Source organism: Gordonia sp. YY1, assembly GCF_009872315.1.
GTDB lineage: Bacteria > Actinomycetota > Actinomycetes > Mycobacteriales > Mycobacteriaceae > Gordonia > Gordonia amicalis.
In genome coordinates this window covers 88,186-145,564 of the sequence record NZ_WXYI01000006.1, presented here as the reverse complement: position 1 = coordinate 145,564, position 57,379 = coordinate 88,186, and the positions used below count along the sequence as shown (strand labels likewise).

Here is a 57,379-nt window from a genome sequence, read left to right as displayed (position 1 = left end):
TCGCCGGCAGGCTGACGGCGACGCTCGTGATCGGCAGATAGGCCACGAAGACGCCGATGCAGGCCATCACGACGGTGGCGGTCCGGCGCTCCGGCGGAGCGGGCAGGGCGGTGGAGGTGGACGTGGTGGTCACGCACTCTCGCTTTCGATCTCGGGTGGGAGTGGGCAGCGCCCGGTGGCCGGACGTGACCACAGGTCGTCGTCTCGGGAGGACAAGGCGATGGTTGCCGCGCGAAGAGGCGCAGACATCCATTGTCCGGCGGCTCGGCAGGGAAACCGCAACCAGCGCGGCGTACACGGAATATTGCATCAACGAGACCGGTTCGACGCGTAATATTCCTCCATCATGGACGACGTCGACGGCACAATCCTCCGTGCCCTCCAGGTGTATCCGCGGGCGTCTTTCCGCCTACTCGGCGAGGTCGCGGGCACCTCGGAACAGACCGCGGCGAGGCGCTACCAGGCTCTGCGTCGTGCCGGGGTGATGCGGGTCGTGGGGATCGTGCGGCCGGCGGTGCGTGGCCATTCCGAATGGGTGGCGCGGGTGCGGTGCCGGCCGGACCGCATGGAACCGCTCGCCGCGTCGCTCGCGCGTCGTCGCGACGTCGGCTTCGCCTACGTGGTGTCCGGAGGCGCCGAGATCATCTGCATCATCCGCGCACCGATCGGTGCGGGCGGCGAGGACGTGCTGCTCAATGCACTCCCGACGCGGGCCTCGGTCATCGACGTCCGTATCGACCTCGTCCTGCACGCCTTCGACGTCGGACTCCCCGCGTCGAGATGGACCGGCTTCGGCGGTGAGCTCTCGGAGTCCGCCCGCACACTGCTGATCTCGAGCGCAACCGCGAGCCCTCTCTCCGGCGACGACGAGGCCGGGACCGGCGGTGAGGACGTACCGGACGAACCCCGCGAGAATGTGCGCCTCGGCGACGACGACGCACCCCTCATCGACGCGCTGACCCAGGACGGCCGACTTCCACATCGCGAGCTGGCGCGCATCTGTGGCTGGACGGTCGGGCGCGTCCGGCGCCGTCTGAGCACGCTCGAACGCAGCGGCGCGTTGCACTACGACGTCGAGATCCTGCCCGAGCGTCTAGGTTTCGGTCTGAGCGCGACGCTGTGGCTCACCGTGACGCCGTCGGCGATCGACGTGGTGGGTGCAGCGCTCGCCGCGCACGACGAGGTGGCGTTCGCCGCGGCGATCAGCGGTGAACACAACCTCATGGTCGCGGTGATCTGCCGGGACACCGACGACTTCTATCGATACCTGCGCACCAGGGTCGCGTCCGTGGCCGGAATTCTGGGCTACTCGGTGAGCATCCGCGTCCGGCGCCTGAAGCAGAATGCGTCACTCGTGGTGCAGGGACGCCTGATTCAGCCCGGATGACCCCGAATCACCGGTGGACGACACGAACCTGCCGTTCGGAAGCGCCGGTCGAAGGCGGCGTGCGCGGTAACTTGCACGTGTGACCTCGCCGACGGCCGACAACCAGGGACTGGTGAGGTTGTGCGTGCTCGCCGTCTTCGCCGGGTGTGTGACCGGTGTCCTCGGCGGCGCGTTCCGGTGGTGCCTCGACCATCTCAACCGGTGGCGGTTCGAGATCCTGCAGTGGGCCGACGGACTCGGCGCACCGGGATGGTTCATCCCGGTGGCGGTGACAGCAGCCGGCGCGGCCTTCGGCGCGCTCGTGTCCCACCTCGTACCGACCGCGGCGGGCAGCGGAATCCAGCATGTGGAGGCCGTCGAACGAGGAGAAGCGGGACCTGCGCCGCTGCGGGTGATCCCGGCGCGATTCTTCGGTGGTCTCGCCGCGATCGGATCCGGTCTGATCCTCGGCCGTGAGGGGCCGACGGTGCACATGGGTGCGGCGGTCGGATCGGAGACCGGACGACGTGCCGGACTCGACCAGTACGATGTCCGCGTCATGCAGACCTCGCTCAGCGGAGCAGGTCTCGCCGTTGCGTTCACGGCGCCGGTGGGCGGTGCGCTCTTCGCGCTCGAGGAGGTGACCCACTCGTTCCGGATTCGAGTGGTGGTACCGACCATTCTCGCGGTCGCCGCCGCGGTGGCCTGCGGACACGTGATCCTCGGCGACCGGCCCGACTTCCGGGTCGGCGTGGTGGCCGCGCCCCCGATCACCCTGCTGCCGGTCTTCGTGGTGTTCGGCCTCCTCAGCGGTCTCGTCGGAATCGCCTACGGGCGCACGGTTCTCGGGGCGATCAACGCGGTTCGCGGGATCACGCGCGTCCCGCCGATCGCGAAGGCCGCGGTCATCGGTGCGATCGTCGGCGGCCTGATGGCCGTCGACACCGATGCGGCCGGTGGGGGAGACAATCTCGCGCAACAGATCTTCGACGGTTCGGTCGTGCTCCCGGTGGTGGCCGCGCTGTTCCTGGTCCGGTTCGTCGCCGGTCCGCTGTCTTATGCCGCGGGAACCCCGGGCGGCCTGTTCGCGCCGATGCTGGCGCTCGGCGCACTGTGGGGCGTCCTGTTCGCCGCCGGCCTCGACGCCGTGCTCCCGCAATCGGATTCGACGCTGCGCGACGCCATGGTGCTCGCCGGCATGGCCGCACTGTTCGGCGCGGTGGTGCGGGCGCCGCTCACCGGCATGGTCGTGGTGATGGAGATGAGTGCGACGACCACCGTGGCGGTGCCCATGCTCGCCGCGACCGCGGCGGCCGTGCTCGTCGCACACCTCTCCGGGACGCCGCCGGTCTACGACTCGCTGCGTGAGCAGATGCTCGCCAACGATGCCGCACGACAACGGGACCCGGGGTCCTAGAACGCGCGGGTGTGCGCTCCGAGCGGCACGATCAGTGGCCCACCCGAGATCGGGTCGGTCATGACATGAGCGCGCAACCCGAAGGCCTCGTCGAGCATCTCCGCGTCGATGACCTCGGCCGGCGCGCCGGTGGCGACGATGGCGCCGTTCTTCATGACGACGAGTGAATCGCTGTAGCGTGCTGCGAGATTGAGGTCGTGCAATACCATGACCACGGTTTTGCCGTGCTCGTCGCGGAGGCGTCGGACGAGGTCGAGGACGTCGATCGAGTGGGCGAGGTCGAGGTAGGTGGTCGGCTCGTCGAGCAGGATCAGGTCGGTGCCCTGCGCGAGGGTGAGCGCGATCCAGACCCGCTGACGCTGACCGCCGGAGAGCGCGTCGAGGGTGCGGTCGGCGAGTTCGAGGGTGTCGGTCATCTCCATCGCCTCGGCCACCGCGGCCTCGTCGGCGGCCGTCGCCTGCTGATACCATCGCTGGTGCGGATGCCGGCCCCGGCCGACGAGATCGGCGACGGTCAGACCCTCTGGGGCCACCGGGTTCTGGGGCAGGATCGCCAGGGTCCGCGCGACCTGTTTCGGCCGGACGTGGGAGATGTCCTCGCCGTCGAGGTAGACCGTGCCGGCCTTCGGCGGCAGCAGGCGCGCGAGGCATCGGAGCAGCGTCGACTTGCCGCAGCCGTTGGAGCCGATGATGGTCGTGACCTGGCCGTCGGGGACGTCGATGTCCAGGCCGTCGATGACCACCCGCTGGTCGTAGCCGACGGTGAGTCCGGTGCCGCGCAGGCGGGACGTCGCCTGCGAGGTGTGGTCGGCGGGGGAGATGGTCATACGGTCGCCTTCCGGGACATCGCGATCATCAGGTAGATGAGGAACGGTCCGCCGATCGCGGCGGTCACGATTCCGACGGGCAGCCCGCCGGGTAGCACCGTGCGGCACAACAGATCTCCGCCGAGCACGAGCGCGGCGCCGATCAGGCCGGACAGCGACGGCGTCGGTACCGCGGTGCGGGCCAGCCGCAGCGCGATCTGCGGGGCCAGCAGTGCGACGAAGGCGATCGGTCCGGCGGCGGACACACACAGCGCACTGACCAGGACCGCCGTCAGCAACAGCGTCGTCGACACCGCGCCGGTCCGGACGCCCAGGCCGCGCGCCAGATCCGGACCGAGGCTGAGCATTCCGATCTGCCGGGACAGCACCACGATCACGACGACCCCGACCGCGACCCCGCCGACCACCGGCCAGACATTGGACCAGCCCACGTTGGCGACCGATCCGACCAGCCACACCTGGGCACGCCCGACGTCGTGGATGTCGGCGCGGGTGAGCAGGAAGTTGGTGAGCGCCTGCAGCATCCACGTCATGCCGACGCCGATCAGCACGAGGCGGAACGGGTTGATGCCGCTGTTGGCCTTGCGGCCGGGCCAGGCCAGCACGTACATCACCGCGGACGTCAGGAGCGCACCGATCATCGCCGAGGCCGGGACGCCGAGGTCGCCGAACCAGCTGCCCCAGCTCGTCGTCGAGAAGGCGATGGCCGCGACCGCTGCCGCACTCGCTCCTGCGGTGATGCCGAGGATGTCGGGGGTGGCGAGGGGGTTCTGGGAGATCAGCTGGGTGATGGACCCGGAGAACCCGAGGCCGATGCCCACCAGCAGGCCGACGAGGGCTCGGGGGAGCGCGACGTCGAAGACGACGACGTTCTCGATGCGGGTGCCGCCGCCGAGCAGGATTCGCGCGACGTCGATCGGGGTGAGCGGGAAGTCGCTGACGCCGACGCCGGCCAGGAACAACACCAGGGCGAGCGCCGCCGAGACGAGCGCGACGATCAGCATGCGCGGACGCACGACGACCGAGACCGGCTCGATCGCGAGGCGGTAACCGCCGGGATGCGGCGCGATGCTCCGTGCACGTGTCCCGGGCGTCGGCGTCTTCACGTCGGATGTGTTCATACGGATGCCAACCTCTGCCGACGGACCATGACGATCAGGAACGGGGCGCCGACCAGCGCCAGCATGACGCCCACCTGGACCTCGCCGGGGCGTGCGACGACGCGGCCTAGGATGTCACAGCCGACGAGGAGGATCCCGCCGAACAGCGCCGAGTACGGGATGATCCAGCGGTAGTCGGCGCCCACGACTGCACGAGCGATGTGCGGCACGACCAGACCGAGGAACACGATGGGCCCGCAGGCGGCGGTGGCGGCGCCGATCAGCAGGGTGATCGTCAGGATGCCGAGCGCGCGGATGAGCACCACCCGGGAGCCGAGGGCCTTGGTCATGTCGTCGCCCAGGCTCAACACGTTGAGGAAGAAGCCGCTCGCCAGCGCGAACACCAGCCCGACGGCGATGAAGGGCAGACTCGCCCAGAACACGTCGATCCCGCGGCCGGCGGTCGAACCGACGCTCCAGAACCGCCACTGGTCGAGCGAGTTGGTGTCGACGAGCACGATCGAGGACGTGATCGCGGTGAGCATCGCCGTGAGACCGGTGCCGGCGAGCACCAGGGTCAGCGGACTCGAGCCGCTCAGCGCCGACAGACCGAAGACGACGGTCGCGGCGATGATCGCGCCCAGCAATCCGAAGAACATGAAGGCCACGGGACTGGTGATCCCGAGCAGGTAGATCCCGCCCACGACGGCACAGGCCGCGCCGGCGTTGACGCCGAGCATGCCGGGGTCGGCGATGGGGTTGCGGGTGTGTCCCTGGGTGATGGCGCCGGCCGCGCCCACGGCCGGGCCGGCGGACAGCCCGAGCAGGGTCCGAGGGACACGGAGGTCCCAGACGATGCCGTCGACGTCGGTGTCCCTGGTGATCTGCGGTAGGCGGAGGTCGACGAGGGCCGACCAGATCTCGGAGATCCCCGCGGCGAAACTCGTCCAGACCTCGTCGAGCGGGACCGGGCGGGTGCCCAAGAGCACCGAGGCGATGACCAGCCCCACCAGGGCCGCGATCAGCACCGGAATGCCGAGGACACGGAGGGAGCGGCGCACGAAGGGTTACCTTACCAACGCAGTTCGACGGGCCTGACGGTGCGGCGCGGTGGATGTCGTTCGGGTAACGAAAGACCCGCGGAACCCGAACGGAGGCCGTGTCTTCGGTAACACTGCTTTGAGTTCGAATCGATATGTTCAGTGTTTCCAGGGTTGTGAAAACAGGAGGATCGATGAAGTCACTCAAACGTGCCGTTGTCGGGGTGCTGGCTGCGGGGAGCATCGCAGCAGGCACGCTGGTGGGTGCTGCGCCCGCCCAGGCGGCCGTCCCCAACCTTCAGATGACGGGTGGGGTCTATTGCCAGTTCGGAGCACCGGGTACGCCGTGGAACCAGGCGTGGAGCATGACCCGGTTCATGCGGGTAACCGCGCGTGACGGCGAGTTCCGCAATGTCACGCTGCAGGAGATCAACGGCGCGACCAAGTTCAAGTCGCAGCTGAAGAAGGACGAGTCCCTCACCATCAAGACCACCTGGTTCGGCTGCTTCCCGTCGTCGATCGCCGGGTACGCGATCTCCGACTACGCCGAGAACCTGACGGACAACGCCGGCTTCTGGTGGAACATGCGGCGCATCGACAACCCGTTCGACAGGTTCGGTGCCGGCTCGTCGGCATCGGCGGCGCTGTCCGGCGGCGGCACCGACGTCAAGGGAATTCCCGCGATCCCCGGTCGGTAGACGCCGAACCGCTGAACGAACGACGAGGGGCGACCGGTGAGAACCGGTCGCCCCTCTCGTGTGGTCTGGCGGTGTCGATCAGGCCGACGGGCGCGCCACCTTGTGGGGCTCCGACGCGGCGAGCATGTCCTCACGCTCGACGACCTTCACGCGCTCGCGGCCTTCGGCGGCACCGAGTGCGCGCTCGTGCTCGTCGAGGCGGTACCAGCCGTCCCACGTGGTGAACGGGATGCTCTTCGACTCGAGCAGCTCGATGATCGCGTCCTCGCCGGGGGCGGCGGGCTCGAGCAGCTTCTCGGCCTCCATGTCCTTGAGGATGCAGTCGACGGTCTCGTTGGCGTCGCCCTTGGTGTGGCCGATGAGGCCGACCGGACCACGCTTGACCCACCCGGTGGTGTAGACGCCGGTGAGCTGCTCACCCTCGTCGAACACACGTCCGGCCTCGTTGGGGATGACTCCCGCCTGCGAGTCGAAGGGGATCTCGGGCAGGTTGTCCGACAGGTAGCCGACCGCCCGGTACACCGCGCCGACCTCCCAGTCGGTGATCTTGCCGGTGGGCTTGACGTTGCCGGTGCCGTCGAGCTGGGTGCGCTCGGTGCGCAGGCCCACGACCTTGCCGTCCTCGCCGAGGATCTCGACCGGGCTCTCGAAGAAGTGCAGGAACAGCTTGTGGATCGCACCCTGCTTCGGTTCCCGGATCGCGTAGTTCTCGATGATCGTCGCGACCTGGTCGGTGATCTTCGAACCACGACGGGCGACGGCCGAGCCCTCGTCGTAGTCGATGTCCTCGGGGTTGACGATGACCTCGATGTTCGGCGAGTGGTCGAGTTCCTTGAGCTCGAGCGGCGTGAACTTGGCCTGGGCCGGTCCGCGGCGACCGAAGACATGCACCTCGATCGCCTTGTTGGCCTTGAGGCCCTCATAGACATTGGCCGGGATCTCGGTCGGCAGCAGCTCGTCGCCGGTCTTGGCCAGCACGCGCGCCACGTCGAGGGCGACGTTGCCGACGCCGATGACGGCGACCTTCTCCTGCTCCAGCGGCCAGGTGCGCGGGAAGTCCGGATGACCGTCGTACCAGGCGACGAACTGCGCGGCGCCGTAGCTGCCCTCGAGGTCGATGCCCGGGATGTCGAGCGCACGGTCGTCGGTGGCGCCGGTGGAGAAGATGATCGCGTCGTAGTGCTGCTTCAGCTCGGCCAGCGTGATGTCGGTGCCGTAGTCGACGTTGCCGAGCAGACGGACCTGCGGCTTGTCGAGCACCTTGTGCAGCGCGGTGATGATGCCCTTGATCCGCGGGTGATCAGGCGCGACGCCGTAACGGATCAGACCGAACGGAGCCGGCATACGCTCGTAGAGGTCGATGCTGACACCGCGGTCTTTGGCGGTGTCGGACTTCATCAACGCGTCGGCGGCGTAGATCCCGGCGGGACCCGCACCGACGATCGCAACCCGCAGCGGGCGGCTGTTGTCACTCATGGAGTAGGTGTCTTCCGTTGCTCGGCGCGCCCCGACGCAGGTGCTGGATGCGAAACCCCTGATCCTACTGTCGACACGCTTGGATATGGCCTATCCCTTCTACGGTAGGCGCTCGGTGTCCCCGGCCAAAATCTCCTGTGAGGTAATCCTCACTTCTCGACGTCATCGTGACGACGCCCGCGGCCGGAGCGTTCCCGGGCGCCGGGCGGTTGCCACACGGTCGCGGGCATCGCATTCGCCGCGGGCGACGGGACGTGCGGGAGCCTGCAGAAGCCGGGCGGAGGTCACACCCGGCCGGTCTATACACTTCGCGCCATGGCCAAAGCTGCAGGCGGGGGCCCCGACAAGCAGTCGGGTAAGGGCGCCGCATCCCGGAACACCTCCCGGGGCGCCGCGTCCTCGAAGAAGCCTGCGTCCGGTGAGGCCGGATCGTCGGACGCCGACGTGGACGCCGCCGTCGTCGACGAGGCACCACCGAACTGGAAGAACGCGTGGCCGTTCTTCGTCGCCGCGGGTGTCGTCGCGCTCGTCGTGCTCGGGATCGTGCTCTCCAACATCTCCCGGCCGCCCGAGGAACGCGTCAGCGACGACGCGCTGGTCCAGTACGCCATCAACGACCTCTACACGGCCAAGAACGGCCCCGACTACGCCGAGTACCGCGCGAACACGTGCGATGCCGACCTGGACAAGCCCGGTTTCCCCGCCGAGGCGCAGTTCGTCGCGGAGAACCAGGCGTCGCTGGACCAGAACGGCCGCATCGAGATCCCCGAGATCACCGACCTGGTGGTCGACGGTGACCGGGCGACCGCGAAGGTCCATTGGCACTATAAGAACAAGTCCGAAGACAAGCAGGTCGTGGAGACGACCGTGGTGCGCGAGAACGGCGAATGGAAGGTGTGCTCCTCATGACCTATGCCGGCGACCTGACCCCGCGGGAAGCGTGGGCGAAGCTCGAGAACAATCCCGACGCGGTTCTCGTCGACTGTCGGACGCAGGCCGAGTGGTCGTTCGTCGGTGTTCCCGACCTCGAGGTGCTGGGGAAGCGGACGATCTTCGCCGAGTGGACGACGTTCCCCGAGGGTCGGCGCAACGAGCAGTTCGTCGAGCAGCTGCGCAGAGCCGGGGTGACCGATGACCACGAGGTCATCTTCCTCTGCCGTTCGGGGCACCGATCGATCGGTGCGGCCGAGGCGGCGACCGCCGACGGAATCGGCAAGGCCTACAACGTGGTCGACGGGTTCGAGGGTGCCCTCGACGAGAACGACCATCGCGGCGCGTCCGGATGGCGTGCCGAAAATCTGCCGTGGAGGCAATCGTGAGTGCTGATCTGTCCGTGGGTCGTGAACTGCCGGAGGGTCTTTCGCCCGACACCATCGCCGTGCGCGGCGGCCTCGCGCGATCCGGGTTCCACGAGACCGCCGAGGCGCTCTACCTGACCAGCGGATACGTCTACGACTCCGCCGAGGCTGCCGAGCGTGCCTTCACCGGCGAGGACCAGCGGTTCGTCTACTCCCGGTACGGCAACCCGACCGTCCACATGTTCCAGGAGCGCCTGCGTCAGCTCGAAGGTGCCGAAGCCTGCTTCGCGACCGCCAGCGGAATGGCCGCGGTGTTCGTGGCGCTCGGCGCCCTGCTCAAGGCGGGCGACCGGCTCGTGGCGGCCCGCAGCCTGTTCGGCTCCTGCTTCGTCGTGTGCAACGAGATCCTGCCGCGCTGGGGCGTGGAGACCGAGTTCGTCGACGGTGAAGACCTCGAACAGTGGGAACGCGCACTGTCGAAGCCGACCGACGCCGTCTTCTTCGAGACCCCGTCCAATCCGATGCAGATGCTCGTCGACGTCGCCAAGGTGTCCGAGCTGGCGCATGCCGCGGGCGCGAAGGTGGTGCTGGACAACGTCTTCGCCACCCCGCTGCTGCAGCGCGGTCTCGATCTCGGCGCCGACGTCATCGTCTACTCGGGCACCAAGCACATCGACGGCCAGGGTCGCGTGATGGGTGGTGCCGTCCTCGGCACCAAGGACTACATCGACGGTCCGGTCCAGCAGCTGATGCGCCACACCGGTCCGGCGTTGAGCCCGTTCAATGCGTGGACGCTGGTCAAAGGCCTCGAAACGATGCGCCTGCGGGTCGACGCCTCGGTGGCCTCGGCACTGCGGATCGCTGAGTTCCTGGAAGCCGACCCACGGGTCCGCTGGGTGAAATATCCGTTCCTGCAGTCGCATCCGCAGTACGAGCTGGCCAAGAGCCAGATGACCGGCGGCGGCACCGTGGTGACCTTCGAGCTCAACGACCACGACGGCATCGACGGCAAGAAGCGCGCCTTCGAGGTCCTCAACGCGCTGCGGGTCGTGGACATCTCCAACAACCTCGGCGACTCCAAGTCGCTGATCACCCATCCGGCCACCACCACGCACCGCGCGATGGGGCCCGAGGGACGTGCCGCGATCGGTCTCAGCGACTCGGTGGTTCGCCTGTCGGTCGGGCTCGAGGGCATCGACGACCTGCTCGCCGACCTGGATCGGGCGCTCGGCTGAGCCTTCGCACGAGGCTCTTCTTCCGGTCAGGCGTCGCGGCGGTCGTCAGGCCGCCCGAGCCGGGCGCTCATGACGGAACCTGAGCACGCCGAGCGCAACCGCGATGGGCAGGACACTGACGGTCAGCATGGTGAGTCGCACGGCGCCGGAGAAGTCCGCTCCGAGGTCGAGGCCGCCCACCTGCTGCAGCAGGTTCGGGTCGTATCCGACGCCACCCGGGCTCTGCGCCACCGCGCTACGCGCGGCGTCCACGGCCTCTTGTCCCTGTGTCACCGTCAGACCCCGTTGTTCGGTGTCGGCAAGCCATTCCCGATTGAAGAACGCATTCAGGAGGAGCAGGTACACGGTGGGCCCGAACGCGTAGCCCGTCATCCCGAAGGCCGTCTGCACCGAGGCCACTGTTCCGGACTGCCCACTCGGCGCATGCGAGAGCACCGTCTCCGACACGGGTGTGGAACTCACCATCGACCCGAGGTTGTACAGCCATACGGCCATCACGAGCAGCCACAACGCCATCGTCGGGTTGACCGTGCCGGCCATGAGCAGCCCGGCGGCCGCCATGGTCGCGAGACCGGCGACCATCACCGGTCTCGGCGAGAACTTCTCCATCAGACTCCCGGACATGATCAGCGCGCCGGCGATCAGCAGCGAGCCGGGAAGGAACAACAGGCCGACCGTCCGCGGTGACAGCGCGAGCACCTTGCTGCCGTACTGCCCCAGGACGATGCTGAGTCCCGCGATCAGGAAGTTGAGTGTGAAGGCCGCTGCGAGCGCGACCGTGAACGTCCGGTTGCCGAACAGTGACAGGTCCAGCGCCGGTTCGGGGGTGCGGCGTTCGTGGCGGACGAAGAGCACCGCCCCGACCACGCTGACGAGCAGCGGCAGCCAGGTCTGGGGCCGGAGCATACCGTTCTGCGCGGCCGCGAGTCCGATGACGAGGGTCAGGAGTGCCACCCCGATCAGGACGATGCCGATCACGTCCAGCTTCGCGCGTTCCTGACGAGGCGACTCCGGGACGAACCTTGCCGTGAGCAGCATCGAGACCCCGGCAAGCAGTGGTGCGACCAGGAACACGAGCCGCCAGCCGAGACCCGTCACGGCCCAGCCCGTCAGAGCCGGGAGCACCCCGCAGAGAACCATCTCGATGGCGACGAAGATGCCGATGGCCTTCGGTCGCTGCTCTTCGGTCACCGACGTCTTGAGGAGGGCCAGCGATACCCCGAGCAGCGCCGCCATGCCCAGGCCCGCCACGACGCGCATCGCCAGGAGAAAGCCATACCCGGGCGAGAGCATGGCGAGCACATCGGCGACGGCGACCACGGCCAGTCCCGACATCAGGAGTCGTCGGAGTCCGATCGAGTCACCGAGATTTCCCGCGCCGAGGACGGACGCGGCCATGACCAGCGTCGACATTCCACCCAGCAATCCGACACCGGTAGGCGGGACGTCGAGTTCCCGGCTCACCTGCGGCAGATTCAGGCTCAGCACCAGGGGATCGACGGCCGTGATCGTGAAGGCCAGGGACAGCGCGAAGATGATCGGCAGAATGCTCGTCTGGGTTGTCGACCGCTCCGCAGTCACCCGCTACGCCTCCCTGCCCCTTCGCCCCGACGTTCATCGACTTTAGCGCCGACCTTCGTGGTCAGAGGCGAGTTTGCGGGAGGACGTGCTCACCGGAGGGTCAGTTCACGATGTCCGCGAGGGGGATACCGAGCGCGTTGAACACGGTTCGTAGTTTGAACTGCGTCTCGTCGAGTTCCGCCTGCGGGTCGGAGTGTTCGACGATGCCGCCGCCCGCCCATGTACGCAGACTCCGACCGTCGGCCGCGAGCTCGGCGCACCGGATGGCGACCATCCATTCGCCGTCGCCGGCGGCGTCGCACCAGCCGACCGTGCCCGCGTAGAAGCCACGATCGCCCTCGACCTCGCGGATGATCTGCGCGGCAACGTCACTCGGGGTTCCGCACACTGCGGGTGTGGGTCCGAGGAGTAGTGCGAGGTCGAGTGCGGTGACCGCCGGATCGCGCAGCGTCGCGCGGATCGGGGTGGCCAGATGCCACATCTCGCCGGTCGACTCGAGCTGTGGTGTCGACGGTGCGTCGACCTCGTCGCAGAGGTGCCCCAGGCGTTCGCGCAGATGGTCGACGACGAACGCGTGCTCGGCGAGATCCTTTGTCGACGCGGCCAACTCGTCGGCGGTTGCCCGGTCGACGGCCGGGTCGGCGGACCGTGGTGCCGAACCCGCGTAGGGATGGCAGGTCACGGTCGAACCCGACTTGCGCAGCAGCGCTTCGGGACTGGCGCCGAGCAACCACGAACCCGAACCCGTCGCGGCGCCGAGGTCGACGCCGAAGGCGTTGTGCCCCGCGTTGCCGCCGGCGAGTGCGTCGAGCAACTCCGCCGGCCGGATCCGCTCGTCGAGCACCAGGTCGACGCTGCGCGCGAGCACGACCTTCCCGACGTCGCCGGCGACGATGCGCTTGACCGCATGCGCGATGCGTTCGCGGTGCTCATCCCTGTCCGGGTGGCTCACGGTCGACACCGCTCGGCGCGACAGCGGCGCACTCCCGGTCAGGGGTGCCTCGCCGGTGCGGAGCCGCGCGGGAGCCACCAGCGCCGCGGGGTCGCGGACATCGAACGGGATCGCCCCGGTCAACGACCCGAGCTCACCCGCCCGCAGCGCGGCGGACGCCTCGTCGACGTCGGTGAACGACCGGACCACCCCTTCGCCCCGCACGGTGCCGTGGGGACGCGACAGCACGAAGACCTCACTCGATGACACAACCGCCAGGGTACAGGTAAGCCTGCCCTAACTCGGAATCACGGTGATTCCAAATTGACACCCTCAGGCGGGATCCGCGAACCTTGTCGCAGGTCATGAGTGCCAGTGACAAGCCCCGGCTCGCTGGTCGGCAACCCTCCTCCACGGTGGGGTGCTCCGGGTGACGACCTGGCTGCGTTCGAACCCGAACGCGGCAAGTGTGGATTCTCGAGGAGTTCTCGTCATGACTGCTGTGCTGTCGGCACCCGTCACACCCGCCCGTCCTGTCCGCGATGCACCGGTGTTCGCCGACCGCGGGCCGTTCATCCCCGCGCTCGCACCGGTCGTCGGCTCGGATGCACAGGTCCCCGTCGCCGCCGGGCGCAGCGTCGGTTACGCCAATCTCGACTACGCAGCGAGCGCGCCGGCGCTGGCGTCGGTCGCCGCGCAGGTCGCCGGAGCCCTCGGCGAGTACGCGAGCGTGCACCGCGGTGCGGGCCACCTGTCGCAGATCACCACCCGCCGATACGAGACCGCGCGTGAGACCGTCCGCGAGTTCGTCCGCGGCCGCGTCGACGACACGGTCGTCTTCACCCGCAACACCACCGACGCGATCAATCTCGCCGCCCACATCACTCCCGGCGACGTCGTGGTCCTCGACATCGAACACCACGCCAACCTGCTGCCGTGGTGCGCACCGAAGAACGGCCGCAACCGCGCCCGCGTGGTCACCGCCTGCGACACGATCGAGGACACCCTCGTGGCGATCGACGCCGAACTCGCCTCGCAGCCGGCCTCGCTGCTCGCGGTGACCGCCGCGTCGAACGTCACCGGTGAGGTCCTCCCGATCGGCCGGCTGGCCTCCATTGCCCACCGCCACGGCGCGCGCATCCTGGTCGACGCGGCGCAGCTCGTCGCGCACCGGCCCATCTCGATCGTCAGCCACGGCATCGATTACCTGGCCTTCTCCGGCCACAAGGCGTATGCGCCGTTCGGCGCCGGGGTCCTCATCGGCCGTTCCGACTGGTTCGACGCCGCCGACCCCTACCTCGCCGGCGGGGGCGCGACCGCCGACGTCGACCTCCCTCGCGGCGGCAACACCGCCGGCGCCACCTGGCACACCGGCGCTGCTCGTCACGAAGCCGGTTCGCCGAACGTGCTCGGTGCGGTGTCGATCGCCGAGGCGTGCACCGCGCTGGCCGAGCTGGGACCCGAGGCCATCGGTTTCCACGAACTCCGGCTCTGCGAACGGCTCGACGCCGGGCTGGCGCGCATCGACGGTGTGCGGCCGCTGCAGATCTTCACCGACTCCACCGACCGCGTCGGCATCGCCGGGTTCACCGTCGACGGCGTCGCGCCGCGGGCCGTGGCGGAGTACCTGAGCGACGAGCACGGAATCGGCGTGCGCGACGGCAAGTTCTGTGCCCACCCGCTGCTCAAGCGGCTCGGTCATCCCGAGGGTGCCGTCCGTGCGAGCTTCGGAGCGGGCACCACCTCCGACGACATCGACCGCCTGCTCGACGCACTCGCTTCGCGCTGCGTCACCACGACCACCACCCGACCCGAACTCGACGAGGGGTACCCGGCATGACCATCGAACTCTCCACACCGCCCACCGCCGTCACCATCGGTCGTCCGGGCTTCCAGGTCGCGGTCGCGGGTGATTCTGTGGCACTGACCTTCCCGATCGTCGTGCGTCGTCAGACGCTGCGGGACGCCCAGCGTGCACGCGCGCTGCTGCGGGCGGGCACCCACGACCAGGCGAATTTCGCGGTCGCCCTCGAGGTCGAGGTGGCCATCGCGCCGCACGCGGCGTCGGCTCGCGCCGCCGTCGAGCACGCCGACACCTCCACCGACGACTCGGAGACCATCCGCTACGTCGGCACCACCCACGGTCTGATCACGCTGCTGCGCGACATCTACGTCGCCGAGGTCGCCGACGCCGTGATCCTGGTCCCGATCGACGGTTCGGCCACCGACCGTCGAATCCGCGAGCAGGTGCTGCCGGTCTTCGCCGACGTGCGTCACCGCGTCGCCTGACGACGCCGAAGCGAAACGCAACGACCGCCGACGACAGCATGTGTCGTCGGCGGTCGGTGTACGACTCGTGAGGTGGCGTCAGCCTCGCGAGGGCTCGTTGGCCTCGTGGGGCTGTTCCGCGAGACGGGCGATGGCCTCCTTGGCGACCTTCTCGGCGGCCTCCCGGCCGACCCAACCGCCCGGCTGGACCTCCTTGCCGGGCTCGAGGTCCTTGTAATGCTCGAAGAAGTGCGAGATCGGGCCCAGCTCGTACTCCGACACGTCGGAGATGTCCTTGATGTGGTCCCAGCGCACGTCACCCGCGGGCACGCACAGCAGCTTGTCGTCGCCGCCGGCCTCGTCGGTCATCGTGTACATGCCGACGATGCGGGCGCGCACGATGATGCCGGGGAACACCGACTCGGGCAGCAGGACCATCGCGTCGAGCGGGTCGCCGTCCTCGCCGAGGGTGCCGTCGATGTATCCGTAGTCGGCCGGGTAGCCCATCGAGGTGTACAGGTAGCGGTCGAGGTAGACCTTGCCCGTCTCGTGGTCGACCTCGTACTTGTTACGGCCACCTTTGGGGATCTCGATGGTCACATCGAATTCCACTGTTCCTCCTGGCAGTTGCGGATCGGGGGTGTGATCGCCGGGCGGCCCAGATGGCCGCGCGTCGCAACAACGATACTGTTAGTCCGACGACCTCGGACTTCGTACCCCCGCAGATCGCGGGGGCGGCGGATGTCCGGGTTGCTCACATCCGACATTTCGGCCGGGTGGTGCGCCGGCCAGTGGCGTCCTCACCGTCGGTGTGCAGTTCGAGAGATCCGGAGGCTTCGTGGGCGCATCCACCAGACCCGCAGGTCGCGATGGCAGACCCCGCAGTCGCAAACTCCTCTGGTGGACGATCGCCGCAGTCGTGATCCTCGCGCTGGCGTCGACCGCGGCAGTGGTCGTTGCACTCCGGCTCGACAAGGAGGCCGAGCTGCCGCCGGGAATCCCGCCGCAGCCCGCCGCGATCTCCGTCGACCCGCGGATCGACCCGGTCGTCGCCTCCGCTCCGTCACCGACGCCGGCCGGGGTGTCCCGAGCCATCGCCCCTGCGCTGCGGAATCCGGCGCTCGGCGTCCTGAGCGGCATGATCTCCGACTCGCTGACCGGCGAGATCCTGTGGTCGCGCAATCCCGACCGTCCGCGTATCCCCGCGTCGAACGACAAGGTGCTCTCGGCCGCCGCCTTCCTGGAGGCCATGCCGCACGACGCGCGGGTGACCACCACCGTCGTCGCCGGATCCAACGGACAGCTGATCCTCAGGGGTGCCGGCGACCCCACGCTGTCGGCGCAGCCGGCCGGTGCGGACACCTTCTACACCGAGCCCGGGCGCATCGCCGACCTCGCCGACCAGATCAAACAGGCCGAGATACCGGTCACCTCGGTCGCGGTTGATCTCAGCGCTTTTTCGGGTCCGACGATGGACCGTACGTGGGACCGTCGAGACATCCAGGGCGGCGACATCGCCCCGATCGAGTCGCTGATGGTCGACGGCGCCCGGCTTGAGCCGCTCGACGAGTACTCACCTCGCTCGGCGACGCCCGGAATCATGGCCGGGGAGGCGTTGGCCGCGGCGCTGGGTGTGGACGCACCGGTGACCGAGGCATCCGCACCCGCGGGCGACCGCGTCATCGCGAAGGTCGAGTCCGCGCCCCTGGTGACGCGGGTCAACGACATGCTCCGCCACAGCGACAACGTGCTGGCCGAGACGCTGTCGATCGAACTCGCGGTGCATCGCGGTGGACCGGCGACCCTGGCCGCCGGAGTCGACGCCGTCGAGCAGGTCCTCTCCACCACGTTCCCCGACCAGTGGAAGGGCACCACGCTGGCCGACGCGTCGGGCATCTCCTACGCCAACCGCACCACCCCCGCGCTGCTCGACGCGGTGATGACAGCGGCCAGCGGACCCTCGCGGCCGGCGCTGCGACCGATGCTCGACGGACTGCCGATCGCCGCCGGCACCGGCACACTCACCGACCGTTTCCCGATCGCCACCACTCCGGGTGCCGGATGGGTGCGCGCGAAGACCGGAACACTCACCGGGGTCAGTTCGTTGACGGGCATAGTGCAAACGATCGACGGTCGCGTGCTGTCGTTCGCCCTGATGTCCGGCGGCACCTCGCCGGCGGACGCGAGACCCGCCCTCGACGCCGTGGTGGGCCAACTCAGAGAGTGCGGGTGCCGATGAGCATGCCTGGAACCGACAGCAAGACCGAGGTCGAGCCGGTGAGTGAGGACACTCGCCTGAGCATCGGGTCGCAGATCGACTGGCCGCTCGCCGCCTTGACCGCGAAACGGCTCGTGCGGCCCGGCCCCAAGACCACGGCCTACACCTACGAGGCCGCGCAGGCCGAACTCGGCGACGCGGCGACTCGGGCGGAGGCACCGGTTCGCGAGGTCACCGGTCTCGCCGACGGACTCCGCATCCCGACGACCCGCATCCTCGACCGGCCGGGCTGGATCGACGCGGCCTCCGACTCGATGCGATCGATGCTGGGGGCCGACGCCGCCGGCACCGACGTGGGTTCGCACGGCTTCGCCGCCAAGTTCGGCGGTGTCCAGGCCGGGGGTCTGCTGGCCTTTCTCTCCACGGCCATCCTCGGCCAGTACGACCCGTTCACGCCCGATCCGGAGACCGGTGAACCCGGCGTGCTGATGGTCGTGACACCCAACATCATCAACGTCGAACGACAGCTCAAGGTCGTGCCGTCCGACTTCCGGCTGTGGGTCTGCCTCCACGAGGTGACCCACCGCGTGCAGTTCTCCGCCAATCCGTGGCTGCGTGACTACATGCAGGACAACGTCGCCGTGCTCACCTCCGAGACCGGTGAGTCGACCACCGAGATCGTCACGCGGATGACCAAGGCACTGAGGGGGTCCGAACCCCGTGAGAAGGGCATCATCGGCGCGATGCAGCTGCTGCAGAGCCCCGAGCAGTTCGAAGCCTTCCAGCGGATGATGGTCCTGGGCACGCTGCTCGAGGGTCACGCCGATCACGTGATGGACGCCGTCGGCCCGGCGCACGTCCCGTCCGTCGCCCGTATTCGCACCGCATTCGACAAGCGCCGTAAGGCCCCGCAGAACCCGGTTCAGCGCATCATCCGCGCTCTCATCGGCATGGATGCCAAGATCGCGCAGTACATCCGCGGCAAGGCCTTCGTCGACGAGGTGGTGGAAACCGTCGGCATGGACCGGTTCAACACGGTGTGGACCTCACCCGACACGATGCCGCTCCCGGACGAGATCGACACCCCGCAGGCATGGATTCGACGCGTGCTGTGACGCGGGTGGTCGCGGAATTCGCGACCACCTGGCTCGACGGGCCGCGCCCATCGGTCTGTGTCGGGCTGTCCGGCGGCGCGGACTCGCTCGCCCTGACGGCGACGGCCGTCGGCGCGGGACTCGACGTCACCGCGCTGGTCGTCGACCACGGTCTCCAGAAGGGTTCCGCCGGCGTCGCCGCCCGCGCCGCCGAGACCGCACGCGGACTCGGTGCGGACGCGCGCGTGCTCGAGGTCAGGGTCGGGACCCGCGGGGGACTCGAAGCCGCTGCCCGGGACGCACGGTACGCGGCGCTCGACGCCGCCCGGGAAGGTCGTCCGGTACTTCTCGCGCACACCGCCGACGACCAGGCCGAGACCGTACTGCTCGGACTCGCACGCGGTTCCGGGGCACGATCGATCGCCGGCATGCGGGCGTGGAAGGCGCCATGGGGGCGGCCGCTACTGCAGGTGCGCCGGATGCAGACGCTGGCCGTGTGCACCGAACTCGGGCTGGCGATGCACCACGACCCACACAACCGCGACCCGCGGTTCACCCGGGTGCGGTTGCGGTCCGAGGTGATCCCGTTGCTCGACGACGTGCTACGGGGCGGCGTCGTCGACGCGCTGGTCCGAACCGCGGACGGTCTGCAGGACGACAACGACGCCCTCGACGGCTGGGCGGAGACGGTATGGGAGAGGGCCGGCACTCCCGCTGGTCTGGAGATCGCGCCGCTGCACGACCTGCCGAGGGCTGTGCGGACCCGGGTGCTCCGACGCTGGCTGCTCGAGGTCGGGGCCACCGAACCGACGCATCGGGTGATCGCTGCGGTGGACCGGCTCGTCGTCGGTACCGGTGTCGGCGGCGGCCAGGTCGCGATCGGTGGCGACCCCGCCGTGCGGACCGTCGTGGAACGCACCGGTCAAACGCTGACGGTCCGCCTCACCGAGAGGTGAGACGAACCGTCAGGGCGAGAGGTCGACGACCTACTTTCTGGGAGCCTTGAACGGCGAGTTGATCGTCTGGAAGTACTGGATTGCCGCTCCGATCAGGGTGCCGCTGCCGCCCAGGGAGAGGCCAACGATGCCGCCGGCTGCGGCACCAATGGGGATCCCAAGGACGACGCATGCGATTGGCGTGAGGGTGACCGATGTGAGCGCGCACCCGAGAGCCCCTCCGATGATCCCGCCGATGACAGTTCCGACCAACGAGGAGACGGTCATCCCTGCATTGAGCTGCTGCTGGAAGCGGACCAACGCCTGATCATCCCGCTCCTGACGGGTCTGAGGTGCGGCGACCTGGTGCCGGGCGATGCCGCGGACCTGCTCCACCTCGACGGGATTGACCGGAACCGAACGAGCCGCATCGCGCGACGGAATCAGCGTGACCCGGTTTCCGGCCTTATGTGCGTCGATCGGGAACTGGAGGTACTCCTTGCGATATGTAAGAGGCATACGGAACAGTTCCGCACCCGACAGGTTTCGAATCGACAGAACCCCGTTTTCGGTGCTCGCCGATGCATTGTGCAGTGCGAGAGTCAGTGAAGACGCATTCCACGATGCATCGTATGTGGGTGCGCCGCCCGGCTTCGGTGCGGCTTGGGCGGTCCCGGCGAGGGCTGTGATCGCAACCGTGGCAAGGGAAATGACAACGGCGACCAATGTGCGCGTGCGTGTGCGCGACAAGGCCCCGTCCTGTCGATCAGTTGACATGAAGGAAATCTTTCCGTGGAGGGGAGGTCCCCGAGTGGATGTCGGGCAACCGGGATCGATCCTATTCGCAGGGGCTGGATTACCCTGCATTACCCGGCGGTGACACACGGGCTGTTTTCACGTTCACAAACCGAGCACCGTAATAGTTCGGAAATGTTTCCGGAGTGGCCACTGTTACTGTTCGTTATCCCACTGTAATCGGATAACCCGGTGACCTGGCCCGGCGATTAGTGTGAACAACTGACACTCGCGTCAGCCCGATGTCGGCCCGCAGTTCGCACCCGTCGTCCATGTGACCCGGGAAACATGACAAGCTGTGAAGGTGCAGTCCGCAGACCCCTATGCCGCTGACATCGATGCTGTTCTGATCACCGAGGAACAGATCCGGCAGCGCACCGTCGAACTCGCCCGGTCCGTCGCCTCCCGTTACGCCGAGATCGAGGACGACCTGGTCCTGATCGGTGTGCTCAAGGGTGCGGTCATGTTCATGACCGATTTCGCCCGTGCCCTGCCGATCCCGTCCCAGCTCGAGTTCATGGCGGTGTCGAGTTACGGGTCGTCGACCTCCTCGTCGGGCGTCGTGCGAATTCTCAAGGACCTCGACCGCGACATCGAGGGACGCGACGTGCTGATCGTCGAGGACATCATCGACTCCGGCCTCACGCTGTCGTGGCTGATGAAGAACCTCGCCACGCGTTCGCCTCGCAGCATCGAGGTGTGCACGCTGCTCCGCAAGCCCGAGGCCGTGCGGTCGCCGGTGCGCGTCGCCGACGTGGGCTTCGACATCCCGAACGAGTTCGTCGTCGGATACGGACTGGACTACGCCGAGCGGTACCGGGACCTGCCGTACATCGGGCGCCTCAAGCCCGCGGTCTACAGCAGCTGACCCGTCGGCGCCCACGCGGCGTCCGCGCGTCGTGGCGGTGGATCTGCCGCGGGAACGGTTTCACCAGCGTGATCGTTGACCGGTAGCCTCAATGTGTACGTCGATGGGAAGGACATGGGAACGGAGTGGGCGCCGGGACTCGATCCCGCGCGCCGGTCGGACCCCCACCAACTGGCATGAACCGTAAGACAGTCTTCCGCAACCTCGCCATCCTGGCGCTCGTCCTGCTCGCCCTGTGGGGCTGGAGCGTGATGAGCAACTCCGACCGCGAGTACCGGGGCGTCGACACCTCCGTCGCGCTGGAGCAGCTGAACAAGAAGAACACCAAGTTCATCAGCATCGACGACCGCGAGCAGCAGCTGCGCATCGAGCTCAACTCCCCGATCAAGGTCAACGACGCCGACGCGGACAAGATCAGCACCAAGTACCCCGCGCAGGCCGGTGACCAGATCTTCGACGCGGTCCAGAAGACCGGCACGAAGTACACCACCAATGTGAACGAGCAGTCGGTGCTCTGGCAGATCCTCATCTTCGTGCTGCCGATGATCCTGCTGTTCGGTCTGTTCTTCTTCGTGATGAGCCGCATGCAGGGCGGTGGCCGCGGTGGCGTCATGGGCTTCGGCAAATCGAAGGCCAAGCAGCTGAGCAAGGACATGCCGAAGACGACCTTCGCCGATGTCGCCGGCGCCGACGAGGCCGTCGAGGAGCTCTACGAGATCAAGGACTTCCTGCAGAATCCGGCGCGCTATCAGGCGCTGGGCGCGAAGATCCCGAGGGGCGTGCTGCTGTTCGGCCCGCCCGGAACCGGCAAGACCCTGCTGGCGCGCGCGGTTGCCGGTGAGGCCGGTGTCCCGTTCTTCACGATCTCCGGTTCGGACTTCGTCGAGATGTTCGTCGGTGTCGGTGCCTCACGTGTGCGGGACCTGTTCGAGCAGGCCAAGAACAACAGTCCCTGCATCATCTTCGTCGACGAGATCGACGCCGTCGGACGCCAGCGCGGTGCAGGCCTCGGTGGTGGCCACGACGAACGCGAGCAGACACTCAACCAGCTCCTCGTGGAGATGGACGGCTTCGGTGACCGGTCCGGCGTCATCCTGATCGCGGCGACCAACCGGCCCGACATCCTCGACCCCGCGCTGCTGCGCCCCGGGCGCTTCGACCGTCAGATCCCGGTCGGCAACCCCGACATGGCCGGGCGTCGCGCGATCCTCAGGGTCCACGCCAAGGGCAAGCCGATCGATTCCGACGCCGACCTCGACGGTCTCGCCAAGCGAACGCCGGGCATGTCCGGCGCCGACCTGGCGAACGTCGTCAACGAGGCCGCGCTGCTCACCGCACGTGAGAACAAGCAGACGATCACCGCCGAGGCGCTCGAGGAAGCCGTTGACCGCGTGATCGGCGGGCCGCGTCGTAAGGGCCGGATCATCAGCGAACACGAGCGCAAGGTGGTGGCGTACCACGAGGGCGGCCACACCCTGGCGGCATGGGCGATGCCCGACCTCGACCCGATCTACAAGGTCACGATCCTCGCGCGAGGCCGCACCGGCGGCCACGCCCTGGCTGTCCCCGAGCAGGACAAGGACCTGATGACGCGGTCGGAGATGATCGCCCGCCTGGTGATGGCGATGGGTGGTCGTGCCGCCGAGGAACTCGTCTTCCACGAGCCGACCACCGGCGCGTCGTCGGACATCGACCAGGCCACCAAGATCGCACGGGCGATGGTCACCGAGTACGGCATGAGCGCGAAGCTGGGCGCCGTGCGGTACGGCCAGGACCAGGGCGATCCGTTCTTGGGTCGTTCGATGGGAGCGCAGTCGGCCTACTCGGCCGAGATCGCCAGCGAGATCGACGACGAGGTCCGCCGTCTCATCGAGGCGGCGCACACCGAGGCGTGGGCCATCCTCACCGAGTACCGCGACACCCTCGACGTGCTCGCCACCGAGCTGCTCGAGAAGGAAACGCTGACCCGCAAGGATCTGGAGAAGATCTTCTCCGATGTCGTCAAGCGTCCGCGGATCACCGCCTTCAACGACTTCGGTGAGCGGACCCCGAGCGACAAGCCGCCGGTGAAGACGCCGGGCGAGCTCGCCATCGAGCGCGGCGAGCCGTGGCCTCCGCCGGAGGAGGCGAAGGTCCCCGAGCCCGTGGGTGCAGGTTATCCCGGTGGTGCGCAGGCGCCCGGTCAGGTGCCGAACTACCCGCCGCTCTATCCGGAGCCGGGTGCCCAGGGCGGGCCGGTTCCGCCGGCGCCGGGGAACCCGAACCCCCACTACCCGAATCCCCAGTACCCGAATCCCCAGTATCCGGGTCCGCAGAACCCGGGTCCCCAATATCCGAATCCGCAGTACCCGAACCCGCAGTACCCGACCCCGGGTCAGTCCACGCCCCCTCCGGGTGGCCCGTACACCGGTGGCACGCGGCCGGACTACGGTGCCCCGCGGGACTGGTCGGCGCCGGGGTGGCCACCGGAACAGTCCTCGACCGAGCGTCCCGGCTCCAACGGGACCAACGGCTGGGACCGGCGCGGCGAGAACGGGACCACCCGACCGGACAGTGCCGGTGAGGGTGAAAACGGGCGAAGCTCGTAAGGTTTGACGCATGACGATCAGCAAGGGGCACGACGCCGTGGTGGATGGGCACCGATCGGAGTTCGATCAGGCACGTGCCGAGGCCGCGGTCCGAGAGCTGCTGCTGGCCGTCGGCGAGGATCCCGACCGTGAAGGTCTGATCCGCACGCCGACGCGCGTGGCCAACGCGTACCGCGAGATGTTCGCGGGTCTGTACACCGATCCCGACGACGTTCTCGCCACCACGTTCGACGAGGACCACGACGAACTCGTGCTGGTGAAGGACATCCCGATGTACTCCACCTGTGAGCACCACCTGGTGTCCTTTCACGGCGTCGCGCACGTCGGCTACATCCCGGGTGAGTCCGGCCGGGTCACCGGCCTGTCGAAGCTCGCGCGGCTCGTCGACCTGTACGCCAAGAGGCCGCAGGTCCAGGAGCGGCTGACGAGTCAGATCGCCGACGCCGTCATGCGCAAGCTCGGGCCCCGCGGCGTCATCGTGGTGATCGAGGCAGAGCACCTGTGCATGGCGATGCGCGGCATTCGCAAGCCCGGAGCGACCACCACGACCTCGGCCGTCCGCGGAATCTTCAAGACCAGTGCGGTATCCCGCGGCGAAGCCCTCGACCTGATCACCCGGTGAGTCCGGCTGATCTCCCGATGACCCCGTCGGAAAATCGGATGACTTCGTCAAGCGCGGTCCCGGTCGGCGGTGGGAACCACCGCACGCTGGTGATGGGCGTCCTGAACGTCACGGCCGATTCCTTCTCCGACGGCGGCCGCTATCTCGACACCGATGCGGCGGTCGCGCACGGGCTCCAACTGATCGAGCAGGGTGCCGACCTCATCGACGTCGGCGGCGAATCCACGCGTCCGGGCGCCGTGCGCGTCGAACCCGCTCTCGAGGCGCAACGTGTCGCCCCGGTCATCGCCGCCCTCGCGTCGCACGGCGCCACGGTCTCGGTCGACACCATGCGGGCCGACGTCGCGTCCGCCGCCATCGAGGCCGGCGCCGCGATCATCAACGACGTCTCGGGCGGACGCGCCGACGCCGACATGGCGCGGGTGGTCGCCGACGCCGGGCTGCCATGGGTCCTGATGCACTGGCGGCCCGCGGGCGAGAGTTCGGATCGCCGGTTCACCCATCGCAGCGGTGACGTCGGCGGATACCGCGACGTGGTCGCCGAGGTGAGCGGCGAGCTGCTGGCGCAGGTCGACGCCGCGGTCTCGGCGGGTGTCGACCCGGACCGCCTCATCCTCGATCCCGGACTCGGGTTCGCCAAGACCGCCGAGCACAACTGGGCGCTGCTGCATGCGCTGCCGACTTTCGTCGGACTGGGCTTCCCGGTCCTCGTCGGCGCCTCCCGTAAGCGGTTCCTCGGCACCCTGCTCGGTCGCGACGGCGTCGACCGACCGCCCGCGGGACGCGACGTCGCGACCGCGTCGATCTCGGCGCTGACCGCGGCGGCGGGGGCCTGGGGTGTCCGCGTCCACGATGTGGCGAGCAGCTACGACGCCGTCACCGTCGCCGAGGCCTGGCGTGCGGGTGGCTCACGGACCACGTTCCCGGCAGGAGGATCGCATGGCTGACCGGATCGAACTACGCGGACTGAAGGTCCGGGGCAACCACGGGGTCTTCGATCACGAACGCGCCGATGGCCAGGACTTCTTCATCGATGTCACCCTCTGGCTCGATCTGCGTGCCGCCGCGGACACCGACGATCTCGTCGAGACCGTCGACTACGGTGCACTGGCCCAGCAGGTCGCCGCGATCGTCGGGGGCGAGCCGCGCGATCTCATCGAGACGGTCGGTGCGGAGGTCGCCGAGACGATCATGGCCGACGAGCGCATCTCCGCGTGCGAGGTCACCGTGCACAAGCCGTCGGCGCCGATCCCGCTGACCTTCGACGACGTCGCGGTGGTGACCCGCCGTTCCCGGAAGGGCATGCGATGAGTCGCGCGGTGCTCTCGGCCGGCTCCAATGTCGGTGATTCGCTGGGCCATCTGCGGTCGGTGGTCGAGAGCTTCGCCGACGAACTCGTCGCGGTGTCCGCGGTGTACGCGACGCCGCCCTGGGGTGGGGTCGAACAGGACGACTTCCTCAACATCACGCTCATCGTCGACGGCCCGCTGAGCGCGCGGCAATGGCTCGACCGGGGTGCCGGTCTGGAGCAGGCCGCGGACCGAACCCGTGAGGTCCGCTGGGGACCGCGAACCCTCGATGTCGACGTCATCTCGGTGTCGGACGCCGGACGCGTCGTCGTCGACGACGACCCGGTCCTGACACTTCCGCATCCGCGGGCCGCAGAGCGCGCGTTCGTGCTCATCCCGTGGCTGGAGATCGAACCGGAGGCCACGTTGTGGACACCTGACGGCGAGCGGCCGGTGCGTGACCTGATCGATGCGCTCGATCCCGACGAGCGGGACGCGGTCCGTGCCGTTCGCCGGCTCACCGATGGGCCGGTCGGGGGTGGCACGTCATGACCCGGCCCGACCCGCACCGCCCCGGGAAGGACGACGAGGAGACCGGCCTCGGTCCCACCCGCATCCGCGACCTCGTCGTCATCGCCGTGGTCACCGCCGTCGCCGCGTGGATTCTGGTGCGGTACAACTACAACGACTTCCCGCCGCTGCCCCTGCTGGCCGGGATCGTGCTGTATGTGCTCGCCGCGCTCGAGGTCGTCATCGCGTTCGTCGTGCGGTCCCGGGTGGAGTCCCGCGACGTGGGTCGTGCCCGTGGACAGCTTCATCCGCTGACCGCGGCACGAGTGCTGGCCCTGGCCAAGGCATCTGCCATTCTCGGGGCGATCGCCGTCGGGGTGTGGACCGGTCTGCTGGCCTTCCTCCTCGGCCAACAGGATGTGGCGGCCGCCGACCACGATCGTCCCGGCGCGATCGTGGGCTTGATCGGCGGCGTGCTGTTGGTGTGCGCGGCGATGTGGCTCGAGTACTGCTGCCGGGCTCCCGACGATCCGCCCGCCGTCGGCGATTCGTGACATCGGCTCCGTGCGAATGGCGTGGGTCGGGAGCGGATGTCGCCGAGTGGACCGATCATGGGCGACATAACACGTCGCCGATATGAGAAACTCCGTACCCGCTTGGCCTCTGAATGTACTCACAGCGGGTAAGTTCACGATCATGACGACCTCGAACGGCCGTTCTGCCGACTCGCGACGCTCCAGTCGGTCGGCGGCGCAGTGGCTGCTCGGTCTGCTGATCGTGCTGGCTCTGGCGGCCAGCGTGCTGATGGTCTTCACCGACCGCCTGTCGATTCTCGGTTCGCTGGCGGTCATCGCGGCGCTGTGGGCGGCGGTCATCGGCGCCATCCTGGTGACCAAGTTCCGGCGTCAGGCCGAGAGCGCGGAGGCGAAGAGCCGAGACCTACGGCTGGTCTACGAACTGCAGCTCGAGCGTGAGATCGCGGCGCGACGTCAGTACGAGCTCGACGTCGAGACGACCATCCGCAAGGAGGTCACCGCCGAGTCCAACGAGGAACTCTCCGAGCTGAAGGCTCAGGTGCTTGCCCTGCGTTCGAGTCTCGAAATGCTTCTCGGAGAACCGCTTCCGGATCAGCGTGCCGCGCTGTCGAGTGAGAAGATGCGTGAGCTCGCCTCCGGATTGTCCGGGACCCACGCGGGTTCCTTCGGCGGCGTCCCGCCCTACAGCTCGGCCTACGACGACGACGGTCTGCTCGCCGCCCGCGACTTCGCGGCCACCGCGCCGACTGCCGACGACGGCCGGCACACCGAGTCGGTCGATCCGAACGAGATGACGGAGGTCATACCGGTCGTCACCGACGAGCCGATCTCCGGTCGCATCGCCACCGAGGTCCCCGTCGAGGAGGTCGACCAGCATCCCGCCGGTTCGGCGCCGTACACCGCGTACACCGACGAGGCCCCGGCAGCCGAGACCGCCGTCGCCGAGGAGGTGTCCGATGCGGAGGTCGTCGACGACGCGCACGGTGCCGCCGAGTCGGGCGCCTACACCGACGAGACGCCGACCGACGAGTGGGCGACCGGTGCGAGCAGCGGGCCCGAGGCCGGGTCCCGCGAGCCGACTCCGGCTCCGGCGGAGGAAGTGTCGGCGGCTTCCGATGTCGAACCTCCCGCGTTCCTCGCTGCCGGCGGTCGGCACGAGGGGAGTGCCGGACGCCCGGCCGCGGCGTACGGCGGTGGTCGACGCCGACGCGGTGCCGACGACGACTCCGAGTCGGCTCATTCGGCCGGCCTCCCGGTCTCGGAGCTGCTCAGTCAGCTGCGGCAGCAGACCGGTTCGAGCGGGGGCCGCCGGCGCCGCGACAGCTGACGCCAGACGACGCCGATACGACGGATTTCTGCTCGTCAGAACCCGATCGTGGGCAGACGATTTCCGGGATTCGTATCAGTTTCGTCATCCGGTCGGATCACTTCTGTGACATGGGTGCGAATTCGGTTCCTCGAAGTTGGACGGTCGACCTAGAATGCGGAAATGAGGGGTGCTCTGGCAGGCGGTACGTCCGGTCTGGTCGACCGGGCCGCCGCTCTTGCGCCCGTCCGCCACACCGATCGCGGCACGTCGGTCAAACGATCGCTGGTGAGTGCCTCGCTGTTCCTGCCGGTCCTTGCCTGGTGGCCGATGGTGTTGTGGCTGTTCACCTTCGACCCGCTCAACGAGACCCCCTTCCCCGAGTACTACGCGGACTACGTCGCCAACGGGCCCGCGACGAGCCTGATCCTGATCTGGGTGCTCACCGCGTTGATGCCCGTCTACATGGTCCTGGTGCTCGCGTTGTGGTCACGGAGTGTCGTCCGCGCGGCGTTCGCGGTCCCCATCGGTGCGATCGGAGCACTGGGTTTCTGGGGCGGTCAGATCCCGGTCCTGGTCAGGTCGGGAGAGTACGGGATTCTCAATTTCTGTTCCGATCACATGCCGGCGTGGGTCGTGTTGCTGATCGTCGCGTGGTCGGTCGCACGTCGCCGACAGTTCTGGTGGGTGCTCGCGATTCCGGTCATCGCATTGCTCGCCGTCAACGCCTACGCGGGGTGGGCCACGAATCCGGTGGACGCGATAGTGGACGGCACCGGTCACCTGCTGGGTGTGCCCGCAACCAGGGTCCTCGACCCCTTCTCGCCGCGTTTCCGGTCGCCGTTCGACGATTCCGTCGACATCATCGCCGGTGTGGTGACGCTGTGGATCGTCGACGCTGTGTTCGGTGCGCTGTCGCGTCAGGGACGGCCGGAGCCGACGACGTACGACGAGCGGTGACCTCGCGGACGTCGAGCGGGCTCGTCAGAATTGCAGGGCGATCGCCCGACCGATGACGAAGCCGAGGAACCCGAGACTCAGCAGCATCCCCAGAACGGACAATGTCTGTGCCAGTCGCGCCGCCGACGAGGCACGACCACGTCCGGCGAGATACCAGCCCGCGACGCCCACCGGAAGGCCGAAACCGCCGACGAGGCTGAGCGGCACCGCCGCGATTCCGCAGGCCAGCGACGCCGTCGTGAGTCGCGCCGCCTCCGCCCCGGTCGGACGAGGGTCGATCACCACGAGGTCGCCGGAGGCCCGGATCATCGTCGACTCGAGGGCGGGGCCGGGGACCGTCTGTCCCGGAAGCTCCGAATAGGCCGTCGCCGCAGGGAACCCGTGACCGTGTGAGGAGGACGAGGGCACCTGTCCGGTCTCGGCGGGGGCGGGATCCGATGGTCGAGTGATCGGTACCGCGGTGGTGCGCACCATCGCGGCCTCGGTCGGAGGCGAGGTGCCTCGGTTCCGCATCGTCTGGGTCTGCGGCGGGATCGGAGCGCTCCCTCCCCTCCGGGCGCGGGACGGGATTCCTGCACCGACGTGCCCGGCGGGGGCGGGGAAGAAGCCGGTGGTGTCGACCGCATACCGGAACTCGGCGGCGAAGGCGCCCGCCGAGGGTGGCCGGTCCGCGGGGTTCTTGGCGAGCCCGTGGCGCACCGCCTCGGACACTGCCGGCGGGAGGCCGGAACGCAGGGACGAGACGTCCGGTGGCGGGGTCGTGAGGTGATGGTGGATCATCATCATCGGCGTCCGTCCGGTGAACGGCACAGTGCCGGTGAGCAATTCGAAGATGCTGCACGCGAGCGAATAGACATCGCTGCGGGCGTCGAGCGTCTCCGCCGACAGTTGTTCGGGTGATGAATAGGGGAACGAACCGAGCACCAGATTGGCCGAGGTCAGCGAGGTCCCCCCGTCGGTCTGGCGGGCGATCCCGAAGTCGGCCAGTCGAATACGACGCTCCTGAGAGTCTCCGGAGTCGGATTCGGTTGCGCTGATGAGGATGTTGGCGGGTTTCACGTCGCGGTGCAGAAGGCCGTGTCGGTGCGCATGGTCGAGTGCGGCGCCGATCGAATCGCTCACCGCCGCGACGTCGTCGAGGGGGAGACCTCCGGGGGACGCCTTGACGAGAGCCGCCGCATCGGTCCCGGCCACGTACTGCATGGAGATCCACAGCCGGCCGTCGACCTCACCGCGGTCGTAGACGCTCACGATGCACGGGTGGTCGAGCTGCGCGGCCAGGTCGGCTTCGCGGGTGAAGCGTGCACGGAACGTCGGGTCGTTGGACACGTGTTCGGCGAGGACCTTGATGACGTCGAGGCGCGGGAGCCGGGGGTGCTGCGCGAGGTAGACCGCGCCCATGCCACCGGCACCGATCTTGCGCATGATCGTGTAACCGGCGAACTGAGTACCCGCTTCCAGGCTCATCTGCGGACTCCCTGAGGTCGGGCGTTGGAGCGATGACACGCCTCGGACGGCCTCAGAGTACGCCGGTTCGGGCCAGGTCACAGCGGGGTACGTCGAGCGTCGGACACCGGCGAGGCCGCCGCGCGACACCGGTGGAGGACCGTCATGCCGGGTGACACCTGTCACACAGCTGGCTCGGACCGCGGTGAGAGTCCTACCCTGGCTCTGCAACGTCTGGTACCCGTGCCGACGCCGCTGAGGAGTAAGGCTTCTCCCCGCGGAATCCGGCGACGACGGGACTGGAACGAACCACGGAGGACAGCGGTGACCTCACCGATCGGTGATCCCGGCGTGCCGTTCGCACGGCAGGCCGGCGGCGACGACGCTTCCGGCACTCATGCCGGGCACTCGCTCGGCAGCTCTGCTGAGGACGCTTTCGGCGATCGCCCGTATCCGGTTCACCCCGACCCTTTTCCCGGCACGTCCAATCTGCCCGCACCCGCCCGCCTCACCGTCGGCATCGTTTCCGCCGGACGCGTCGGGACCGCACTGGGCGAGGCCCTGGAGAAGGCCGGCCACGTCGTCGGCGCGGTCGTCGCCCGGTCCGCGGAGTCGCGCGCTCGAGCAACGCAGCGCCTTCCGGACTCCGAGATCCTCGACCTCGGCGCCGTCGTCGCCCGCTCGGAACTGCTGCTGGTCAGCGTGCCCGATGCCCAGTTGAGCGCGGTGATCGACGAGATCGCGGCGTCGGGTTCGCTGCGCCCCGGCACGATCGTCGCGCACACCGCCGGTGCCCAAGGGGTGGACATCCTCGCGCCGGTGACCTCGCGTGGGGCGCTCGGGCTGGCCCTGCACCCGGCGATGACCTTCGTCGGCACCGCGGAGGACACCGCGCGCCTGACCAACGCCTGCTTCGCGGTGACCGCCGCCGACCCCGTCGGGGAGGCCATCGCGTCGTCGCTGGTCCTGGAGATGGGCGGGGAACCGGTGCGGATCGCCGAAGCCGACCGCACGCTCTACCACGCGGCGCTCGCGCATGGTGCCAACCACCTGATCGCGCTGATCTCCGACGCCGTGGCCGCGCTGAACGCCGCCATCGACCATTCCGGACGCGACGTCGCGACCGTCGACGGGAGCGGCGCGCGACTCGCCGAACGCATCCTCACCCCGCTGGTCACCGCGTCGTTGAGCAACGTGCTCGAACTCGGACCGTCGGCGCTCACCGGTCCGGTGGCACGCGGCGACGCCGCCGCCGTTCGACGACACCTCGCCGCGCTCCGCGCCGTCCCCGGCGGCTCCGGCGAACGCGGGATCGCCGAGGCCTACCGCACGATGGCTCGTCGCGCCGCGGCGCGCACCGACGCGCCGGCCGCACTTCTCGACCTCCTGGAGGGGCGATGACCCGCACCGAGGTCACCGACCCGACACCGCCTATCGAAGGAGATGCTGTGAGTGTCCCGCCCGATGAGACGCCGACCTACAGGGCCGGTCAGATGACGGTGCACCGTGAACCGGCGACCCTGACCCGGGTGACCAGAACGCTGCGCGCCGCGGGCAAGCGGGTGGTGCTGGTCCCGACCATGGGAGCGCTGCACGCCGGACATCTCCAGCTTGTGCGCGCGGCGAAGGCCAAGGGCAACACGATCGTCGTGGTCTCGATCTTCGTCAACCCGCTTCAGTTCGGTGCGAACGAGGACCTCGACGCGTACCCACGCACCCTCGACGCCGACCTCGCGCTGCTCGAGTCGCTCGGCGTCGAACTGGTCTTCGCGCCGAACGCTGCGTCGATGTACCCCAACGGGCAGCGGACCACGGTGCACCCCGGCGGGGCCGGTGCGATCCTCGACGGCATCTCCCGCCCGACGCACTTCGCGGGGATGCTGACAGTTGTCCTCAAGCTGCTCAACATCGTCGGACCCAATGCCGCCTACTTCGGCGAGAAGGATTATCAGCAGCTCGTGCTGATCAAGCAGATGGTCACCGACCTCGATCTCGACGTCGAGATCGTCGGGGTCCCGACGGTCCGTGAATCCGACGGGCTGGCGATGTCCTCGCGCAACCGCTACCTCAGCCCGGAGCAGCGGGAGCTGGCCACGACGTTGTCGGCCGCGCTGGTGGCCGGGGCGCATTCCGCCGAGGGCGGCCGGGACGCGATCGTCGCGGCGGCGCAGGCGGTGCTCGACACCGTGCCCGAGATCGACGTCGAATACCTGGCCCTCCGCGGCCGCGCACTGGAGGACGCCCCGGAGAAGGGCGCCGCCCGGCTGCTCGTCGCCGCGCGCCTCGGACCCGCCCGCCTCATCGACAACGTCGGCGTGAACGTCGGAGGCCTCGCCGCACTCGAAGAAGAACTCTCCGGACCCGCAACCACATCCACGACCGACACAGGGGGACACTGACCCATGCTGCGCACCATGATGACCTCGAAGATCCACCGCGCCACCGTGACCCAGGCGGATCTGCACTACGTGGGGTCGGTGACGATCGACCAGGATCTGCTCGACGCCGCGGGTCTGCTCGAGGGTGAACAGGTCACCATCGTCGACATCGACAACGGTTCCCGACTGGTGACCTACGCGATCGCCGGGGAGCGCGGCAGCGGTGTCATCGGGATCAACGGCGCCGCAGCACATCTCGTTCACCCCGGGGATCTCGTCATCATCATCGCCTACGGCATGCTGAACGAGGCCGAACTGGAGGCCTATGCGCCGCAGGTCGTCTTCGTCGACGACCACAACCGCATCCTCGAATCCGGTGACGACCCGGCGCATGCGCCGGAGGGTTCGGGTCTGCTCGACCCGCGGCAGTTCGACGGCCCGGTCTTCGCCGACTCCGCGGTCTGACACCGACGAGCGACCCGGAGCCACCGATGCTGCTCGCCGTCGACGTCGGCAACACCAACATCCACCTCGGCGTCCACGCCGGAGCAGGGGATCACGCGCGATTGGTGCGCGATTGGCGTATCCACACCGACCCGAACTACACCGCCGACGAACTCGCCTGGGTCTTTCGCGGCATGCTCGGCTCGGACATCGAGCAGGTCACCGGGGTCAGTGCCCTGTCGACGGTGCCCTCGTTGCTGCGCGAGCTGCGGGTCATGCTGCCCCGTTACTTCGGCGACGGCCCGCACGTCCTGCTCGAACCCGGCGTGCGGACAGGTGTGCCGCTGCTCGTCGACAACCCGAAGGAGGTCGGTACCGACCGTGTCTCCAACTGCCTTGCCGCGCATCATGAATACGGCGGCCCCTGCATCGTGGTGGCCTTCGGGACCGCGACCGTCGTCGACGCGGTGTCGGCGAAGGGTGAATTCCTCGGCGGCGCCATCGCGCCCGGCGTGAACCTGGCGGTCGAGGCGCTCTCCGAGCACACCGTGACCGTGCGCAAGGTCGAGTTGATGCCGCCACGAAGCGTGCTCGGCAAGAACACGGTCGAGGCCCTGCAGTCGGGCATCCTCTACGGATTCGCCGGCCAGGTCGACGCGCTCGTCGATCGCGTCTGCGACACCGTGCCCGGCTTCGACGGCGACGACGTCACCGTGGTCGCCACCGGCTACCTGGCCCCGCTGATGTTCGACGAATGCCGGTCGCTCACCGACCACCACCCGCACCTCACCCTCGAGGGGTTGCGGCTGGTGCATGAGCGGTCCAAGGCCAACCCTCGTCGGGGCAAGTAGGACCCGGACATCGCGTTGACTGAGCCGAGGGAGCGCATCCCTCGCTGCCTGATCCGGAAGGACCCCACACCAGCGGTCCGTCGGGGCACTCCGGACCGGTGCGCGCCGGAGCGATGTCGCATGCGACCTCACTTCTTTCCCGCTGACGCGGGCCCCGAGGGTGAGGTGAGCCGGCTTCGCCAAGCCGTTCATGACGTGCGGCAAGCGGCTGAGGAACTCGTCCCCGTGAGCACCCACGAAGGGCACATTTCCCTCGGAAGCCACTGAGATGGACGCGAAGTCACCCCACCCGACCCACTGTGCGGCATCCACACCCGCAGCCCAGTTCCCGGCACCAGTGGTACACGATGTCAACCGAAGTCCTACAGCCACAGCGATGGTCGACCCGTCATTCTTCTCCGTGTGGAGAGGTCTGGGATGAAGGTCGTCATCGTCGGTGCAGGCATCGCGGGGTTGTGCACTGCTGCCGGGTTGTCGTCGATGGGCGCGGAGGTCACGCTGCTCGAGCGGTCGGCGGAGGTTCGTGGGGGAGGTTCGGGACTCAGCCTGTTCGGCAACGGGCTCCGCGCGCTCGAAACGCTCGGCCTCCGGGCGGCGGTTCCCGACGCCGTCGGGGTTTCACCCACCGTGAACGGAACACGTCGCGCCGACGGACGTTGGCTCACCCGCTTCGACCCGTCGGCGATCGGGCAACTCCGGGTGGTGCGCCGCGGCGATCTCCACGAGGCGCTCCTCGGCCGGCTCGGGTCGGGCGTGGAGATCCGGACCGGAACCGCGGTGCGTGAGGTTCGTGACGGGTCGGTCCGGCTCGAGGACGGCACGTCGATCGACAGCTGTGACCTGGTCGTCGGAGCCGACGGTCTGCGGAGTCGGGTACGGCCCGCGGTCGCCGACGACCCGGGTGTGGCCTACCGCGGATATGTCGCGTGGCGAGCCGTCACCGCACGGCCCGTCCACCTCGACGCGGCGGGCGAGACGATGGGACGCGGTCAGCGGTTCGGCATCGCCCCGCTGCCGGACGGACACGTCTACTGGTTCGCCTCCGTCACCTACGGGCAGAGTGGCGAGCCGGGTGGTATCGACGAAGTGCGGCAACGGTTCTCGGGGTGGCATGCACCGATCGGGGAGATCCTCGACGCGACCGATCCGACGGACGTCGGAGTGTTACCCATCGAAGAACTGGCGCGTCCGTTGTCCACCTTCGTCCGGGGCCGGCGCGTGCTCGTGGGCGACGCCGCGCACGCCATGACCCCGAACCTCGGCCAGGGGGCGAACCAGGCCATGGAGGACGCGGCGACCCTGGCCGCGCTGCTCGGGCAGGGCGGAGCAGGCGTCGACGAGGCCCTGCGAACCTACGACCGTCTACGACGGCGTCGCACCCGACGCATCGCTCGCCAGGCGTCGGTGATCGGACGGGTCGGTCAGTGGCGGTCGGGACCCGCGGTCCGCCTGCGCGAGCTGGCCCTGCGGGCGGCCCCCGATGCGGCACTCGACCGCCGGCTGCGGCGCATTCAGGATTGGCAACCACCGGTGCGGTAGTCGTCACTCGAGTCTGGTCCCAGGCGCGCAGCTGTGGCATACTCGTCGCCGTGATCAAGAGCTGTCAGGAGTGTTGTCAGGGCTAGTACCGCATCTGCGGCTGCCCTCCTTCGCGCTCCCCGCTCGTTTTCGATCACCCGAGGACTCCCTCTCATGACCGCTTCGGTTGCTACCCCTGTTCTGTCCCGCACCACCTTCGCCGCGACCGCGCCCATCGTCGCTCCGGCACCGGCCGCACCCCTGTCGCTGCAGGTCGGCGACTATGCGGAGGCCGTCGCCGAGGGCGCGACACCCGTGGACGTCCGCTCGCATCGCCGACGCCAGGTCGACGGCGCACTGTTCGGCGCACTCGCCATCGACGCCGTCGAGGTCCTCGACCGGCTCACCCCCGGCACCCCCGAGTCGCTGACCGCGGCGCGCACGGATTCCCGCTGGATCCTCGTCAGCGAGGACGGCCACGAGGCCGAGTGGCTGGCCTGGCACCTGCAGGCGAGGGGCATACACGGCGCGGTGTTCGTCGTCGGCGGGCACCGCCGGATGCGCCAGGCCAAGGTCAACGGTCGCCTCCGCGCAGACGAACTCGCCGTCATCTCCGCGCACGAGAGCTGAAACCACTGGCGGTCTGTCACCGCTGTCACAGCGACTGCGGCGAGTTGGGAGTCGGTGACCGGCACCGATAGGGTGCGTGGGGTGAGTGACAGCCCGACCACCGCCGCTTCCGCCGCGGCCGCGAAGACCCCGGACGCCGACGACCAGACTCCCGAGCAGTTGCGAATCCGCCGCGAGAAGCGCGAGCGCATCCTGTCCGAGGGCCGCGAGGCATACCCGGTCTCGATTCCGCGCACCCACTCCCTCGGCGAGATCCGCGCCGCCTACCCCGACCTCGAGGCCGGCACCGAGACCGGCCGGCACGTCGGTGTCTCCGGGCGCGTCATCTTCCTGCGGAACAAGGGCAAGCTGTGCTTCGCGACCCTCCAGGAGGGTGACGGCACCCAACTGCAGGCGATGGTCAGCTTCAACGGCGTCGGCGAGGAATCGCTGGCCCGCTGGAAGTCCGACGTCGACCTCGGCGACATCGTCTTCATCTCCGGCGAGGTCATCAGCTCTCGCACCGGCGAGCTGTCGGTGATGGCCGATGGTTGGCAGATGGCGTCGAAGTCGTTGCGGCCGTTGCCGGTTGCCCACAAGGAGATGAACGAGGAAACCCGGGTGCGGCAGCGCTACGTCGACCTCATCATGCGTCCGGAGGCCCGTGACAACGCCCGGACCCGCATCCAGGTGATCGCCGAACTCCGTGCGGCGCTGGGGCGTCGAGGGTTCCTCGAGGTCGAGACCCCGATGCTGCAGACCCTGCACGGCGGTGCCGCGGCGCGTCCGTTCGTGACGCACTCCAACGCCTTCGACATGGACCTCTTCCTGCGCATCGCGCCGGAGCTGTTCCTCAAGCGCTGCGTCGTCGGCGGCATCGAGCGCGTCTTCGAGATCAACCGCAACTTTCGCAACGAAGGCGCCGACTCCACCCACTCGCCCGAGTTCGCGATGCTCGAGACCTATCAGGCCTACGGCACCTACGACGACTCCGCGGTCATGACCCGTGAGCTGGTGCAGGAGGTTGCGCAGGCCGCCCTGGGTACCCAGACCCCGATCATGCCCGACGGTTCGACGTACGACCTGTCCGGCGAGTGGACCTCCCTCGAGATGTACCCGTCGCTGTCGGAGGCGCTCGGCGAGGAGATCGTGCCCGCGGGTGCGCCCGGGGAGACCACCGTCGACCAGCTGCTGGCGATCGCTGATCGTGTCGGCCTGGAGGTCCCCAAGGGCAAGGGCTACGGCCACGGCAAGCTCGTCGAGGAACTGTGGGAGCACATGGTCGGCGAGAAGCAGACCCGGCCGGTGTTCGTCCGCGACTTCCCGGTCGAGACCTCGCCGCTCGTCCGCGCGCACCGGTCGGTGACCGGCGTGGTCGAGAAGTGGGACCTCTACGTCCGCGGGTTCGAGCTGGCCACCGGCTACTCGGAGCTCGTCGACCCGGTGATCCAGCGTGAGCGCTTCATCGACCAGGCACGACTCGCCGCCGCCGGTGATGACGAGGCCATGGTCCTGGACGAGGAATTCCTCACCGCGATGGAGTACGGCATGCCCCCGACCACCGGAACCGGCATGGGCGTCGACCGTCTGCTGATGGCCCTGACCGGTCTCGGAATCCGCGAGACCGTCCTGTTCCCATTGGTCAAGCCGCTCCCTCGCGGCTGACCGGACGCTATCGGGTGCCGGCGGACCCGGGCAGGCCGAGTGCGTGCCGCACTCGATCGAGAACCCCGGCGCCGGCGTCGACGTGCACCCATTCGGCCCCTGGGGTCTCCAGCGACCGGGTCTGTCGTCGTGCCACCGACGCATCGGCATCCGACGCGTCGGCGCCGCGCGCCTCGATGCGCGCGATGCGTTCGGCCTCGTCGAGTTCGAGCCAGATGCCGGTGAACGGGACAGCAAGTGTCTCGGCGACGCCGGCGATCGCGTCGCGCTGTGCGGCACGGCCGAACACCGCGTCGGCGATCACACTCATCCCGCCACCCAGCGTCTGAGCGGCCAGCCGGCACAGCTCTCCATACACCCGGGAACCCATCTCCACGGTGTAGCCGGTTGCCGGGAGCCGGGTGTGCTCCGGCACCCCGGCGAGGCGCTTGCGCAGCACATCGCTGCGCAGAATGCGAGTGCCCGGTGCCGGGACGAACTCCGCTCCGATGGCGCGGGTCACGGTCGACTTCCCGGTGCCTGATCCGCCGCCGATCGCGACCAGCCGTGCCGGTGCCGGATCGACGACTGCCAGGGCGAGGTCGAGGTAGTCGTGGGCCTTGCTGACGGCCCCTTCGGCGGCGGCGACATGAGCGCGCACCGTCGCACGCACCGAGAGGAAGATCGGCATCAGCGAATAGCCGTCCTCGTCCGCAGGAGAGAGGTCGAGGTAGTTGTTGACCACCACGTTGGCCTCATGCCGCAAATCTCGTGCCCACAGGTCCATGACGAGGAACGCGACGTCGTAGAGCACGTCGGTGGTGGCCATGTCGGCGTCGAACTCGAGACAGTCGAAAGGCAACGGTTCGCCGTCGATCACCGCGATGTTGCCCAGATGCAGGTCACCGTGACCGTGCCGGACCCGACCGGCGCGGGCCCTGGTGTCGAGCAGATCGGAGTGAGCGCTGATCATCGCGGTCAGGCGATCGGTCAGCAGCCTCGCTCGCGAGGGATCGAGGATCTCCGGAAACGCCGACATGCTCCCCAGGTTCCCGTCGACGACCTCCTGGATGCGCGCGGCACCGTGCGGGTCGGGGCAGATCTCCGACGCCGCGTGCAGTTCTACGGTGAGCTCCGCCAGTCGTCGCAGTAGGGCGTCGTCGAGATCGCCGCGCTCGGCCCGGGTGGACAGCAGTGCGTCGTCGTCGAAGCGACGCATCTCCAGCACCCAATCGCTGTTGCCGTCTGCGTCGTCCACCTTGTGCAGTCCGAGGTAGACGCCGGGGGCGATGCGCCGGTTGAGGCGCAGTTCGGCGTCGAGTGCGTCGTGCCGGAATTCCGGGGTGGAGAAATCGAGGTAGCGATAACGCACCGGCCGCTTCATCTTCCATGCACGATCACCGTTGAGGAACACCACCGCGCCGTGCGTGACGATTCGGGTGGTCGGCAGATCGGGATCCAGAATGCCTGCCCGGGTGAGGAATTCGGTGGTGGGATCGGTGCCGATCAGGGTCATGGCCGGACCGCCGCCGGACGTGCGGACCCGACCGTGATCATCATCGGTGCTCTGTCGTGAGTCGTCGCCACCCGTCCATCCGACCACAGCGGCTTGCCGATCGCACGGGGTGGTCAGGCAGTCATGGGACCGATCGCGCGCTCACAGCACCGCCGCACCGAGGACGTGTGCGGTGTGCAGGGCCAGTTCGGTGTCGAGGCGACGCTCGCCGATCGGGTGACCCAACTCCTCGACGACTCGTCCGAGCCGGTACTTCACGGTGTTGCGGTGCATGTTGAGGGCCTCGGCCGTCGCGACGTAGCTGTTGCCGCAGTCGAGGAACACCCGGGCGGTGTCGCGCAGTCGCTCGGCGGCCTCGGTGTCGGCGGCGAGCGGTCCGAGGACATCGCGCACCCAGCGTCGTGTGCCGGGTAGATCGCGAGCGAGCATCGCGATGATCGACATGCCGCCCGAGCCGTGCCCCACCACTGTCATCGCCTGATTCGTCGACACCGCCGCCACATGCTTGACACTCTCGGCCTGCTGGTGACTCTCCCGGAATCCCTCGAGTCCGGGTGCCGGGGAGCCGAAGGCCATCCGTGCGCCCGGCACCACGGACAGCACTGGTCGGACCACCTCGGGATCGGCGTCGGCCACGGGGTACCAGACCCACGCGGTGCTGCGGTCCACCGAGGTGAAAAGGGGTGCTCTGGAGCCGAGAGTGGTTGCGACGTCGTGCGCCAGGGACTCCAGCAGTGCGGTGTTGTCGGTGCCCGGGTTGGCGCGGTCGATCCACAGGGTGGCCGCGAGATGGGTGCGCGTCAGCGGATAGCCGGTCCTGACGGTGAACTCGTCCGTGCTCGTGAGGTCGCCCTGCAGCGCCCGCCGCACCATCGTCGACACCACGGTCGCGTTCTGTTCGACCGAGTGCCGGCGGCCCTCCTCGTGTACGTCGAGAACCACACGGGTGATCCAGTCGACGTACTTGTGCAGCCAGCCGGAGAAGTGGTGCAGCACCCGCAGCCGCAGTTCGGGAGAGGTGTCGAGCTCTCTCACCTCCTCGAACACATTGGCCAGCAGGTCATCGGAACCGAAGTGGTATGCCCGCCGCAGCGACGAGGCGGGGATGCCCCGCTGTCCCAACCGATCGGCATACTCGGTCGCTGCGGTGACCGGTGGCGCCTGATCGAGCGGGATGTTGTTGCGGATCATGTGCAGGATCGTCGCGATGTTGGCGGCGACGCTCGCTCGCAACAACTCGAGAAGGTCGGGGTCGTTGAGCTCCTCGAGGCCGTTCTCGATCGCCGTGGTCATCGACTCGCTCAGTTCATCGCTGCGCGCGGCGAGCCGCTCGCCGACGATGGTGGACAGCCGGATGATCTCCGCCGCGTCGGGTGAATCGGGGGAGACCAGCCGGCGTCCGAGAGCGCCGTTGCTCATCAGGACGAACCCTGTTGGGTCGAATCCTGTTGCCTCGAGGCCTGCGGGCCGCCACCGCGTTCGAGCTTCTTCAGGGCCGAGTTCGCGGCATGGAACCCGCACAGGCCGTGTGCACCGGCCCCCGGTGGCGTCGCCGCCGAACACAGGTAGACGCCGTCGACGCCGGTCGAGTAGGGGTCGAACGCCACTCGCGGACGAAATATCAACTGGCGCGCGGAGTTGGCGCCGGTGGTGATGTCGCCACCCACGTAATTGGGGTTGTCGGTGGCGATCGTGGCTGTTGCGCGGACATGCGATGCGCGAATGCGCCGGGTGAAGCCGGGGGCGAATCGTTCGATCTGATCGACGACGAGTTGCCTTGCGTCACCGGTGAACCCGGCAGGCACATGGGCGTAGGCATCCACCGGGACGAGGTTGCCCGCTGCGCGGTCCGGATCGGCCAGATACTGCTGCCCGACCAAGAGGAAGGGTTTCGACGGCATCCGCCCCGACCAGGTGTCGCGTTCGGCGGCCACGACTTCGGAGGAACTCCCGGCGACATGGATGGTCCCGGCCCGACGTGCCGGTTCGTAGCTCCACGGGATGCCGTCCTCGACGGCGAATGCCACCTGGAATGCCGCCGGCCCATGCCGGTATCGGCGGTAGGCACGCGCCACGCGCTCTGGCTGCTTGCCGGAGAGGATGCCGGCCGCCGCCTGTGGCGAGGTGTCGAGGAGGACGACGTCGGGGGAGTCGAGCTGGTCGAGTGAGGTGACGGTTGTGTCGGTGACCACCGTTCCGCCCAGCGACTCCAGGAGTGCGATCATCGCACGGCTGATCGTCGCCGACCCCCCGACCGCGACGGGCCATCCGTAGCGATGTGCGGCGGTGCCCAGGGCGACGCCGATCGCCGACGACAGCGGTGTGGTGAGTGGATGGAAGGCGTGCGCCGCCACTCCCGTCCACAGTGCCGCCGCCCGCTCGTCGCGCAACCACCGGGCAACCCAGGTGGCCGGCAGAGCCGCCGGAATCCCGAACTGCGCCAGCGGGAACGGGTCCCGCGGTACGTGGAGCATGGGCTGGAGGAACTCCCCGGCGATGCGATCGAACTTGCCGGTGATCGAGCCGAAGAGCTGCCGGTACCGACGGGCGGAATCACCGAACTGGTCGGCGGTCTCGTCCACCGAGCGATAGGCCGCTGCACCGTCACCACCGTCGAGCGGGTGGGCGTACTGCACAGGTGGAGCGGCCCAGCGCAATCCGTGTGCAGCGAGGTCGAAACGCCTGCTGAACGCGTTGTCCAGCGCGAGTGGGTGGAAGCCCGAACATTCGTCGTGCACCAGGCCGGGGACGGTGACCTCGGCCGACCTGGTTCCACCGCCGGGCACCGCCGCGGCCTCGAGGACGGTGACCTCGAGACCGGCGGCGGCGAGGGTGATGGCGGCAGCGAGTCCGTTGGGCCCGCTGCCGACCACTACTCCACGACTCATGCATTCACCCTAGACTGCTGCACGTACTGCGAACCGTCCGATGGCGCAACATATCCGGGGCGCGTCCAGGTGACGGTGTGCTTGATCGGCCAGTTGGGCAGCCACGGCAGTTCCTCGGTGGCGTCGGCGACCACATAGGTGCCGCGTTCCACCACGCCGATCGCCGCGTCGATCACCTTGTACTCGATGTAGTTGCGGTGGATCGGCTGGGACTCGGTCCAGGTCACGATCACCTCGCCAGGTGCGAAGTTGCAGCGTCGCTGCACCGCGGCGATGGTCTGCTCGTTGTGCAGGTGTGCGTCGCCGAACTGCCAGCCGATCAGGGTGGTGCACACGAACTCGGCCTCACGGATCACGTAGTTGTCGAGTTCGTCGGTGTGGCGCATCATCAGCGAGATCAGCGCTCGCCCCTGGCTGTGCATGGTGCGCCAGGCCACCGCTTTCTGCATGAAGATCTCCGCAACCTCATTGCCGAATGCCGCAGTGAGCTGGTCGATCTGGTTCAGGTTGGACTTGACGAGATGCTGGTTGAGCTTGTCCTCCACCTCTCGTCCACGGAACGCCCAGGTCGCCGACGCCCAGTTGCCGGCGTACTGCCGCATCGACGGGAGGAAGGAGACGAGGTCCGGACGCAGGTTGCCCAGGATCGGGAAGAACGCGGCCATCACGATGGCGGCGAGCAACCAGCCGGTGCTCATGTCGGTGACCGCCCAGCCCTCACCGGCCGGGTGACCCCAGAAGAGGAACCACGCCGAGAAGATGAAGAAGACGTTCCACTCCAGCGGCACCGCCAGCGGGAAGGTGGAGATGATGAAGATGTGGAACCCGGTCATGCCGATCAGGGCGAGCAGCGTGAGCGTGGTGTTGGTCGAGAACAGCAGGATCAGCGGCAACGCGAGCTCGACGATGGTGCCCAGGATGTGGGCGATCGAGCTGGTGACCTTGGAGGCACGGATGTCCTCCGGGAAGTTGCGGTACAGCGATCGCTTCAGACGCCGTGAGGTGATCCACGGGGTGTTCGACACCATCGGCGCGACGACCAGGGTGAAGTGGCGGCCGAGCTTGGAGATGCCGGCACCGAACCAGCTCGCGAAGATGAAGATCTTGGCCGCGATGATCATCTCGACCACGGAACCGGCCGAGGCGAAGATCAGGAGTGCGGCGAGGTACTGCTCCGAGCGGGCGGCCAGGAAGACCGTCTTGTCGCGCAGGCCCATGAGCACGATCAGCCCGATGTAGCTGAACATCGCCCACTGCGGGGGCAGGCCGGCCTCACTGCCGGGAACGCGGTCGGTGACCTGTCCCGGGAAGCAGACCAGGAACGCCAGATTGAGCAGGATGAGGCCGTAGACCGCCACGTCCCACAGCTGACGGGTGTCACCGGCGGTGAAGGGCACCTTGCCCGGCCATGGTGGAACACGAATCGTCTTGGGGCGCAACCAGTACAGGCAACCGCCGATGAACGGCGAGAACTTGAACGCCAGCGGTCCCGACGACGAGGCGAGGCCCAGGACCTCGAACAGCGTGGTCCACGCCATCAGCTTCACGTAGACGATCGGCTCGGTCCACCACGAGCCGATCTCGCCGAAGCCGCCGAGCGCCGGGGTGGTCAGGCCGACCAGCAGCAGGCCGACAACCGTGAAGAAGATCAGTTTGTAGACGTAGAGCATGTGCAGCTTCTTGGGGCTGCCGAAGCCGTACTCGCACCAGTGGGTTGCGAGCAGGCGCATGCGTTCCATGAAGGGTAAAGATCCGAACTTCGCAGGACCTACCGGCACGCCGGCGTGGTGCGGTGCCGGGGTGCGTTGGGGGCTCGGTCGGTCAGGTCACCGCGAGGCCGCGGCGCAGCGAGGGCTTGTCGATCTTGCCGACCGGATTCTTCGGCAGCTCGTCGAGGATGGTGACCTCGGCAGGCACCTTCACCCGGGTGAGGTGACCGGCGCAGTGCGCGAGGACGTCGTCGGCGGTGAGTTGCGAGTCCGGGTACCGCACCACGTAGGCGACGGGTTCCTCTCCCAGCACCTCGTGCGGGCGACCGACCACCGCGGACTCGAGCACACCCGGCAGTTGCGCGATGGTGGACTCGATCTCCTTGGGGTACAGGTTCTCTCCGCCACGGATGATCATGTCCTTGATGCGGTCGACGATCTGTAGGTAGCCGTCGGCGTCGAGGCGCCCGATGTCGCCGGTGTGCAGCCAGCCGTCACGGATGGTTTCGGCGGTGGCCTCGGGATTGTTCAGGTAGCCCGCCATCACGGTCGGTCCCGAGATGATGACCTCGCCGGTCTCGCCGGTGGGGACGTCGTGTCCGTCGGCGTCGACGATCCGGATCCGTTGTCCCGGAAGGGCCGGCCCGACGGTGCCGAGTTTGCGCACTCCGTCCACCGGGTTGCACGCCGACGCGCAGGTGCCCTCGGTCAGGCCGTAGCCCTCGACGAGGCGCAGACCGTAACGGGTTTGGCATGCGTCGAGCAGTTCTCGGCTCACCGGTGCGGCGCCGCAGATGGCGAAGCGGAGGGACGAGGTGTCGGGCCGCACCTCGGGGGGCATCGCGGTCAGCACCGCGAAGATCGTCGGCACGGCCGAGAAATAGGTGGGCCGAAGGGTTTCCACGTCGTCGAAGAAACGCGACGCCGAGAACCCCGTGCGGATGGTGAGACGGGCACCGGCGCGCAACGGGGCGAAGGTGGACACCATGAGTGCGTTCGCGTGGAACAGCGGCAGGATCAGCATGCAGTGGTCGTCGGCGGTCAGGCCGAAGTGCTCGGCCATCGTCGCACTCATCGCGTCGACGTTGGCATGGGTGACCTGCACGCCCTTGGGACGTCCGGTGGAGCCGCTGGTGTAGATCAGCAGTGCGGTGTCGGCGCCGGCGACCGGTGCGGGCGCGAGTGGACCCTGTTCGTCGGGGAGTTCGGTGGCCAGTTCGTCGACCGCCAGGCCGGCGACGCCCGAGGTGGGGGACGAACCGTCGACACTGATGATCAGCCGAGCACCGGAGTCGCTGACCTGATGGTCGGCTTCGGTGTCGGTGAATGCCGGGTTGATCGGCGTGGCGGCGGCGCCCAGGCGCCACGCGGCGGCGATCGCCACGACCAGCTCGACCCGGTTGGGGAGCTTGATCGCCAGCACGTCACCGCGGCCGAGTCCGAGTTCACGGAGTTGGGCGGCCAGCGCGGCGGATCGGGCGTCGAACTCGGTGAAGGAGAGCTCGGTGCGCTCGTCGGCGAGTGCGGGCGCAGATCCGTGCTGCTCGGCGAGGTGCCAGGGGAGGTACGCGAGGTCAGGCATCGATGCCCTTTCACGGTCGGTCGGTGTGTGATGACCGACACTAAGCCGCCCGCTGTGATCTATCCCACGTCCTCCCGCAACGAAGTTCCGACGGGGTGTTGGCCAAAATGCACAAACACGCCCCGGCCGTTTTATAGCTCGAAGCCGCGCTCAGCGCGGTTTCGAGCTATGGATCGGCGCACGAAACCGTCGATGTCGATGGCCACCTTCTGCTCGACGAACGCGAGGTCGACCACGTAGCCGCAGACCGGCGCATTGGCCGTCCATCCGGTGATGCCGCCGGACCGCAGCAGGGCGATCGCCTTGCGCTCGGCCTCCGACCGGGAGCCGTCGGTGATTGCAGCGATCATCTCGCGAGACCTGCGTGATCCGCGACGGCCGCTGTTGCGGATCTGAGCGTCGACGACCTCGGCCACCGTCGTGTGCTCGCGAAGCAACGCCGAGTCGAGAAACCGCGAACCGCCGTCGACGGCCGCGTCGAGGACGGTCAGTGCCCTCGTCGTGGTCTGGAGTCCGTCGATCTCGGTGAGGTCGGGCGGCGCGGGTTCGGGCTATGAGTCGGCTAGGTGAGGTTGCGCTTGAGGATCTTGCCCGAAGCGTTGCGCGGGAACTGGTCGACGAAGACCACCGACCGCGGGACCTTGAAATTCGCCAGGTGCTCTTTGGCGTAGTCGATGACTTTCGCCTCGTCGAGGTCGGCGTCCTCGCGAACGGTGAGGTATGCACGGCCCACCTCGCCGAGCCGGTCGTCGGGGACGCCGATGACGGCCGATTCGGTGACCCCGTCGAGGCGCGCGAGTGTCTGCTCGATCTCGGCGGGGTAGACGTTGAAGCCGCCGGAGATGTACATGTCCTTGAGCCGGTCGGTGATCGTGAGGTTGCCGCGCTCGTCGATGGTGCCGATGTCGCCGGTGTGCAGCCAGCCGTCGGCGTCGATGGTCTCGGCGGTGGCGTCGGGATCGTCGAGGTAGCCCACCATGACCATCTCGCCGCGGGCGAGGACCTCACCGAATTCGGAGAGCTTGATCTCCATGCCGGGAAAGGCGCGGCCGCAGGTGTTGGCGACGGTCTCGTCGTCGTCCTCGGGGGTGCAGGTCGAGACGAAGCCGCTGGCCTCGGTCAGGCCGTACGCGGTGATGACCGTCTCGACGCCGATGTCGTGCTGCAGACGTTCGACGAGCACCACCGGCACGATCGCCGCGCCGGTGATGACGATGCGCAGGGACGACAGGTCGTGGTCGGAACGTCTCGGGTCGTCGAGGATCGTCTGGAAGATGGTCGGTGCACCGGGGAAGACGGTGATGCGGTGTTCGGCCACCATCTGCATCGACTTCTCCGGCGAGTACACGGCCAGGGGCACCATCGTCACGCCGAACAGCACGCACGGCAGGATGCCGGCCTTGTATCCGAACGTGTGGAAGTACGGGTTGGCCATGAGATAACGGTCGTCGGGGGAGAGGGCCGCGTTGGCACCCCACCCGTGCGACCCGGTCATCGTCTGACGGTGAGTTGCCAACACTCCCTTGGACTTCCCGGTGGTGCCGGAGGTGAACAGGATGTCGCAGATGTCGTCTTCGGAGACGGCCGCCGCGCGACGGTCCGCCTCGTCGCGTGCATCCGGGGTTGCCCGGGACAGGAAGTCGTCCCAGTCCACGGCGCCGTCGGGTACGGCTTCGCCCGCCGAGAACGGCACCTGCACCACCAGATCCGGCATCGCGTCACGGTGCTTGTCGAGCAGTTCCGTGCAGTGGTCGGCGGCGAGGAACGGTCCCGACACGACGACGCCCTTCGCGCCGGAACGTTCGATGATCTCGATCGCCTCATTCGCGGTGTAGCGCGTGTTCAACGGCACGAGTGTCGCTCCGGCGCAGTGGATGCCGAGTGCGGCGATCGGCCAGTGGAAGCTGTTCGGTGACCAGAGGGCGACGCGATCGCCGGCCTCGATGCCCGAGGCCACGAGCGCCGCCGCGAAGTCGCGCGCCGCATCGCGCAGCTGTGACCAGGTCAGTTCGACGTGCGGTTGTGGCGAAAGGTGCCACTGGTCGTCGATGAGGGCGATACGGTCGGGCCAGCTGTGTGCGGCGTGTGCCAGCGCGGCCGGAGTCGTGATCGCGGAGAGTTTCCCGAGCTGGGACGTCTGCGCCATGGCCCCAACCTAGCACTTGCTTGGTGCGTTATGCTAGCTCGCATGACCTCGATCAATCTGGCCGATCGTGCCGTCGACCTGGGCGAATGGGCCAAGGCCACGCCGAACTCCGCCGAGGTGTTCGCCAAGGCGGTGCGCACCTGGCTGGAGGACAACCTCACCGGGACGTTCGACGGCCTCAAGGGGCGCGGCGGACCCGGCAGCGAGCACGAGTTCTTCGCCGAACGCCTCGAATGGGACCGTCACCTGGCTGCCAGCGGATGGACCTGCATCGGTTGGCCTCCCGAACATGGCGGTCGCGGGGCGACGCTGGAGCAGCGGATCATCTTCCACCGCGAGTACGCCCGCGCCAACGCGCCCGCCCGGGTGAACCATCTGGGCGAGGAGCTGCTCGGTCCGACGCTCATCGCGTACGGCACGGAGGAGCAGAAGAAGCGCTTCCTGCCGGGCATCGTCGACGTCACCGAGCTGTGGTCGCAGGGTTACTCCGAACCCGGCGCGGGCTCCGACCTCGCCGGGGTCTCGACGAATGCCCGTGTCGAGGACGGCAAGTGGATCATCAACGGCCAGAAGATCTGGACCTCGCTGGCGCATGTCGCGCAATGGGTGTTCGTGATAGCGCGGACGGAGAAGGGGTCGACACGACATGCAGGTCTGAGCTTCCTCCTGGTCCCGCTCGACCAGCCCGGTGTCACCGTGCGGCCGATCCAACAACTCACCGGCACATCGGAATTCAACGAGGTCTTCTTCGACGACGCGGTGACCGACGCGGACCTGATCGTCGGCGAACCGGGTGACGGCTGGAAGGTCGCCATGGGTCTGTTGCAGTTCGAGCGCGGGGTGTCCACGCTGGGCCAGCAGGTCGGGTTCGCACGTGAGCTCGAGAAGCTGACCGAGGTCGCGCGCACGAACGGCGCGGTCGACGACCCCGAACTGGCATCGAGGCTCGCGCGCGCCGACATCGGGCTCAAAGTCATGCGGGCACACGCCCAACGGACCCTCGACGGCGACGTGACCAGTCAGGCCGGAGCCGCGTCGGTGTCGAAGCTGTTGTGGGCCAACTGGCATCGCGATCTCGGCGAACTCGCCATGGACGTCGTCGGGGCGCCGGCACTGATCGGTCCCGACGCGACCGCCGAGGGACAGCCCAACGACATCACCGATCCCGAACACGTCGAACTCGACGAATGGCAACGGCTCTACCTCTTCACCCGCGCCGACACCATCTACGGCGGCTCGAACGAGGTGCAGCGCAACATCATCGCCGAGCGTGTGCTCGGCCTTCCCCGAGAGGCACGCTGACATGACCCAGACTGATGTGACGGAGAACGGCGCACGGGCGATCTCGCCGCTGGCCGTCCCGCCCGCCGAGACCCCCGGTCACAATCTGCTGCTCGGTAAGAAGGTCGTGATCACCGCAGCCGCCGGCACCGGAATCGGATTCGCATCGGCCCGTCGGGCACTCCTCGAAGGTGCGGACGTCCTCGTCAGCGACTGGCACGAACGCCGCCTCGGTGAGGCCGCCGAGAAGCTCGCGGTCGAATTCCCCGAACGGACGGTCGCCCAGCGCACCTGCAACGTCCAGGTCACCGCCGATGTCGACGCCCTGATCGCCGACGCCGCAACCGAACTCGGACGCATCGACGTACTGGTCAACAACGCCGGACTCGGCGGGGAGACGCCGGTCGCCGATATGACCGACGAAGAGTGGGACCGTGTCCTCGACATCACGCTCAACGGCACCTTCCGCGCCACCCGAGCCGCACTGCGCTACTTCGGATCGGTCGAGCACAACGGCGTCATCGTCAACAACGCCTCGGTCCTCGGCTGGCGCGCCCAACGCGGACAGGCGCACTACGCCGCGGCGAAGGCCGGCGTCATGGCGTTGACCCGTTGCTCGGCACTCGAAGCCGCCGACGTGGGAGTGCGGATCAATGCGATCGCGCCGTCGATCGCCAAGCACCCGTTCCTCGCGAAGGTCACCAGCGACGACCTTCTCGACGAACTGGCCTCGAAGGAGGCCTACGGCCGTGCCGCAGAGGTATGGGAGGTCGCCGCGACCGTCGCCATGCTCGCCAGCGACTACACCACCTACCTCACCGGCGAGGTCATCTCGATCTCCAGCCAGCGAGCCTGAACCCGGTTGCCCTCCAGCACCGCCCACCCAAAGGAGTACCGCCCATGACCACGCCGCAGGCCTACATCGTCGACGCCATCCGCACCCCCGTCGGCAAACGCAACGGCTCGCTCGCCAAGGTCCACCCCGCCGACCTCGGCGCGCACATCATCTCCGCACTCGTCGAGCGGACCGGCATCGACCCCAACGTCGTCGACGACGTCGTGTTCGGCTGCGTCGACGCCATCGGCCCCCAGGCCGGCAACATCGCCCGCACCGCATGGCTGGCCGCGGGTCTGCCGCTCGACATTCCCGGCACGACCGTCGACCGGCAATGTGGATCGAGCCAGCAGGCCATCCACTTCGCCGCGCAGGGCGTCATGAGCGGTACCCAGGACGTCGTCGTCGCCGGCGGCGTGCAGAACATGAGCGCGATCCCGATCTCCCAGGCCATGATCGCCGGCCAGGAGTTCGGATTCACCACGCCCACCGCAGAATCCGCCGGATGGCGGGAGCGCTTCGGCGACACCGAGATCTCGCAGTTCGTCGGCGCGGGCATGATGGCCGAGAAGTGGGACATCAGCCGCGAGGACATGGAGCACTGGGCCCTGCAGTCCCACGAGCGCGCCCGCGCGGCCATCGCCGCCGGCCGATTCGACAACGAGAACGTCCCGCTCGGCGACTGCGTCGTCGACGAGTGCCCGCGTGAGACCTCGCTGGAGAAGATGGCCGGACTGCAGCCGCTCGCCGAAGGGTCGCGCCTGACCGCGGCCGTCGCCTCCCAGATCTGCGACGGCTCGTCGGCCACCCTCGTCGTCTCCGAACGCGCGCTCAAAGCGCACAACCTCACCCCGCGCGCCCGCATCCACCACATGTCCGTCCGCGGCGACGACCCGGTGATGATGCTGTCCGCGCCCATCCCCGCCACCAAGTACGCACTCGGCAAGGCCGGCCTGTCCATCGACGACATCGACGTCGTCGAGATCAACGAGGCCTTCGCGCCGGTCGTGCTCGCCTGGCTGAAGGAGACCGGCGCCGACCCCGCCAAGGTCAACCCCAACGGCGGTGCCATCGCACTCGGACACCCGCTCGGTGCCACCGGCGCCAAGCTGTTCGCCACCCTCCTCAACGAACTCGAACGCACCGGCGGCCGCTACGGCCTCCAGACGATGTGTGAGGGCGGCGGGACCGCCAACGTCACGATCATCGAAAGGCTCAGCTGAGGAGGGCGGTCAGCCGCGGGTGTGAGGGCGGCGGGACCGCCAACGTCACGATCATCGAGCGCCTGAGCTGACCACCCGCAAGGTCGAGACCTCCCCGAAGATCCCCCGGGCGAGGTCTCGACCTTGCGGCGTGCCGGTCGTACCATTCTGACAACGGACGTACCCACATCCTGGTGTGGTCTGGCGCATACTATGGTGTGGGACAAGCGGACTCTTTTGTTCCAAACGCCGCACGTCCGACCTGCAGCACGAACTACCTGAGGGGATCTCGATGACCAAGCCTGCTGAGCACACCAGCACCGGGGCGACGACCGCGAAGCGTGGCGTCTCCTCGGAAGAGCACACACTGACCGAGTTGGTCGAGATCCAGCGAGCCGCGTTTCTGCGTGACGGCATCCCCGACGCCGACACCCGCATCGACCGCATCACCCGACTGGTCGCGCTGCTGCTCGACCACTCCGACGAGATCGCTGCCGCGCTGACCGAGGACTACGGCTCACGTCCGCGCGAGCTGTCGCTGGCCGCCGACGTCGCGGGCTGCATGATCGACCTCACGCACCAGCGTCGTGGCGTCAAGGAGTGGATGGGTGAGACCAAGTACGCCAAGGTCCAGGGGCTCCTGGGCTACAAGCAGAGCGTGCGCCACGACCCGCTCGGCGTCGTCGGCATCATGGGCCCCTGGAACTTCCCGCTGCAGCTGACGATCGTTCCGGCCGGCTCGGCGTTCGCCGCGGGTAACCGCGTACTGATGCGCCCGTCGTCGATCACCGCGAAGACCACGGACGTTCTCGCCAAGTACGCACCCGACTACTTCTCCATCGAAGAGCTGGCCATCGTCACCTCGAAGCACGGGTCGGGCTCGGACTTCGCGAAGCTCAAGGTCGATCACATGTTCTTCACCGGCTCGCCCGAGGTCGGCGCCTCGGTGGCCCAGGAGGCCGCCAAGAACCTGATCCCGGTCACCCTGGAGCTGGGCGGCAAGAACCCGGCCGTCGTCGACCTCGACGCCGACATCGACAAGGCCGCCAACATGCTCGCCGACGCCCGCCTGGTCAACGGCGGCCAGGTGTGCCTGTGCCCCGACTACGTCTTCGTCCCGGAGGCCAAGCTCGGCGAGTTCACCGACAAGGTGGTCGCGCGCTGGACCGAGCACTTCCCGACGATCTACGACAACGACCAGTACACCGCGACGATCAACCAGAAGAACTTCGACCGCATCGTGGGCCTCATCGACGACGCCGTCGCGCTCGGCGCCACCAAGCGCCAGGTCATCCCCGGCGGTGAGCCGCTGCCGAACGCCGAGCGTCGCAAGATCCCGCCGACGCTCCTGACCGGCGTCAAGGCCGGCATGAAGATCGAGGAGGACGAGGTCTTCGGTCCGGTACTGACCGTCTACCCGTACCGCGAGCTGTCCGAGGTCATCAGCCACATCTCGTCGCATCCGCACCCGCTGACCATGTACTGGTGCGGCGATCGCAACGACCGCTTCGAGAAGCTGGCCGACAACACCCGCAGCGGCTCGATCAACGGCAACGATTTCGCCATCCACCTGTTCAGCGGCGAGCTGCCGTTCGGTGGCGTCGGTCGCTCCGGCATGGGCGGCTACCACGGCCGGACCGGCTTCGAGACCTTCAGCCACGCCCGCGCGGTCGCGTTCTCGACGCTGCCGCTGACGGTGGCCGAGATGATGTCGCCGCCGTTCGTGGCCAAGGACACGAAGATGACCGATCAGCAGCTCAAGCTGTTCAAGTTCTTCAACACTCGCGCCATGAAAAAGGTGCGCAAGCGCCTCGGCGCCTGACACGGGTGCGCATGATCTGCGCGTAGGACGCTTGGCCGGGTTCGTCGGATAACGTACCCGGCCAAGCGCTTGCTAGGGTGATGGGCAGACTCCAGGAGGATGCGTGTCACCACGTGGTCAGACCAAGACCGATGACAAAGGCGGGACCGACGCAAAAGCCGGCGCCGATACCGTCGTCCGTTCGTCGCGCCGTGACGAGTTGCTCGCCACCGCCGGGCGGATGTTCGCCGAGAACGGCCTGCGTTCGACGACGGTGCGCGACATCGCCGATGCCGCGGGAATCCTGTCGGGCAGTCTCTACCATCATTTCGACTCCAAGGAGTCGATGGTCGACGAGATCCTGCGCCGGTTCCTCGACGACCTGTTCGCCCGGTACCGCCAGATCGCCTCGGCGGGACTCTCGGCGACCGAGACGCTCCGCGGGCTCGTCGTGGCCTCCTTCGAGTCGATCGACGCCGAACGCAATGCGGTCGCGATCTACCAGGACGAGGCCAAGCGGCTGTCGGGGCAGGAGCGGTTCGGCTACATCTCGGAGCTGAACGTCGAGTTCCGCCAACTGTGGCATGCGGTGCTGCAGCGGGGCGTCGACGACGGTGAATTCCGTCCGGATCTCGATGTCGAACTGGTGTACCGCTTCATGCGCGACACCGTGTGGGTGGCCGTGCGCTGGTACCGGCCGGGCGGCCCGATGACGGTGGAGTCGATCGCCGATCAATACCTGTCGATCGTCCTCGACGGCATCCTGCCCCGCTGAGAGCGGCGAGAGTTAGGGTACCTTTCCTTAACTCGTCGGCGGCCGCTAAGGTGCGCCTATGACAACTGGCGGAACCGAAGTGGCCGCACCTGCACCGACCCGGGTCCCGGAGGAGACGCCCGACGACCCGAAGGCTGCCCGGAACAGGGCTCGGGCGGAGGCCAAGGCCAAGTCGGCGGCTCTCGCCGACGTGCTGGCACCGGTGAAGACGCGGACCGTTCTCGCGCAATTCGTCCAGATCTTCGCCTCGGCCGCGACCGTGGTGCCGTTCATCGGCATCGTCGAGCTCGGGCGCACACTTCTGGCACCGGGCCCGACCGACACCGGCCGGGTCTGGCTGGTGGTGTGGCTCGTCGTGGGCGGTCTCGCGGCGCGCGCCCTGTTCGCCTTCCTGGCGCTGGCGATCACCCACTTCGCCGACCTCGACCTCCAGGCACAACTCCGAATCCGCATCGCCGACAAGCTCGGTCGGCTCCCGCTCGGCTGGTTCAGTCGTACCAGTTCGGGTGCGGTGCGCAAGTCGGTGCAGAACGACGTCGCCGACCTACACTATCTGGTCGCCCACGCGCAGGTGGAGGCGACTGCCGCGGTGCTGTCGCCGATCTTCGCGCTGATCTACTGCTTCGTCCTCGACTGGCGCCTCGGTCTGCTGGCCATCGCCACCGTGCCGCTGTACGCCCTGACCTACTCCTACATGGCGCGTGACCTGACCGCCGAGATGGAGAAGATGGACAAAGGTGTCGCCCGCATCAGCGCGACCATCGTCGAGTTCATCGCCGGTGTCGCCGTGGTCAAGACGTTCGGGCAGACCGGAAAAGCCCACCGCCGCTTCATCGATGCCGCCGACGAGTTCAACGACGACTTCGCCGGGTACATGGGCCCGATGCTCCGCGTCCAGGCCATCACCACGGTCCTGATCTCCGCCCCGCTGATCCTGCTGGTCAACCTCGGCGTCGGCTACTGGTTCGTCGACCAGGGCTGGGTGTCGCCGATCGAACTCGTCGGTTCGACGCTGATCGCGATGGTGCTGCCGACGGCGCTCCTGACGGTGTCCACCGCGGTCCACACCCGCCAACAGGCGTCGGCCGCGGCGCTGCGCATCGCGGATCTGCTCGCCGAACCCGAGCTGACGGTCCCCGAGAACCCGCAGGTCCCCGCCGGACACGACGTGCGAATCGAGAACGTGCACTTCACCTATCCGCCGCGACTGGGTGTGCCCGCCGGGGTCAAGGCACTCGACGGCGTCAGCGTCGAACTCGCCGAGGGCACCGTGACCGCGCTGGTCGGACCGTCGGGAAGCGGTAAGTCGACCCTGGCGACACTGTTGCCGCGATTCGGCGATCCCGATTCCGGGTCGGTGCGCATCGGCGGGGTCGACGTCCGCGACATCGCCCCGACCGAGCTCTATCGACACGTCGGATTCGTGCTGCAGGACGTGCAGCTGCTGACGATGTCGGTGCGGGACAACATCCGTCTCGGCCGGCCCGGCGCCTCCGAGGAGCAGGTCCACGACGCCGCGCGTGCGGCCCGGATCCACGAGCGCATCCTGGAACTGCCCGACGGATACGACACCGTCGTCGGCGACGGCGCACACTTCTCCGGTGGTGAGGCGCAACGGGTCTCGATCGCCCGCGCCCTGCTCGCGGACACCCCGATCCTGGTGCTCGACGAGGCGACCGCCTTCGCCGACCCGGAATCGGAAGCCCAGATCCAGCAGGCCATCGGCGCACTGATGGTCGGCCGGACGGTCCTCGTCATCGCGCACCGGCTGGGCTCGATCACCCACGCCGACAACATCGTCGTGCTCGATCGCGGCCGGGTCGTCGAACAGGGACGTCAGGACGAGCTGGTCGCCAACGGTGGTCTGTACGCGTCGATGTGGGCGAGCTACGAGGCCGGCACCACCCGGCAGGACGAGAAGATCGCGCTCGGCGCGGTCGAGAGTGGCGAGGTGGCACGATGATCCGCGGTTTCTACACGATTCTGGGTTCCGAGCGTGCCCGCATGGTCGTCTTCCTGAGCTGGGTCGTCCTGTACGGCGTCGCCCAGGGCCTCGCGATGCTCACACTCGTCCCGATCACCGAGAACCTGCTGACCGGCGACCTCTCCGGCGCGGCGAAGTGGTTGTGGCCGTTGGCCGTCCTGGTGCTGATCTGTGCCGTGAGCGCTTACATCCAGTCGCTCAAGGGCATGACGATGGCCCTGTACGCGATGCGCATGCTGCATCACCGGCTCGGCGACCACATGGTCACGCTGCCACTCGGCTGGTTCACCCGCGAACGCATCGGCGACGTCTCGCAGATCGCCGTCAAGGGAACGATGTTCGTGGGCAGCACCGGCGCGCACTACATCACGCCGGTCGTCGTGAACACGGTCAGCTCGGTGGTCGTCGTGTTGGGAATCTGCGTCTTCGACTGGCGGATCGGCCTGCTGATGGTCGCCGGGACGCTGGTCCTCATGTACGTCGGCAAGCTGTCCAGCCGGTTCCTGGCGAAGGCCGAGCGCCGCAAGCGGGCCGAGGCCGTGAAGGTCAACAACCGTGTACTGGAGTACGCGCGATGCCAGGCCGTGTTGCGTGCCTTCGGCGCGGCCGACTCCGCACACGCACCGCTGGCCGATGCGCTCGGACAGCAGGCGCGGGTGGGCAAGTCGATGCTCTGGCGCTCCATCCTCGGCATCCTGCTCAACGGGCTCTCGGTCCAGGTCGTGTTCAGCGCGGTCCTCGCGCTCGGCGCCTGGCTCGCGGTGTCCGGTCACATCGAACCGGCCCTGCTCGTCGCGGTGTTCGGTCTCGCGGCCCGCTTCTTCGGCCCGATCGGCGAACTCGCCGAACTCGGTTCGACGCTGCGCATGTCGACCGACGAGATCAACCGCATCACCGGTGTCCTCGACACCGACCGGATGCCCGCCCCCGACCAGCCGCAACCGATCACGGAGCCGGGTTCGGTCGAACTGTCGCAGGTCGCTTTCGGTTACGAGAACGGCACCCCGGTGCTCCGAGATGTGTCGTTGCGCGCGCAGCCCGGCACGATGACCGCGCTCGTCGGCCCGTCGGGCTCGGGCAAGTCGACGATCTTCCGTCTGATCGCCCGGTTCTACGACGTCGACGGCGGTTCGGTGAAGGTCGGCGGTGTCGACGTCCGCGACCAGGAGACCGGCGCGCTGATGGGCCAGCTGTCGCAGGTCTTCCAGGACGTCTATCTGTTCGACGACACACTGTGGGAGAACATCAAACTCGGCCGCCCCGATGCCTCCGACGCCGAGATCCGCGCGGCCGCCGAGACCGCCGGTGTCACGTCCATCGTCGAGCGTCTGTCCGACGGGTGGGACACCGTCGTCGGCGAAGGCGGATCTGCGCTCTCCGGGGGTGAGCGGCAACGTGTTTCGATCGCTCGCGCGCTCCTCAAGGACGCCCCGATCGTGCTCTTCGACGAGGCGACCTCCGCTCTCGACCCGGAGAACGAATCGCACGTCGCCGAATCCATCCGTCGCCTCGCCGACCGCAGCACCGTGCTCGTCATCGCGCACAAGTTGTCGACCGTGATCGCCGCCGACCAGATCGTCGTCCTCGACGACCGGGGCGGCGTCGACGACATCGGTACGCATGACGAACTGCTCAGCCGCGGTGGCCGTTACACCGAGTTCTGGAACCAGCGCACCGCAGCCGCGGGCTGGACGCTCACGCCGTCGTCGTGACAACCACAGCTGCCTGAGGTGTGAGGAGCGTAAGCGACCCACTGCTGCCTGAGGTGCGAGGAGCGTAAGCGACCCACTGCTGCCTGAGGTGCGAGGAGCG

At 68.3% G+C, this 57,379-nt stretch carries 51 protein-coding genes and 1 riboswitch (1 of these 52 cut by a window edge); of the genes, 34 read left to right on the top strand and 17 right to left on the bottom strand.

Annotated features, from left to right (window positions below; genetic code table 11):
• Positions 1-133, bottom strand: the start of a protein-coding gene (locus BPODLACK_RS10740) for an MFS transporter (protein ID WP_236577655.1). The gene continues 1,415 nt to the left of window position 1, outside the view; the window shows 133 of its 1,548 coding nt (coding positions 1-133); it begins with the start codon at positions 131-133; its stop codon lies off the left edge, out of view.
• A 213-nt stretch (positions 134-346) separates the two neighbouring features.
• Between BPODLACK_RS10740 and BPODLACK_RS10735 the strand changes: the two genes are divergently transcribed.
• Positions 347-1,387 (top strand): Lrp/AsnC family transcriptional regulator, encoded by a 1,041-nt coding sequence (locus tag BPODLACK_RS10735; RefSeq protein ID WP_159405241.1) that lies wholly within the window; start codon positions 347-349, stop codon positions 1,385-1,387.
• A 79-nt stretch (positions 1,388-1,466) separates the two neighbouring features.
• Positions 1,467-2,783 carry a ClC family H(+)/Cl(-) exchange transporter gene (locus BPODLACK_RS10730; protein WP_159405240.1) on the top strand — a complete coding sequence of 439 codons (1,317 nt, stop codon included), beginning with the start codon at positions 1,467-1,469 and terminating at the stop codon, positions 2,781-2,783.
• On the opposite strand, the gene BPODLACK_RS10725 is transcribed toward BPODLACK_RS10730, so the two are convergent.
• The 3 genes from BPODLACK_RS10725 to BPODLACK_RS10715 are packed head-to-tail and all read right to left on the bottom strand — an operon-like array spanning position 2,780 to position 5,771.
• On the bottom strand, positions 2,780-3,610 hold the full coding sequence (locus tag BPODLACK_RS10725) for an ABC transporter ATP-binding protein (RefSeq protein ID WP_159405239.1): 831 nt from the start codon (positions 3,608-3,610) through the stop codon (positions 2,780-2,782). The genes BPODLACK_RS10730 and BPODLACK_RS10725 overlap by 4 nt on opposite strands.
• Positions 3,607-4,731: a FecCD family ABC transporter permease gene (locus tag BPODLACK_RS10720; protein WP_159405238.1), complete on the bottom strand. Its 1,125-nt coding sequence runs from the start codon at positions 4,729-4,731 to the stop codon at positions 3,607-3,609. The genes BPODLACK_RS10725 and BPODLACK_RS10720 overlap by 4 nt, the downstream gene beginning before the upstream one ends.
• A complete protein-coding gene (locus BPODLACK_RS10715; protein ID WP_159405237.1) occupies positions 4,728-5,771 on the bottom strand; it encodes a FecCD family ABC transporter permease in 1,044 nt (347 codons plus the stop codon). Before BPODLACK_RS10715 ends, BPODLACK_RS10720 begins: the two co-directional genes overlap by 4 nt.
• A 173-nt stretch (positions 5,772-5,944) precedes the next feature.
• On the opposite strand from BPODLACK_RS10715, the gene BPODLACK_RS10710 reads away from it, so the two are divergent.
• Positions 5,945-6,448: a hypothetical protein gene (locus BPODLACK_RS10710; protein ID WP_159405236.1), complete on the top strand. Its 504-nt coding sequence runs from the start codon at positions 5,945-5,947 to the stop codon at positions 6,446-6,448.
• Positions 6,449-6,526: 78 nt separating this feature from the next.
• Here BPODLACK_RS10710 and BPODLACK_RS10705 read toward each other — a convergent pair whose 3' ends face one another.
• Positions 6,527-7,924 carry an FAD-dependent oxidoreductase gene (locus tag BPODLACK_RS10705; RefSeq protein ID WP_159405235.1) on the bottom strand — a complete coding sequence of 466 codons (1,398 nt, stop codon included), beginning with the start codon at positions 7,922-7,924 and terminating at the stop codon, positions 6,527-6,529.
• Positions 7,925-8,239: 315 nt separating this feature from the next.
• On the opposite strand from BPODLACK_RS10705, the gene BPODLACK_RS10700 reads away from it, so the two are divergent.
• The 3 genes from BPODLACK_RS10700 to BPODLACK_RS10690 are packed head-to-tail and all read left to right on the top strand — an operon-like array spanning position 8,240 to position 10,457.
• Positions 8,240-8,833 (top strand): Rv0361 family membrane protein, encoded by a 594-nt coding sequence (locus BPODLACK_RS10700; protein ID WP_159405234.1) that lies wholly within the window; start codon positions 8,240-8,242, stop codon positions 8,831-8,833.
• Positions 8,830-9,243 carry a rhodanese-like domain-containing protein gene (locus BPODLACK_RS10695; RefSeq protein WP_024499394.1) on the top strand — a complete coding sequence of 138 codons (414 nt, stop codon included), beginning with the start codon at positions 8,830-8,832 and terminating at the stop codon, positions 9,241-9,243. Before BPODLACK_RS10700 ends, BPODLACK_RS10695 begins: the two co-directional genes overlap by 4 nt.
• Positions 9,240-10,457, top strand: a complete 1,218-nt coding sequence (locus BPODLACK_RS10690; RefSeq protein ID WP_024499393.1) for an O-succinylhomoserine sulfhydrylase — start codon at positions 9,240-9,242, stop codon at positions 10,455-10,457. Before BPODLACK_RS10695 ends, BPODLACK_RS10690 begins: the two co-directional genes overlap by 4 nt.
• Before the next feature lie 45 nt (positions 10,458-10,502).
• Here the strand turns inward: BPODLACK_RS10690 and BPODLACK_RS10685 are convergent, their stop codons facing one another.
• Positions 10,503-12,038, bottom strand: a complete 1,536-nt coding sequence (locus BPODLACK_RS10685) for an MFS transporter (protein WP_159405233.1) — start codon at positions 12,036-12,038, stop codon at positions 10,503-10,505.
• Between the two features lie 100 nt (positions 12,039-12,138).
• Positions 12,139-13,218: an isochorismate synthase gene (locus BPODLACK_RS10680; protein WP_159405292.1), complete on the bottom strand. Its 1,080-nt coding sequence runs from the start codon at positions 13,216-13,218 to the stop codon at positions 12,139-12,141.
• Positions 13,219-13,330: 112 nt separating this feature from the next.
• Positions 13,331-13,445: riboswitch (SAM riboswitch) on the top strand.
• A 17-nt stretch (positions 13,446-13,462) separates the two neighbouring features.
• On the opposite strand from BPODLACK_RS10680, the gene BPODLACK_RS10675 reads away from it, so the two are divergent.
• Positions 13,463-14,809, top strand: a complete 1,347-nt coding sequence (locus BPODLACK_RS10675) for an aminotransferase class V-fold PLP-dependent enzyme (protein WP_159405232.1) — start codon at positions 13,463-13,465, stop codon at positions 14,807-14,809.
• Positions 14,806-15,258 (top strand): hypothetical protein, encoded by a 453-nt coding sequence (locus BPODLACK_RS10670; protein ID WP_024499389.1) that lies wholly within the window; start codon positions 14,806-14,808, stop codon positions 15,256-15,258. The genes BPODLACK_RS10675 and BPODLACK_RS10670 overlap by 4 nt, the downstream gene beginning before the upstream one ends.
• 78 nt (positions 15,259-15,336) lie before the next feature.
• Here the strand turns inward: BPODLACK_RS10670 and BPODLACK_RS10665 are convergent, their stop codons facing one another.
• Complete coding sequence (locus tag BPODLACK_RS10665) at positions 15,337-15,849, bottom strand: inorganic diphosphatase (RefSeq protein WP_159405231.1); 513 nt, start codon at positions 15,847-15,849, stop codon at positions 15,337-15,339.
• 307 nt (positions 15,850-16,156) lie between these two features.
• On the opposite strand from BPODLACK_RS10665, the gene dacB reads away from it, so the two are divergent.
• The 3 genes from dacB to tilS are packed head-to-tail and all read left to right on the top strand — an operon-like array spanning position 16,157 to position 19,505.
• A complete protein-coding gene (gene dacB / locus BPODLACK_RS10660) occupies positions 16,157-17,476 on the top strand; it encodes a D-alanyl-D-alanine carboxypeptidase/D-alanyl-D-alanine endopeptidase (RefSeq protein ID WP_159405291.1) in 1,320 nt (439 codons plus the stop codon).
• The gene (locus tag BPODLACK_RS10655) at positions 17,473-18,570 is read left to right on the top strand and encodes a zinc-dependent metalloprotease (protein ID WP_159405230.1); all 1,098 of its coding nucleotides are present in this window, start codon (positions 17,473-17,475) and stop codon (positions 18,568-18,570) included. Before dacB ends, BPODLACK_RS10655 begins: the two co-directional genes overlap by 4 nt.
• Entirely contained in the window at positions 18,549-19,505 is a 957-nt protein-coding gene (gene tilS / locus BPODLACK_RS10650; RefSeq protein WP_035760636.1) for a tRNA lysidine(34) synthetase TilS, read from the top strand. Before BPODLACK_RS10655 ends, tilS begins: the two co-directional genes overlap by 22 nt.
• 30 nt (positions 19,506-19,535) lie before the next feature.
• On the opposite strand, the gene BPODLACK_RS10645 is transcribed toward tilS, so the two are convergent.
• Positions 19,536-20,261 (bottom strand): hypothetical protein, encoded by a 726-nt coding sequence (locus BPODLACK_RS10645; RefSeq protein ID WP_024499384.1) that lies wholly within the window; start codon positions 20,259-20,261, stop codon positions 19,536-19,538.
• A gap of 322 nt (positions 20,262-20,583) precedes the next feature.
• On the opposite strand from BPODLACK_RS10645, the gene hpt reads away from it, so the two are divergent.
• From hpt to BPODLACK_RS10600, 9 genes are all read left to right on the top strand, one after another.
• A complete protein-coding gene (hpt, locus tag BPODLACK_RS10640) occupies positions 20,584-21,147 on the top strand; it encodes a hypoxanthine phosphoribosyltransferase (protein ID WP_024499383.1) in 564 nt (187 codons plus the stop codon).
• A 176-nt stretch (positions 21,148-21,323) separates the two neighbouring features.
• Entirely contained in the window at positions 21,324-23,735 is a 2,412-nt protein-coding gene (ftsH, locus tag BPODLACK_RS10635) for an ATP-dependent zinc metalloprotease FtsH (RefSeq protein ID WP_024499382.1), read from the top strand.
• A gap of 10 nt (positions 23,736-23,745) precedes the next feature.
• Entirely contained in the window at positions 23,746-24,357 is a 612-nt protein-coding gene (folE, locus tag BPODLACK_RS10630) for a GTP cyclohydrolase I FolE (protein ID WP_024499381.1), read from the top strand.
• A gap of 38 nt (positions 24,358-24,395) precedes the next feature.
• A complete protein-coding gene (gene folP / locus BPODLACK_RS10625) occupies positions 24,396-25,304 on the top strand; it encodes a dihydropteroate synthase (RefSeq protein WP_006437769.1) in 909 nt (302 codons plus the stop codon).
• Positions 25,297-25,668, top strand: a complete 372-nt coding sequence (gene folB / locus BPODLACK_RS10620) for a dihydroneopterin aldolase (RefSeq protein WP_024499379.1) — start codon at positions 25,297-25,299, stop codon at positions 25,666-25,668. The genes folP and folB overlap by 8 nt, the downstream gene beginning before the upstream one ends.
• On the top strand, positions 25,665-26,198 hold the full coding sequence (gene folK / locus BPODLACK_RS10615; RefSeq protein ID WP_024499378.1) for a 2-amino-4-hydroxy-6-hydroxymethyldihydropteridine diphosphokinase: 534 nt from the start codon (positions 25,665-25,667) through the stop codon (positions 26,196-26,198). The genes folB and folK overlap by 4 nt, the downstream gene beginning before the upstream one ends.
• Positions 26,195-26,710 (top strand): DUF3180 domain-containing protein, encoded by a 516-nt coding sequence (locus BPODLACK_RS10610; RefSeq protein ID WP_024499377.1) that lies wholly within the window; start codon positions 26,195-26,197, stop codon positions 26,708-26,710. Before folK ends, BPODLACK_RS10610 begins: the two co-directional genes overlap by 4 nt.
• Before the next feature lie 142 nt (positions 26,711-26,852).
• Positions 26,853-28,019, top strand: a complete 1,167-nt coding sequence (locus BPODLACK_RS10605; RefSeq protein WP_024499376.1) for a DUF6779 domain-containing protein — start codon at positions 26,853-26,855, stop codon at positions 28,017-28,019.
• Positions 28,020-28,181: 162 nt separating this feature from the next.
• On the top strand, positions 28,182-28,958 hold the full coding sequence (locus BPODLACK_RS10600; protein WP_024499375.1) for a hypothetical protein: 777 nt from the start codon (positions 28,182-28,184) through the stop codon (positions 28,956-28,958).
• A 24-nt stretch (positions 28,959-28,982) separates the two neighbouring features.
• Here BPODLACK_RS10600 and BPODLACK_RS10595 read toward each other — a convergent pair whose 3' ends face one another.
• Positions 28,983-30,425 carry a serine/threonine-protein kinase gene (locus BPODLACK_RS10595; RefSeq protein WP_159405229.1) on the bottom strand — a complete coding sequence of 481 codons (1,443 nt, stop codon included), beginning with the start codon at positions 30,423-30,425 and terminating at the stop codon, positions 28,983-28,985.
• A gap of 303 nt (positions 30,426-30,728) precedes the next feature.
• Here BPODLACK_RS10595 and BPODLACK_RS10590 point away from each other — a divergent pair, with 303 nt between their 5' ends.
• From BPODLACK_RS10590 to lysS, 7 genes are all read left to right on the top strand, one after another.
• Positions 30,729-31,805: a Rossmann-like and DUF2520 domain-containing protein gene (locus BPODLACK_RS10590; protein ID WP_040004931.1), complete on the top strand. Its 1,077-nt coding sequence runs from the start codon at positions 30,729-30,731 to the stop codon at positions 31,803-31,805.
• A gap of 92 nt (positions 31,806-31,897) precedes the next feature.
• Positions 31,898-32,803, top strand: coding sequence for a pantoate--beta-alanine ligase (panC, locus tag BPODLACK_RS10585; protein WP_374978483.1), 906 nt, complete (start codon positions 31,898-31,900; stop codon positions 32,801-32,803).
• Positions 32,804-32,806: 3 nt separating this feature from the next.
• Positions 32,807-33,247, top strand: a complete 441-nt coding sequence (gene panD / locus BPODLACK_RS10580; RefSeq protein ID WP_006437760.1) for an aspartate 1-decarboxylase — start codon at positions 32,807-32,809, stop codon at positions 33,245-33,247.
• Positions 33,248-33,273: 26 nt separating this feature from the next.
• On the top strand, positions 33,274-34,077 hold the full coding sequence (locus tag BPODLACK_RS10575; protein ID WP_006437759.1) for a type III pantothenate kinase: 804 nt from the start codon (positions 33,274-33,276) through the stop codon (positions 34,075-34,077).
• Between the two features lie 417 nt (positions 34,078-34,494).
• Entirely contained in the window at positions 34,495-35,616 is a 1,122-nt protein-coding gene (locus tag BPODLACK_RS10570; RefSeq protein ID WP_006437758.1) for an FAD-dependent oxidoreductase, read from the top strand.
• A 153-nt stretch (positions 35,617-35,769) separates the two neighbouring features.
• Complete coding sequence (locus tag BPODLACK_RS10565; RefSeq protein WP_006437757.1) at positions 35,770-36,225, top strand: hypothetical protein; 456 nt, start codon at positions 35,770-35,772, stop codon at positions 36,223-36,225.
• Between the two features lie 81 nt (positions 36,226-36,306).
• A complete protein-coding gene (lysS, locus tag BPODLACK_RS10560) occupies positions 36,307-37,869 on the top strand; it encodes a lysine--tRNA ligase (protein WP_051995434.1) in 1,563 nt (520 codons plus the stop codon).
• Positions 37,870-37,876: 7 nt separating this feature from the next.
• Here lysS and BPODLACK_RS10555 read toward each other — a convergent pair whose 3' ends face one another.
• The 7 genes from BPODLACK_RS10555 to BPODLACK_RS10525 all read right to left on the bottom strand — a co-directional run bounded on the left by BPODLACK_RS10555 (position 37,877) and on the right by BPODLACK_RS10525 (position 47,689).
• Positions 37,877-39,364, bottom strand: a complete 1,488-nt coding sequence (locus BPODLACK_RS10555; protein ID WP_006437755.1) for a bifunctional aminoglycoside phosphotransferase/ATP-binding protein — start codon at positions 39,362-39,364, stop codon at positions 37,877-37,879.
• 141 nt (positions 39,365-39,505) lie between these two features.
• Positions 39,506-40,783, bottom strand: a complete 1,278-nt coding sequence (locus BPODLACK_RS10550; protein ID WP_159405228.1) for a PucR family transcriptional regulator — start codon at positions 40,781-40,783, stop codon at positions 39,506-39,508.
• Positions 40,783-42,252 (bottom strand): phytoene desaturase family protein, encoded by a 1,470-nt coding sequence (locus BPODLACK_RS10545; RefSeq protein WP_006437753.1) that lies wholly within the window; start codon positions 42,250-42,252, stop codon positions 40,783-40,785. The genes BPODLACK_RS10550 and BPODLACK_RS10545 overlap by 1 nt, the downstream gene beginning before the upstream one ends.
• Positions 42,249-44,030 (bottom strand): DUF3556 domain-containing protein, encoded by a 1,782-nt coding sequence (locus tag BPODLACK_RS10540; protein ID WP_159405227.1) that lies wholly within the window; start codon positions 44,028-44,030, stop codon positions 42,249-42,251. The genes BPODLACK_RS10545 and BPODLACK_RS10540 overlap by 4 nt, the downstream gene beginning before the upstream one ends.
• 43 nt (positions 44,031-44,073) lie before the next feature.
• Positions 44,074-45,543 carry a class I adenylate-forming enzyme family protein gene (locus BPODLACK_RS10535; protein ID WP_159405226.1) on the bottom strand — a complete coding sequence of 490 codons (1,470 nt, stop codon included), beginning with the start codon at positions 45,541-45,543 and terminating at the stop codon, positions 44,074-44,076.
• 131 nt (positions 45,544-45,674) lie between these two features.
• Positions 45,675-45,893, bottom strand: a complete 219-nt coding sequence (locus tag BPODLACK_RS23310) for a hypothetical protein (RefSeq protein ID WP_191834518.1) — start codon at positions 45,891-45,893, stop codon at positions 45,675-45,677.
• Positions 45,894-46,105: 212 nt separating this feature from the next.
• Positions 46,106-47,689 carry a FadD3 family acyl-CoA ligase gene (locus BPODLACK_RS10525; protein WP_024499360.1) on the bottom strand — a complete coding sequence of 528 codons (1,584 nt, stop codon included), beginning with the start codon at positions 47,687-47,689 and terminating at the stop codon, positions 46,106-46,108.
• A gap of 42 nt (positions 47,690-47,731) precedes the next feature.
• Between BPODLACK_RS10525 and BPODLACK_RS10520 the strand changes: the two genes are divergently transcribed.
• From BPODLACK_RS10520 to BPODLACK_RS10490, 7 genes are all read left to right on the top strand, one after another.
• The gene (locus BPODLACK_RS10520) at positions 47,732-48,991 is read left to right on the top strand and encodes an acyl-CoA dehydrogenase family protein (protein WP_024499359.1); all 1,260 of its coding nucleotides are present in this window, start codon (positions 47,732-47,734) and stop codon (positions 48,989-48,991) included.
• A gap of 1 nt (position 48,992) precedes the next feature.
• On the top strand, positions 48,993-49,826 hold the full coding sequence (locus tag BPODLACK_RS10515) for an SDR family oxidoreductase (protein ID WP_024499358.1): 834 nt from the start codon (positions 48,993-48,995) through the stop codon (positions 49,824-49,826).
• Positions 49,827-49,870: 44 nt separating this feature from the next.
• A complete protein-coding gene (locus BPODLACK_RS10510) occupies positions 49,871-51,028 on the top strand; it encodes an acetyl-CoA C-acetyltransferase (protein WP_024499357.1) in 1,158 nt (385 codons plus the stop codon).
• Positions 51,029-51,299: 271 nt separating this feature from the next.
• Positions 51,300-52,829, top strand: a complete 1,530-nt coding sequence (locus tag BPODLACK_RS10505; RefSeq protein ID WP_006437745.1) for an aldehyde dehydrogenase family protein — start codon at positions 51,300-51,302, stop codon at positions 52,827-52,829.
• Positions 52,830-52,932: 103 nt separating this feature from the next.
• Positions 52,933-53,583 (top strand): TetR/AcrR family transcriptional regulator, encoded by a 651-nt coding sequence (locus BPODLACK_RS10500; protein ID WP_006437744.1) that lies wholly within the window; start codon positions 52,933-52,935, stop codon positions 53,581-53,583.
• A gap of 58 nt (positions 53,584-53,641) precedes the next feature.
• Positions 53,642-55,546, top strand: coding sequence for an ABC transporter ATP-binding protein (locus BPODLACK_RS10495; protein ID WP_006437743.1), 1,905 nt, complete (start codon positions 53,642-53,644; stop codon positions 55,544-55,546).
• Positions 55,543-57,279 carry an ABC transporter ATP-binding protein gene (locus tag BPODLACK_RS10490; RefSeq protein ID WP_006437742.1) on the top strand — a complete coding sequence of 579 codons (1,737 nt, stop codon included), beginning with the start codon at positions 55,543-55,545 and terminating at the stop codon, positions 57,277-57,279. Before BPODLACK_RS10495 ends, BPODLACK_RS10490 begins: the two co-directional genes overlap by 4 nt.
• Positions 57,280-57,379: the final 100 nt, after the last annotated feature.

What these genes read in the sequence shown, in the direction of transcription:
- folK (WP_024499378.1), top strand. Translation starts at nt 25,665, where the DNA reads ATGAGTCGCGCGGTGCTCTCGGCCGGCTCCAATGTCGGTGATTCGCTG.
- BPODLACK_RS10510 (WP_024499357.1), top strand. Translation starts at nt 49,871, where the DNA reads ATGACCACGCCGCAGGCCTACATCGTCGACGCCATCCGCACCCCCGTC.
- BPODLACK_RS10735 (WP_159405241.1), top strand. Translation starts at nt 347, where the DNA reads ATGGACGACGTCGACGGCACAATCCTCCGTGCCCTCCAGGTGTATCCG.
- BPODLACK_RS10655 (WP_159405230.1), top strand. Translation starts at nt 17,473, where the DNA reads ATGAGCATGCCTGGAACCGACAGCAAGACCGAGGTCGAGCCGGTGAGT.
- BPODLACK_RS10535 (WP_159405226.1), bottom strand. Translation starts at nt 45,543, where the DNA reads ATGCCTGACCTCGCGTACCTCCCCTGGCACCTCGCCGAGCAGCACGGA.
- panC (WP_374978483.1), top strand. Translation starts at nt 31,898, where the DNA reads ATGACGGTGCACCGTGAACCGGCGACCCTGACCCGGGTGACCAGAACG.
- BPODLACK_RS10670 (WP_024499389.1), top strand. Translation starts at nt 14,806, where the DNA reads ATGACCATCGAACTCTCCACACCGCCCACCGCCGTCACCATCGGTCGT.
- BPODLACK_RS23310 (WP_191834518.1), bottom strand. Translation starts at nt 45,893, where the DNA reads ATGATCGCTGCAATCACCGACGGCTCCCGGTCGGAGGCCGAGCGCAAG.
- BPODLACK_RS10490 (WP_006437742.1), top strand. Translation starts at nt 55,543, where the DNA reads ATGATCCGCGGTTTCTACACGATTCTGGGTTCCGAGCGTGCCCGCATG.
- folP (WP_006437769.1), top strand. Translation starts at nt 24,396, where the DNA reads ATGACTTCGTCAAGCGCGGTCCCGGTCGGCGGTGGGAACCACCGCACG.
- tilS (WP_035760636.1), top strand. Translation starts at nt 18,549, where the DNA reads ATGGATTCGACGCGTGCTGTGACGCGGGTGGTCGCGGAATTCGCGACC.
- folB (WP_024499379.1), top strand. Translation starts at nt 25,297, where the DNA reads ATGGCTGACCGGATCGAACTACGCGGACTGAAGGTCCGGGGCAACCAC.
- BPODLACK_RS10610 (WP_024499377.1), top strand. Translation starts at nt 26,195, where the DNA reads ATGACCCGGCCCGACCCGCACCGCCCCGGGAAGGACGACGAGGAGACC.
- BPODLACK_RS10515 (WP_024499358.1), top strand. Translation starts at nt 48,993, where the DNA reads ATGACCCAGACTGATGTGACGGAGAACGGCGCACGGGCGATCTCGCCG.
- BPODLACK_RS10705 (WP_159405235.1), bottom strand. Translation starts at nt 7,924, where the DNA reads ATGAGTGACAACAGCCGCCCGCTGCGGGTTGCGATCGTCGGTGCGGGT.
- BPODLACK_RS10700 (WP_159405234.1), top strand. Translation starts at nt 8,240, where the DNA reads ATGGCCAAAGCTGCAGGCGGGGGCCCCGACAAGCAGTCGGGTAAGGGC.
- BPODLACK_RS10570 (WP_006437758.1), top strand. Translation starts at nt 34,495, where the DNA reads ATGAAGGTCGTCATCGTCGGTGCAGGCATCGCGGGGTTGTGCACTGCT.
- BPODLACK_RS10520 (WP_024499359.1), top strand. Translation starts at nt 47,732, where the DNA reads ATGACCTCGATCAATCTGGCCGATCGTGCCGTCGACCTGGGCGAATGG.
- BPODLACK_RS10545 (WP_006437753.1), bottom strand. Translation starts at nt 42,252, where the DNA reads ATGAGTCGTGGAGTAGTGGTCGGCAGCGGGCCCAACGGACTCGCTGCC.
- BPODLACK_RS10555 (WP_006437755.1), bottom strand. Translation starts at nt 39,364, where the DNA reads ATGACCCTGATCGGCACCGATCCCACCACCGAATTCCTCACCCGGGCA.
- BPODLACK_RS10550 (WP_159405228.1), bottom strand. Translation starts at nt 40,783, where the DNA reads ATGAGCAACGGCGCTCTCGGACGCCGGCTGGTCTCCCCCGATTCACCC.
- BPODLACK_RS10725 (WP_159405239.1), bottom strand. Translation starts at nt 3,610, where the DNA reads ATGACCATCTCCCCCGCCGACCACACCTCGCAGGCGACGTCCCGCCTG.
- BPODLACK_RS10605 (WP_024499376.1), top strand. Translation starts at nt 26,853, where the DNA reads ATGACGACCTCGAACGGCCGTTCTGCCGACTCGCGACGCTCCAGTCGG.
- BPODLACK_RS10565 (WP_006437757.1), top strand. Translation starts at nt 35,770, where the DNA reads ATGACCGCTTCGGTTGCTACCCCTGTTCTGTCCCGCACCACCTTCGCC.
- BPODLACK_RS10495 (WP_006437743.1), top strand. Translation starts at nt 53,642, where the DNA reads ATGACAACTGGCGGAACCGAAGTGGCCGCACCTGCACCGACCCGGGTC.
- BPODLACK_RS10710 (WP_159405236.1), top strand. Translation starts at nt 5,945, where the DNA reads ATGAAGTCACTCAAACGTGCCGTTGTCGGGGTGCTGGCTGCGGGGAGC.
- BPODLACK_RS10720 (WP_159405238.1), bottom strand. Translation starts at nt 4,731, where the DNA reads ATGAACACATCCGACGTGAAGACGCCGACGCCCGGGACACGTGCACGG.
- BPODLACK_RS10525 (WP_024499360.1), bottom strand. Translation starts at nt 47,689, where the DNA reads ATGGCGCAGACGTCCCAGCTCGGGAAACTCTCCGCGATCACGACTCCG.
- ftsH (WP_024499382.1), top strand. Translation starts at nt 21,324, where the DNA reads ATGAACCGTAAGACAGTCTTCCGCAACCTCGCCATCCTGGCGCTCGTC.
- BPODLACK_RS10505 (WP_006437745.1), top strand. Translation starts at nt 51,300, where the DNA reads ATGACCAAGCCTGCTGAGCACACCAGCACCGGGGCGACGACCGCGAAG.
- BPODLACK_RS10695 (WP_024499394.1), top strand. Translation starts at nt 8,830, where the DNA reads ATGACCTATGCCGGCGACCTGACCCCGCGGGAAGCGTGGGCGAAGCTC.
- BPODLACK_RS10575 (WP_006437759.1), top strand. Translation starts at nt 33,274, where the DNA reads ATGCTGCTCGCCGTCGACGTCGGCAACACCAACATCCACCTCGGCGTC.
- BPODLACK_RS10600 (WP_024499375.1), top strand. Translation starts at nt 28,182, where the DNA reads ATGAGGGGTGCTCTGGCAGGCGGTACGTCCGGTCTGGTCGACCGGGCC.
- BPODLACK_RS10595 (WP_159405229.1), bottom strand. Translation starts at nt 30,425, where the DNA reads ATGAGCCTGGAAGCGGGTACTCAGTTCGCCGGTTACACGATCATGCGC.
- panD (WP_006437760.1), top strand. Translation starts at nt 32,807, where the DNA reads ATGCTGCGCACCATGATGACCTCGAAGATCCACCGCGCCACCGTGACC.
- folE (WP_024499381.1), top strand. Translation starts at nt 23,746, where the DNA reads ATGACGATCAGCAAGGGGCACGACGCCGTGGTGGATGGGCACCGATCG.
- BPODLACK_RS10675 (WP_159405232.1), top strand. Translation starts at nt 13,463, where the DNA reads ATGACTGCTGTGCTGTCGGCACCCGTCACACCCGCCCGTCCTGTCCGC.
- BPODLACK_RS10645 (WP_024499384.1), bottom strand. Translation starts at nt 20,261, where the DNA reads ATGTCAACTGATCGACAGGACGGGGCCTTGTCGCGCACACGCACGCGC.